This is a genomic window from Campylobacter sp. RM12637 (assembly GCF_020137645.1).
In the GTDB taxonomy this organism is placed as follows: domain Bacteria; phylum Campylobacterota; class Campylobacteria; order Campylobacterales; family Campylobacteraceae; genus Campylobacter_E.
The window spans coordinates 1-57,336 of sequence record NZ_JACGAV010000011.1; the positions used below are offsets into that span (position 1 = coordinate 1).

At 28.2% G+C, this 57,336-nt stretch carries 48 protein-coding genes; 15 read left to right on the forward strand and 33 right to left on the reverse strand.

Going from position 1 to position 57,336, the window contains the following annotated elements:
* The 3 genes from AVBRAN12637_RS06480 to AVBRAN12637_RS06490 form a co-directional block, all read right to left on the reverse strand.
* Positions 1 to 2,467, reverse strand: a 2,467-nt coding sequence (locus AVBRAN12637_RS06480; RefSeq protein ID WP_336615533.1) for an Ig-like domain-containing protein, incomplete at its 3' end; no start/stop codon positions are given.
* 123 nt (positions 2,468 to 2,590) lie between these two features.
* Positions 2,591 to 3,550 (reverse strand): tetratricopeptide repeat protein, encoded by a 960-nt coding sequence (locus tag AVBRAN12637_RS06485; protein ID WP_214117959.1) that lies wholly within the window; start codon positions 3,548 to 3,550, stop codon positions 2,591 to 2,593.
* Positions 3,551 to 3,776: 226 nt separating this feature from the next.
* Positions 3,777 to 5,294, reverse strand: a complete 1,518-nt coding sequence (locus AVBRAN12637_RS06490) for a phosphoethanolamine transferase (protein WP_336615534.1) — start codon at positions 5,292 to 5,294, stop codon at positions 3,777 to 3,779.
* A gap of 57 nt (positions 5,295 to 5,351) precedes the next feature.
* Between AVBRAN12637_RS06490 and AVBRAN12637_RS06495 the strand changes: the two genes are divergently transcribed.
* The 4 genes from AVBRAN12637_RS06495 to nhaA all read left to right on the forward strand — a co-directional run bounded on the left by AVBRAN12637_RS06495 (position 5,352) and on the right by nhaA (position 8,821).
* A complete protein-coding gene (locus tag AVBRAN12637_RS06495) occupies positions 5,352 to 6,110 on the forward strand; it encodes an exodeoxyribonuclease III (RefSeq protein ID WP_336615535.1) in 759 nt (252 codons plus the stop codon).
* Complete coding sequence (locus AVBRAN12637_RS06500) at positions 6,100 to 6,480, forward strand: hypothetical protein (protein WP_214150058.1); 381 nt, start codon at positions 6,100 to 6,102, stop codon at positions 6,478 to 6,480. Before AVBRAN12637_RS06495 ends, AVBRAN12637_RS06500 begins: the two co-directional genes overlap by 11 nt.
* A 75-nt stretch (positions 6,481 to 6,555) precedes the next feature.
* A complete protein-coding gene (locus AVBRAN12637_RS06505; RefSeq protein WP_336615536.1) occupies positions 6,556 to 7,668 on the forward strand; it encodes a glycerate kinase in 1,113 nt (370 codons plus the stop codon).
* Between the two features lie 19 nt (positions 7,669 to 7,687).
* Entirely contained in the window at positions 7,688 to 8,821 is a 1,134-nt protein-coding gene (nhaA, locus tag AVBRAN12637_RS06510; protein WP_214117954.1) for a Na+/H+ antiporter NhaA, read from the forward strand.
* 30 nt (positions 8,822 to 8,851) lie between these two features.
* On the opposite strand, the gene hypD is transcribed toward nhaA, so the two are convergent.
* From hypD to hypB, 3 genes are read right to left on the reverse strand one after another with little or no spacing between them, the layout of a single operon-like run.
* Positions 8,852 to 9,937: a hydrogenase formation protein HypD gene (hypD, locus tag AVBRAN12637_RS06515; protein ID WP_336615537.1), complete on the reverse strand. Its 1,086-nt coding sequence runs from the start codon at positions 9,935 to 9,937 to the stop codon at positions 8,852 to 8,854.
* Positions 9,934 to 10,188: a HypC/HybG/HupF family hydrogenase formation chaperone gene (locus tag AVBRAN12637_RS06520; protein ID WP_214117952.1), complete on the reverse strand. Its 255-nt coding sequence runs from the start codon at positions 10,186 to 10,188 to the stop codon at positions 9,934 to 9,936. Before AVBRAN12637_RS06520 ends, hypD begins: the two co-directional genes overlap by 4 nt.
* Position 10,189: 1 nt before the next feature.
* On the reverse strand, positions 10,190 to 10,834 hold the full coding sequence (gene hypB / locus AVBRAN12637_RS06525) for a hydrogenase nickel incorporation protein HypB (RefSeq protein WP_214117951.1): 645 nt from the start codon (positions 10,832 to 10,834) through the stop codon (positions 10,190 to 10,192).
* A gap of 206 nt (positions 10,835 to 11,040) precedes the next feature.
* On the opposite strand from hypB, the gene AVBRAN12637_RS06530 reads away from it, so the two are divergent.
* Positions 11,041 to 12,684, forward strand: a complete 1,644-nt coding sequence (locus tag AVBRAN12637_RS06530; RefSeq protein ID WP_336615538.1) for an anaerobic C4-dicarboxylate transporter — start codon at positions 11,041 to 11,043, stop codon at positions 12,682 to 12,684.
* Positions 12,685 to 12,774: 90 nt separating this feature from the next.
* Here AVBRAN12637_RS06530 and AVBRAN12637_RS06535 read toward each other — a convergent pair whose 3' ends face one another.
* The 21 genes from AVBRAN12637_RS06535 to edd all read right to left on the reverse strand — a co-directional run bounded on the left by AVBRAN12637_RS06535 (position 12,775) and on the right by edd (position 39,598).
* Positions 12,775 to 13,512, reverse strand: a complete 738-nt coding sequence (locus tag AVBRAN12637_RS06535; protein WP_336615539.1) for a hypothetical protein — start codon at positions 13,510 to 13,512, stop codon at positions 12,775 to 12,777.
* 160 nt (positions 13,513 to 13,672) lie between these two features.
* On the reverse strand, positions 13,673 to 14,968 hold the full coding sequence (gene creD / locus AVBRAN12637_RS06540) for a cell envelope integrity protein CreD (RefSeq protein ID WP_336615540.1): 1,296 nt from the start codon (positions 14,966 to 14,968) through the stop codon (positions 13,673 to 13,675).
* 164 nt (positions 14,969 to 15,132) lie between these two features.
* Positions 15,133 to 16,590: a class I SAM-dependent DNA methyltransferase gene (locus tag AVBRAN12637_RS06545; protein ID WP_336615541.1), complete on the reverse strand. Its 1,458-nt coding sequence runs from the start codon at positions 16,588 to 16,590 to the stop codon at positions 15,133 to 15,135.
* Positions 16,575 to 17,597: a virulence RhuM family protein gene (locus AVBRAN12637_RS06550; protein WP_336615542.1), complete on the reverse strand. Its 1,023-nt coding sequence runs from the start codon at positions 17,595 to 17,597 to the stop codon at positions 16,575 to 16,577. The genes AVBRAN12637_RS06545 and AVBRAN12637_RS06550 overlap by 16 nt, the downstream gene beginning before the upstream one ends.
* Before the next feature lie 231 nt (positions 17,598 to 17,828).
* Positions 17,829 to 19,064: a restriction endonuclease subunit S gene (locus AVBRAN12637_RS06555; RefSeq protein ID WP_336615543.1), complete on the reverse strand. Its 1,236-nt coding sequence runs from the start codon at positions 19,062 to 19,064 to the stop codon at positions 17,829 to 17,831.
* A gap of 3 nt (positions 19,065 to 19,067) precedes the next feature.
* Positions 19,068 to 20,777, reverse strand: a complete 1,710-nt coding sequence (locus tag AVBRAN12637_RS06560) for an AAA family ATPase (protein WP_336615544.1) — start codon at positions 20,775 to 20,777, stop codon at positions 19,068 to 19,070.
* Positions 20,778 to 20,810: 33 nt separating this feature from the next.
* Positions 20,811 to 23,063 carry an EcoAI/FtnUII family type I restriction enzme subunit R gene (hsdR, locus tag AVBRAN12637_RS06565; protein ID WP_336615545.1) on the reverse strand — a complete coding sequence of 751 codons (2,253 nt, stop codon included), beginning with the start codon at positions 23,061 to 23,063 and terminating at the stop codon, positions 20,811 to 20,813.
* Between the two features lie 83 nt (positions 23,064 to 23,146).
* Positions 23,147 to 24,439 (reverse strand): McrC family protein, encoded by a 1,293-nt coding sequence (locus AVBRAN12637_RS06570; RefSeq protein WP_336615546.1) that lies wholly within the window; start codon positions 24,437 to 24,439, stop codon positions 23,147 to 23,149.
* Positions 24,436 to 26,508, reverse strand: coding sequence for an McrB family protein (locus tag AVBRAN12637_RS06575; protein WP_336615547.1), 2,073 nt, complete (start codon positions 26,506 to 26,508; stop codon positions 24,436 to 24,438). Before AVBRAN12637_RS06575 ends, AVBRAN12637_RS06570 begins: the two co-directional genes overlap by 4 nt.
* Positions 26,509 to 26,594: 86 nt before the next feature.
* A complete protein-coding gene (locus AVBRAN12637_RS06580; protein WP_336615548.1) occupies positions 26,595 to 27,473 on the reverse strand; it encodes a hypothetical protein in 879 nt (292 codons plus the stop codon).
* Positions 27,470 to 28,510 (reverse strand): hypothetical protein, encoded by a 1,041-nt coding sequence (locus tag AVBRAN12637_RS06585; RefSeq protein ID WP_336615549.1) that lies wholly within the window; start codon positions 28,508 to 28,510, stop codon positions 27,470 to 27,472. Before AVBRAN12637_RS06585 ends, AVBRAN12637_RS06580 begins: the two co-directional genes overlap by 4 nt.
* On the reverse strand, positions 28,507 to 29,133 hold the full coding sequence (locus tag AVBRAN12637_RS06590) for a hypothetical protein (protein WP_336615550.1): 627 nt from the start codon (positions 29,131 to 29,133) through the stop codon (positions 28,507 to 28,509). The genes AVBRAN12637_RS06585 and AVBRAN12637_RS06590 overlap by 4 nt, the downstream gene beginning before the upstream one ends.
* A 45-nt stretch (positions 29,134 to 29,178) precedes the next feature.
* Complete coding sequence (gene mscL / locus AVBRAN12637_RS06595) at positions 29,179 to 29,589, reverse strand: large-conductance mechanosensitive channel protein MscL (RefSeq protein WP_214150124.1); 411 nt, start codon at positions 29,587 to 29,589, stop codon at positions 29,179 to 29,181.
* Between the two features lie 46 nt (positions 29,590 to 29,635).
* The gene (hypF, locus tag AVBRAN12637_RS06600; protein WP_336608673.1) at positions 29,636 to 31,756 is read right to left on the reverse strand and encodes a carbamoyltransferase HypF; all 2,121 of its coding nucleotides are present in this window, start codon (positions 31,754 to 31,756) and stop codon (positions 29,636 to 29,638) included.
* Positions 31,740 to 32,882: a hypothetical protein gene (locus AVBRAN12637_RS06605; protein ID WP_214117935.1), complete on the reverse strand. Its 1,143-nt coding sequence runs from the start codon at positions 32,880 to 32,882 to the stop codon at positions 31,740 to 31,742. The genes hypF and AVBRAN12637_RS06605 overlap by 17 nt, the downstream gene beginning before the upstream one ends.
* Positions 32,872 to 33,444, reverse strand: a complete 573-nt coding sequence (locus AVBRAN12637_RS06610) for a HyaD/HybD family hydrogenase maturation endopeptidase (RefSeq protein ID WP_336615551.1) — start codon at positions 33,442 to 33,444, stop codon at positions 32,872 to 32,874. The genes AVBRAN12637_RS06605 and AVBRAN12637_RS06610 overlap by 11 nt, the downstream gene beginning before the upstream one ends.
* Positions 33,441 to 34,088 carry a Ni/Fe-hydrogenase, b-type cytochrome subunit gene (gene cybH / locus AVBRAN12637_RS06615; RefSeq protein ID WP_214120222.1) on the reverse strand — a complete coding sequence of 216 codons (648 nt, stop codon included), beginning with the start codon at positions 34,086 to 34,088 and terminating at the stop codon, positions 33,441 to 33,443. Before cybH ends, AVBRAN12637_RS06610 begins: the two co-directional genes overlap by 4 nt.
* Before the next feature lies 1 nt (position 34,089).
* Positions 34,090 to 35,796 carry a nickel-dependent hydrogenase large subunit gene (locus AVBRAN12637_RS06620; RefSeq protein WP_214120223.1) on the reverse strand — a complete coding sequence of 569 codons (1,707 nt, stop codon included), beginning with the start codon at positions 35,794 to 35,796 and terminating at the stop codon, positions 34,090 to 34,092.
* A gap of 3 nt (positions 35,797 to 35,799) precedes the next feature.
* Positions 35,800 to 36,894 (reverse strand): hydrogenase small subunit, encoded by a 1,095-nt coding sequence (locus tag AVBRAN12637_RS06625; RefSeq protein WP_336609267.1) that lies wholly within the window; start codon positions 36,892 to 36,894, stop codon positions 35,800 to 35,802.
* Positions 36,895 to 37,164: 270 nt separating this feature from the next.
* Positions 37,165 to 37,791 (reverse strand): bifunctional 4-hydroxy-2-oxoglutarate aldolase/2-dehydro-3-deoxy-phosphogluconate aldolase, encoded by a 627-nt coding sequence (locus AVBRAN12637_RS06630; RefSeq protein ID WP_336615552.1) that lies wholly within the window; start codon positions 37,789 to 37,791, stop codon positions 37,165 to 37,167.
* Between the two features lie 10 nt (positions 37,792 to 37,801).
* Complete coding sequence (gene edd, locus AVBRAN12637_RS06635; protein ID WP_336608670.1) at positions 37,802 to 39,598, reverse strand: phosphogluconate dehydratase; 1,797 nt, start codon at positions 39,596 to 39,598, stop codon at positions 37,802 to 37,804.
* A 112-nt stretch (positions 39,599 to 39,710) separates the two neighbouring features.
* Between edd and AVBRAN12637_RS06640 the strand changes: the two genes are divergently transcribed.
* The 7 genes from AVBRAN12637_RS06640 (at position 39,711) to AVBRAN12637_RS06670 (ending at position 49,146) form a co-directional block, all read left to right on the forward strand.
* Positions 39,711 to 40,991 (forward strand): glucose-6-phosphate dehydrogenase, encoded by a 1,281-nt coding sequence (locus tag AVBRAN12637_RS06640; RefSeq protein ID WP_214120225.1) that lies wholly within the window; start codon positions 39,711 to 39,713, stop codon positions 40,989 to 40,991.
* 1 nt (position 40,992) lies between these two features.
* A complete protein-coding gene (pgl, locus tag AVBRAN12637_RS06645) occupies positions 40,993 to 41,664 on the forward strand; it encodes a 6-phosphogluconolactonase (protein WP_336615553.1) in 672 nt (223 codons plus the stop codon).
* Positions 41,645 to 42,616 carry a glucokinase gene (locus AVBRAN12637_RS06650; protein WP_214117926.1) on the forward strand — a complete coding sequence of 324 codons (972 nt, stop codon included), beginning with the start codon at positions 41,645 to 41,647 and terminating at the stop codon, positions 42,614 to 42,616. The genes pgl and AVBRAN12637_RS06650 overlap by 20 nt, the downstream gene beginning before the upstream one ends.
* On the forward strand, positions 42,616 to 44,253 hold the full coding sequence (pgi, locus tag AVBRAN12637_RS06655) for a glucose-6-phosphate isomerase (protein ID WP_214120226.1): 1,638 nt from the start codon (positions 42,616 to 42,618) through the stop codon (positions 44,251 to 44,253). The genes AVBRAN12637_RS06650 and pgi overlap by 1 nt, the downstream gene beginning before the upstream one ends.
* A gap of 58 nt (positions 44,254 to 44,311) precedes the next feature.
* Positions 44,312 to 48,217, forward strand: coding sequence for a restriction endonuclease subunit S (locus tag AVBRAN12637_RS06660; protein ID WP_336615554.1), 3,906 nt, complete (start codon positions 44,312 to 44,314; stop codon positions 48,215 to 48,217).
* A 71-nt stretch (positions 48,218 to 48,288) separates the two neighbouring features.
* The gene (locus AVBRAN12637_RS06665; RefSeq protein ID WP_214117923.1) at positions 48,289 to 48,456 is read left to right on the forward strand and encodes a hypothetical protein; all 168 of its coding nucleotides are present in this window, start codon (positions 48,289 to 48,291) and stop codon (positions 48,454 to 48,456) included.
* A gap of 120 nt (positions 48,457 to 48,576) precedes the next feature.
* Complete coding sequence (locus AVBRAN12637_RS06670) at positions 48,577 to 49,146, forward strand: hypothetical protein (protein WP_336615555.1); 570 nt, start codon at positions 48,577 to 48,579, stop codon at positions 49,144 to 49,146.
* Positions 49,147 to 49,220: 74 nt separating this feature from the next.
* On the opposite strand, the gene AVBRAN12637_RS06675 is transcribed toward AVBRAN12637_RS06670, so the two are convergent.
* Positions 49,221 to 50,390 carry an acetate kinase gene (locus AVBRAN12637_RS06675; protein ID WP_214117921.1) on the reverse strand — a complete coding sequence of 390 codons (1,170 nt, stop codon included), beginning with the start codon at positions 50,388 to 50,390 and terminating at the stop codon, positions 49,221 to 49,223.
* A 20-nt stretch (positions 50,391 to 50,410) separates the two neighbouring features.
* A complete protein-coding gene (pta, locus tag AVBRAN12637_RS06680) occupies positions 50,411 to 51,865 on the reverse strand; it encodes a phosphate acetyltransferase (protein ID WP_336615556.1) in 1,455 nt (484 codons plus the stop codon).
* A 69-nt stretch (positions 51,866 to 51,934) separates the two neighbouring features.
* Between pta and flgH the strand changes: the two genes are divergently transcribed.
* Positions 51,935 to 52,612 (forward strand): flagellar basal body L-ring protein FlgH, encoded by a 678-nt coding sequence (gene flgH, locus AVBRAN12637_RS06685; protein WP_239802701.1) that lies wholly within the window; start codon positions 51,935 to 51,937, stop codon positions 52,610 to 52,612.
* A gap of 24 nt (positions 52,613 to 52,636) precedes the next feature.
* On the opposite strand, the gene AVBRAN12637_RS06690 is transcribed toward flgH, so the two are convergent.
* From AVBRAN12637_RS06690 to AVBRAN12637_RS06700, 3 genes are read right to left on the reverse strand one after another with little or no spacing between them, the layout of a single operon-like run.
* Positions 52,637 to 52,882: an AtpZ/AtpI family protein gene (locus AVBRAN12637_RS06690; protein WP_336608663.1), complete on the reverse strand. Its 246-nt coding sequence runs from the start codon at positions 52,880 to 52,882 to the stop codon at positions 52,637 to 52,639.
* The gene (gene hemL / locus AVBRAN12637_RS06695; protein ID WP_239802703.1) at positions 52,875 to 54,152 is read right to left on the reverse strand and encodes a glutamate-1-semialdehyde 2,1-aminomutase; all 1,278 of its coding nucleotides are present in this window, start codon (positions 54,150 to 54,152) and stop codon (positions 52,875 to 52,877) included. Before hemL ends, AVBRAN12637_RS06690 begins: the two co-directional genes overlap by 8 nt.
* On the reverse strand, positions 54,142 to 54,495 hold the full coding sequence (locus AVBRAN12637_RS06700; protein WP_214120453.1) for a hypothetical protein: 354 nt from the start codon (positions 54,493 to 54,495) through the stop codon (positions 54,142 to 54,144). The genes hemL and AVBRAN12637_RS06700 overlap by 11 nt, the downstream gene beginning before the upstream one ends.
* Before the next feature lie 60 nt (positions 54,496 to 54,555).
* On the opposite strand from AVBRAN12637_RS06700, the gene AVBRAN12637_RS06705 reads away from it, so the two are divergent.
* The gene (locus AVBRAN12637_RS06705) at positions 54,556 to 55,401 is read left to right on the forward strand and encodes a bifunctional 5,10-methylenetetrahydrofolate dehydrogenase/5,10-methenyltetrahydrofolate cyclohydrolase (RefSeq protein WP_214120454.1); all 846 of its coding nucleotides are present in this window, start codon (positions 54,556 to 54,558) and stop codon (positions 55,399 to 55,401) included.
* Positions 55,388 to 56,239 (forward strand): signal peptidase I, encoded by an 852-nt coding sequence (gene lepB / locus AVBRAN12637_RS06710; RefSeq protein ID WP_214117914.1) that lies wholly within the window; start codon positions 55,388 to 55,390, stop codon positions 56,237 to 56,239. The genes AVBRAN12637_RS06705 and lepB overlap by 14 nt, the downstream gene beginning before the upstream one ends.
* 91 nt (positions 56,240 to 56,330) lie before the next feature.
* On the opposite strand, the gene AVBRAN12637_RS06715 is transcribed toward lepB, so the two are convergent.
* Positions 56,331 to 57,194, reverse strand: coding sequence for a hypothetical protein (locus AVBRAN12637_RS06715; RefSeq protein WP_336615557.1), 864 nt, complete (start codon positions 57,192 to 57,194; stop codon positions 56,331 to 56,333).
* Positions 57,195 to 57,336: the final 142 nt, after the last annotated feature.

The following is a 57,336-nucleotide window of genomic DNA, read 5'->3' on the forward strand; positions in this document are numbered from 1 at the left end:
TTCTACCACCATTTGGAATTTCAGTTAAGTTATTAAAGAATCCATCTTCATCACCTTGTAATACTTTAAATTCTAAAGTGTTTTCTTTAGTATCTAACTTAGCATTTATTGTGCCAACATTACTAATATTTCCAGCTTCATCTTTAGCTACTAATTCTAATTTTTCGCCATCTTTTACATCATTTAATGTTGCTTTAAAGTTACCATCAGCATCAGCTTTAACTTCAGTTTTACCATTTATTGTTACTACTGCATTTGGCTCTGTTTTACCTTCTACAACATAATTACCATTGTTATCTGGAGTTCCTGTTAATTCTCCTAATAATGGAGCTGTAGTGTCTATTGTAGTAGCAGCTTCACCTTTTACTGCTTTACCATTATCTAAATCATAACTAACTTCTACCTTAACTTCTCCATCTTTGCTTGGAGTATAAGTAGTTGTAAATGAGCCATCTGGATTGATTGTAGCATTTACTTTTTCACCATTAATTGTAATAGTTGCGTTATCAGGATTAAACTCAACTTTATTTCCGTTAGCATCTACAGGAGATACACTACCACTTATTGTTAATTCTTTATTATTATTTAATGTATCTTCAATATTTGTGCCTTTATTATCAAGTATGTCTACCTTAATATCTGCATCTACTGCTTCAACTACAGGTGCATCATACTCAACTCTTACAGTATCATATTTACCATCCAAACTAACGCTAATTAAACCTGTTTCTTGATTAACTATATTAGAGTCTAATGTAATTGTGAAATTACCATTCTCATCTACATAAACCTTAGATACAACACTATTTGTAGCACCTATTATATTACTTCCTATTGTAAATATATAATCACCAGCATTACCTGTAAAGCCTTCTAATTTAGCTTTTATTACTAATTCATTATTATCTACTTTAGCTAATTTATCACTTAAAGATTCATCTCCATTTACTTCTGTAATTACAAGTTTATCAAATAGTGGAGCTTCAGGTTTAACTTCAGGTTGTTTATTGTCTTCAGTATTTTCAGGTTTATCTTCAGGTTTAACTTCTGGAGTTACAACATCAACTGGTTTATCATCTGTATTATCAGGAGTAGCTGGAACATAAAATATATTTGCTGTATCGCTTACGCTACCTATACTTAATTTAATCATTCCTTGTTCGTTATTTACAACATTAGAATCCATTGTAAATGTAAATTCACCATTAGCATTTACATAAGCTGTAACTTTTTGCTCTAAACCTGCATTGTTTAAATTGCTATTTACTGTAAATGTGTATTCGCCTTCTTTGCCTTTGAAGTCATCTAATTTAGCAGTAATTACTAATTTTCCTTCACTAACTTCTGCTCTATCATCAACTGCTGTATTATCACCATTGATTGAAGTAATAAGAATATCTGTAAATAGTTTAGTAGCAGGGTTTAATGGAGTAGATGGGATAACATTATCAACTGGTTTATCTTCAGGAACAACTGGAGTTGGTTCAGGTTTAACTTCAGGAGTTACAACATCTTCAGTATTTTCAGGTTTTTCTTCAGGTTTAACTTCAGGTTGTTTATTGTCTTCAGTTTTATCTTCTTCAGGTTTTACTTCAGGAGTTACAACATCTTCAGTATTTTCAGGTTTATCTTCAGGTTTTACTTCAGGTTGTTTATTGTCTTCAGTTTTATCTTCTTCAGGTTTAACTTCAGGAGTTACAACATCTTCAGTATTTTCAGGTTTTTCTTCAGGTTTTACTTCAGGTTGTTTATTATCTTCAGGTTTTTCTTCAGGTTTTACTTCTGGAGTTACAACATCTTCAGTATTTTCAGGTTTTTCTTCAGGTTTTACTTCTGGTTGAGTATTGTTTCCTGTATTATTTTCTGGATTTTCAGGAACTACATTGTCATTAGCACCATTATTTCCTGGAATTGTAGGAATTTCGCCATTGTTAGCTTCTCCATTAATTTCAGGTGTTACTTGATTACCTTGTGCTAATAAATCATTAAGATTTGCAACACCTAAGCCGTTGTTGTTAAAGTTAGTAATAACATTATTATCAACTTCTCTTGATAATACATCTGCATAAACTGTGCTTTCGCTACCTGATTGGTCAAACACAACATCATTTAATGTTCCAGTAGCACCAGCAGCACCAGCTTCACCAGCAGCAGTTGCGTCTAATTCTATTTCTCCATTGTTATTTACTAAGTTATTGATTAAGTTATTGATTTTATCATCAATTGCAGCTTCATTTTCAAAGCTTTCACTTGTTAAAATACTATTATCAATCTTTGCAACATTATCTCCTACAATATGTAAAACTTTGCCACTGCTAAGTTCTATATCAACACTTGTATCTTTTCCGATTGTTCTAATAGTATCATTTAGTGATACTGCATCGCCTACATTTAGTGACTTCTCACCATTAACATTAATAGCTTTAACATCGCCTATTAATTTAATAATTTTTCCAGCTTCCGCCATAATATTTCTCCTTGTTGAATTTCAAAACAAGGTTAATTTAACGAAAATATATAAATTCTATTATTGCCCTTCAGTGCAAAAAATATAATTTTTACAAAAAAAGGCAAAAAAATGTATAAAATATTAATTACAAGCTTTAGTAAAACCTAATTCGCAAGCTTTTTGAAAGAATTTTTTTGATTTAGAAGAATCTGTTTTGATATATGTCTTATCATTATCTTTTAATCCATCTTCATACATATATCCAAGTCTAGAGCAAGAATAACCATCGCCAATCTTACAAGATTTTTCATAGTTTTTTATAGCTTTTTCAAAATCATTATTATGTTCTTGTAATACCGCTAAGCTAGCACAAGAATCTTTATCATCTAATTCGCAACCTTGCTCATAATACATTTGAGTTTTTTCTATATTGTTTAAATATCTATAAACATCTCCTATTGACTTGCAAGCTTTATAATTTTTATTATTACACTCTTTATCGCTTAAATCAGAAAAATTAGATATTTTATTATTAACAACTTGGGTAGTTAAATACCAATTTGACACCATCTGACAACCATAATCATCGCCTAAACCACAAGCTCTTAAATAAAAATCAATTCCTTGATTAGGATTTAAATTATTAGCAAGTTCTATACAAGAATTAGCAATTCCACCATTGCAAGCTTTAAATAATTCGTCTTGTTTAAATTCTTTATATTCTTTTTTTTGTAAATAAGCATAATTATCACAAGCTTCATAAATATCATTCTTGCAAGCATTATCTAATAAATCATTCGCTTTTTTTATATCCTTATTAACGCCAAGTCCTAGATAATACATTTTTCCAAGACTTCCACAAGCTTTTTTATTATTCAAATCACAAGATTTTTTATAATATTTATAAGCATAAGAATAAGAAATTCCAGTTCCTAATCCAAATTCATTCATCTCTCCTAATCTATAGCAAGCATTAGAATTATCTTTATTGCATTCTTGTTTAAAATTAGGATAAGCTTTTTTATATTCACCCTTTTCAAACAAACTTTCATTAGCACTTAAAGATACCAAAATACCTAAAGCTAATAATATTTTTCTCATACAATCTCCTTAAAAATATCAAATAAATTAAAGTAAAAATAATATGTAAAAATCGTAAATATTGAAGAGATTAAAAGGGTTGCATTTAGGAGTATAGTTGAAAAATGATTAACGATTTATTAGCTGCAACCCTTTAAAACAAGGAATGGCGTATTATAACCACACAATTATTAAAATAATATTAAACTAAATAAAAATTTTATAAATATTTTATTTTTTATATTATTTATAAATTATTTTCTAAATCTATACTAAATAAATCATAGTTTTTCCTATAATCTTTTGTAGAAATATTAAAAAACCCTAATAAAGAACTAAATAAATTATCTTGAGATAGTTTAAAATCAAGTTTATCTTTATTGTTATACTCATAATTAGTCCATAAAATAGCCGGAATTTGAATTTGCTCTTTTGGTGCTAAATAATATGGCATTCCGTGCAAATAAAACCCATTTTCTCCTAAACTTTCTCCGTGATCACTTAGATAAAATAAAGCTTTTTTATCGGCATTATCGGTCTTTAAAACATCAATCAAACTAGCTACTATAAAATCAGTATAAAGCAAGGTGTTATCATAAGTGTTATATAAATTATCTTCGCTACATTCTTGCAATTTATTTGTATTACAAGTTGGAGTAAATTTTTCAAATTCTTTTGGATATCTAAGATAATAACTTGGCCCATGAGAACCTTGTAAATGCACTATTATTAATGTATTTTTATCTTTTTTACTTTTTAATATATTCTTAGCTTCATCAACTAACCATCCATCATAATCTTTACTTTTAATAATAGAATTAATGTCATTACAAACATTTTGACAACCACCAGAATTATTATCTATCCAACGTACATCAATAAAACGATTTAAAAGATTTAAAACATTCTCATAATTTTCACCTTTTTTAAAATCCACCCTATCATGCAATGAAAACATACAAGGTAAAGATTGAGCAGTGGCAGTCCCGCAAGATGTAAAATTACTAAAATAATTAATATTTAAATTCTTAGTATAAAAATTAGTATCGTTTTTAGTATATCCGCCTAAAGAATAATTCTTTGCCCTTGCAGTTTCTCCTACTACTAAAATAAAAGTTTTGCTCTCATTATCATCTTGAATAGAAGCATCAAGCCCTATTTTTACCATCTCTTCTTTAGGAGTGAATTTTGATTTTGTTATTTTAATAGCAGAATATATTTGATGAAATGGCACATTGTAATATCTTATGTCATCATTAGTTCTAATAAAAGGTATAAAAGTTCTAGAATTAGTAAATACTATGACAAAAATCAACATAGCACTTAAAATAATTGAAACTATTTTAGCTAGATAATAACCTTTTTTTATATTAATAAATCTTAGCAAAATTATTGGTAATACAACGCTTAATAATATAAAAAATACAAAAGATAAAGAAAATAAATCGCTCATTTCTCTTTTGTCTGTTAAAAATACATTAGCTACCATATTTCCATCAATAACTACATTGTAAGTTTTAATAAAATATATACTAAATCCAGTGCATATTATTAAAATAACAGAACAAATATAAGCCAAAATTCTAAAAAAACATAATATATTAACAACTAAAAATATCAATGCAAAATATATAATATTTACTATTGTAAAAAAATAAATATCACTTATTTTATTACTCAAAAATGTAAGCATAGAAAAATAATTCAAAGCGATTATATATGCACTTAAAACAAAATTAAATAAAATTGGATTTATCTTTAACATTTACTACCTTTTTGTATAGTTTTTATCATTATAAATAACTTAATTTAAGGAATAGTTTTGAGATTAATTTCGTGGAATGTAAATGGTTTAAGAGCAATTTGTGATAAAGATGGGTTTTCATTTTTAGAAAAATACCCTACTGATTTTTTAGGTATTCAAGAAATAAAAGCAACACCTGATAAATTTCCAAAAGATATAAACAATTTAGGCTTTAAAGATATTAAATCAAATTCAGCAAAAAGAGCTGGATATTCTGGTGTTATGAGCTTTTTAAATTTTGAATGCGATAGTAGATTTGCCCAATTTTTTCCTGATGATGAAGGAAGAGTTTTAGAGCATAGTTTTAAAGATATTGTTTTGTTTAATATATATTTTCCAAACGGACAAAGCGGTGATGAAAGATTAGATTATAAAATGAAATTCTATGATGATTTTTTAGAATATTTAAAAAAATTATTATTAGAAGGTAAAAAAATCATAATTTGTGGAGATGTAAATACAGCACACCGCCCAATAGATTTAACTCACCCAAAAGCTAATGAAAAAACAAGTGGATTTTTACCAATTGAGCGTGAGTGGATTGATAGATTGCTTGATGCTGGATTTGTTGATACATTTAGATATATAAACGGAGATATTCCTGAAAAATATTCGTGGTGGAGCTATCGTGCAGCTGCTAGAAATAGAAATGTTGGTTGGAGAATTGATTATTTTTTCATATCAAATAATCTTACCCCTTATTTAAAAGACGCCTTTATATTAAGCGATGTAATGGGCTCTGATCATTGTCCTGTTGGTATTGATATTGAAATCTAAAATAAATGAGTTTTTAAATTCTAACAATATTTGCGTAGTTTCTACAAACGAGCCTTATTCGGCTACTTTGTTTTATAAATTTGATGAGATTAATGAAGCATTGCTTTTTATCTCATCGCCTACTTCAAGGCATATTAAATTAGATGAATTATTAAGTGCAGCAATTTATACAAATAATCCAATTAAAGGCGTTCAAATAATAGGAAAATTATTATTAGCAAATGAAACCCAAAAAAGGCTTTATTTAAATACATATAAAGCTGCTAATTTTGCACTAAATCACAAAATTTATGCACTAAAGCTAAAATATTTAAAATACACAGATAATACCCTAATGCTACCTAAAAAAACGGAGATTTTTTATGAATGAATTTATACTTGATATAAGTGCTACTTTATTTTTTAGTTTTTTACTAATTTATTTTGTAATTAAAAGGATAAAAAAATGAAAGCATTAATTATTTGCGATAGTTTTAAAGGCTCTCTTAGTTCAAAACAAGCAAACGACGCTATCAAAAAATCTTGCGATAAATTAAATATAAACTCAATTCAACTAGCTATTTCTGATGGTGGAGAAGGTTTTTTAGAAAGTATAAATGATAAAATCAATGCTACAAAAATCTATTTAAACTTAAAAAATGCTTATGGTATTAGAGATTATAAGGGTTATTATCTTTTAAAAGAAAATAAAGCATATTTTGAAATGGCAGAATTTGCAGGTTTAATCGCTCTTAATGAAAATGAAAAAAATCCTTGCAAAACTAGCACAATTTCACTAGGTATTGCTATAAAAGACGCTATTAATAATGGTGCAAATGAGTTTATAATAGGCATTGGTGGCTCGGCTACAAATGATGCTGGAATAGGAATGCTAAGTGCTTTAGGATACGAGTTTTTAAATGAATTTGAAAATATTTTAAAACCTATCGGAGAAAATCTAATAAAAATTGCAAAAATAAACGATAAAAATGTATTAAAAGAGCTTAAAAACTGCAGCTTTAAAATAGCTTGTGATGTGAAAAATCCACTATATGGAGAAAATGGTGCAGCATATGTCTATGCAAGGCAAAAAGGTGCAAATGATGATGAAATTAAAATGCTTGATTTGGGTTTAAAAAATTTTGCAAAAGTTTGTGAAAAATATTTAGCTAAAGATTATTCACAATTTCAAGGTTGTGGTGCTGCTGGTGGGCTTGGATTTGGCTTTAAAGCATTTTTAAATGCAGAATTTGAAAGTGGATTTTCATACATTAAAAACCTTTTAAATCTTGAAGAATTGATTAAAAACTCTGATTTAATAATAACAGGAGAAGGTGCTTTTGATAATCAAAGTTTGATGGGAAAAGTAATCGGAGAAATTAATCAAATTTGTAAAATTTATGATAAAAAATTAATAATATTTTGTGGTTTAAATAATAGTGATTTTAAAAATTGCTTTTCTTTAACAAAAGCATTTTCTAATAAAACAAAAAATGAATTAATGCAAAATAGCATTGCCTATCAATGCTTAAATGAGCTTTCGTTTAATGTATTGCAAACTTTTCTTGCTAAAAAATAATTTTTAACAAGGAGATATTATGCTTAAAAAAATTATAACTCACGAGCTTTTTGCTCCAATTTTATTGATTTTTATGACTATACTTGCTTTAGCTCTTAAAAATTCAAATCTAAACACTTATTATGAACTCATTACTAATTATAAAGCAGGTGTGATTTTTGGAGATTTAAACCTTATAAAACCACTTACTTTATGGGTAAATGATGGGCTTATGGCTATATTTTTCTTTTGGGTTGGACTAGAAGTTAAAAAAGAAATCCTAATAGGAGAATTAAGCAATATAAAAGCTGCTAGTTTGCCACTAATTGCAGCACTTGGCGGAGTAATTGTCCCTGCTATAATTTATAGTTTAATTAATATAAACGATAGCTTTGCTTTACAAGGTTTTGCAATACCGACTGCAACTGATATTGCTTTTGCTTTAGGGGTTTTGTTATTGCTTGGAAATAAAATTCCAAAATCTTTAACAATATTTTTACTAAGCCTTGCAATATTTGATGATGTTGCTGCAATTATTATAATCGCTTTGTTTTATACAAATGAGCTAAGTATTTTAAGTCTTAGCCTTGCTACTTGTGGTTTAGCTATTTTGCTATTATTAAATTATTTGCATATTTGTATAAAAAGCCTTTATGTGATTATCGGTGCATTTATTTGGGTTTGCGTTCTTAAAAGTGGAGTTCATGCGACTTTAGCTGGTATGGCGTGTGCGTTTTTTATACCATTAAATACTAAAGATAATAAAGAATTTTTAGAACATATAATGCACGATTTAACACCTTATATAAATTATTTTATATTGCCTTTATTTGCTTTATTTAATGCTGGAGTTTTAATTAATGGTCTTAATTTAAATGATTTTAATGCAGTATTTTTTGGAGTATTTTTAGGTCTATTTTTAGGCAAACAATTAGGTGTATTTAGCTTTTGCTTAATTGCTAGTAAATTTGGCTTTAAATTACCATCAAATAAAGTTCAATTATACGGGGTTTGCATACTAACAGGTATTGGTTTTACTATGAGCTTTTTTATAAACACTCTTGTATTTGAAAATAATCCTGAATTATTTAATAGCGCAAAATTAGCAATACTTAGTGCTTCTTTTGTATCAGCTGTATTAGGCTATATTTGGCTAAGATTTATAAGCAAATAATCATATTAACTCCTATAAAAAGGAGTTAATTTAAATTCTATTGTATTTATAATAAGCAGCACAAGCACCTTCACTACTTACCATACAACTTCCTATTGGATTATTAGGCGTGCATAAATTACCAAAAACTTTACAATCAGTTGGCTTTGCAAGTCCTTTTAAAATCTTAGGGCATAGACAGGCTTTGTTTTCTGCTTTTGTATTTGTTTTTATATCAAATACTTTTTTTGCGTTTATATAATCATATTCATCTTTTAGCTCCAAACCGCCATTACTAATAACACCTAAGCCACGGAATTCAAAATCATCACGCCTAAAGTATTTTTCAATTAATTCTTTAGCTTTTTCATTACCATTTTTACTAACTAATCTTGAATACTCATTATAAACATTATGAGTTTTATTCTTAAATTGTAAGCTTAAATTTAATAGCGAGTGCATTAAATCAACAGGCTCAAAACCACTTATAGCAAATGGTTTTTTATAAGCATTAGCCATATTTAAATACGCGTTTTCTCCTATTATCACACTTACATGCGATGGGGCTAAAAAGCCATCAATATTACAATCTTTATCATTTAATAAGGCTTCAATAGGCTCAGGAACTCTTACATGATTTATATGAAAAAATACATTTTTAAGCCCCATTTCAAGCACTTTTTCAATCAAAACCGCACTCATAGGAGTAGTAGTTTCAAAACCTATTGCAAAAAATATAATCTTTTTATCTTTATTTTCATTTGCGATTTTTAATACTTCTAGTGGGCTATAAAGCGCTCTAATATCCTTGCCTTGCGCTCTTAATTTTTCTAAACTCGTATTACTAGCAGGAACTTTAATCAAATCAGCAAGCGTGCAAAAAATAGCACCTTCCATACTTGCTAAAAAAATAGCTTCATCAAGCCTACTTTTTGGCATTACACAAACAGGACAACCTGGCCCATGAATGAAGTTAATATTAGGCAAAAGAGAAGGGATTGAATATTTTATAAGTGAATGTGTATGCCCGCCACAAATCTCCATTACATTATAAACCCTATCAAGCTTAACATTATTAATTAGTTTTTTTAAATTATTAATAATATTTGCGTCTTTATATTCTTTTATGTAATTCATAAAAACCTACTTTCAATCTCTTCGCTACCTATCTCATCTGCAATTTGCTTATATAATTCTAAGCTTTCTTTAGCAGCTGCTTCATCAATTTTTTGCATAGCAAAACCAACATGAATTAATACAAAATCTCCCACATTAACCTGCTCAGGTATCAAATCAAGGCTAACCCCACGCTTAATGCCTAAAGTATCAACCTGTGCAAAATTATTTTCATCAACACTTAAAACTTTTGATGGTATAGATAAACACATATTAACTCCTTAAAGATTTAAAATATTCACAAAGCTCGGCAATTCCTTCGCCTGTAGTGCTACTTACACAAAAGATTTTTACATTTGGATTTAATTTTTTTGCTTCTTGCGTGATAGTTTCTAGGCTAAAATCAAAATATTTTGCTATATCCATTTTAGTTAATACTATCACATCAGCTCTTTTAAACATAACAGGATATTTTGCTACTTTATCACTTCCTTCAGGACTTGATAAAAGCACAACATTTAAATTCTCGCCCAATTTATATGATGCAGGGCATACTAAATTGCCTATATTTTCTATTACACAAAACTCTGAATTACTAATATCAAGATTTTTTAGAGCTAAATCTATCATTTTTGCGTCTAAATGGCAGCTTTGACCTGTGCTTATTTGATATGCTTTAGCACCTGCTTTTATAATCCTATCAGCGTCCTTATTAGTCTCTAAATCCCCTTCAATTACGCATAATTTTAATAAATTATTTTTTATAATATACTCAAGTAGAGTGGTTTTACCACTACCAGGAGAGCTCATAAAATTAAGGCAATATAAATTAGATTTTTTAAAAAACTCTTGATTAATTTTTGCTTGATTTTCGTTTTCAGCCATAATTTTTGCTTTTGCTTCAATGATTACTTTCATTACCTACTCCTTAAATTTTTCACATTTTACTAAGTAAAAGTATTTACAATGGCAACAAAAATCATTTTATAAATAATAGACCAAATTCCAAGTAAAAAATTTAATACTAATATTTAAATTAATTAAAACTTAATTTTTAAAATTAATTTAAATATTTAACTTTTAAATATAAAATTTATCAATTTTTTTTAATTAAAGGATAAAAAATGGATATTCTTATAAATTTACCTAATTCTTTACAATTTGCTATACAACTAGCTATTGTATGTATTTGCCTATTTTATGGCTCAAAAAAAGGTGGAATTACTCTTGGAATGTTAGGTGGCGTTGGGCTTATTGTGATGATTTTTGGCTTTGGTGTAAAACCAGGAAAACCAGCAATTGATGTTATGCTAACTATTTTAGCAGTTGTTGTGGCTAGCGCAACACTTCAAACCAGTGGTGGTCTTGATGTAATGCTTCAAATAGCTGAAAAAATTCTTAGAAAAAATCCAAAATATATTAGTATTTTAGCTCCAATTACAACTTGCACCCTAACAATTCTTTGTGGCACAGGGCATGTTGTTTATACAATTTTACCTATTGTATATGACATAGCTATTAAAAACAATATTAGACCTGAAAGACCGATGGCGGCAAGTAGTGTTTCAGCACAACTTGGAATAATTGCTAGCCCAGTATCAGTGGCTGTAGTAACTCTAACAGCATTTATTATTAATAGTAATCATCACTTAGCAGGATTTGATGGATATTTGGACTTACTTAAAATTACAATACCATCAACTTATTTAGGAGTGCTTTGCGTTGGAATATTTAGCTGGTTTAGGGGTAAAGATTTAGATAAAGATAGCGAATTTCAAGAAAAAATTAAAGATGAAGAATTTAAAAAATATGTTTATGGTGGTGGGTGCAAATCATTAATAGGTGAAAAATTACCTAATAGTGCTTGGTTATCAATGTGGATATTTTTAGGCGCTATTGCCTTAGTTGCTATTTTAGGATATTTTTCAAATCTACGACCTGCATTTAATACAAAAGTTGATTCAGCAAGTATTTTAATCGTAGATAACAATGCTAAAACAATAAAAGAAATACCTATTAAGAATTCAAATCTCATAATTACTTATAATGAATTAAATAAAACTATTAAAGATGGTAAAGTAAAAAGCACGAAAGAAAATATAAAAGCAATTAGCATTGATAATAATCTACAAATAACACAAGAAAATAACTATGTAATTATTAATAATGAAAAATTTGAAAATGCAAAAATTATTTTTAGCGATAAAAAAGAACAAGCAAAACCTTTAGGAATGGTTGAAGTAATTCAAATTTTTATGCTTTTGGCAGGTTCATTAATAATAATCTTTACAAAAACTAATGCAAATAATATTTCAAAAAGTGAGATATTTAAATCTGGAATGGTTGCTCTTGTGGCTGTATTTGGAATCTCTTGGATGGCTGATAGTATGGTTGCAACACATACTCAAATGATAAAAGATAGCTCAGGAAATATATTAAGCGAATATCCTTGGACTTACGCAATAGTTTTAATAATAATTTCTAAATTAGTAAATTCTCAAGCAGCTGCACTTGTAGCGTTTGTGCCACTAGCTTTAAATATAGGAGTTAATCCAGCTGTTATTTTAGCATTCGCACCAGCTTGTTATGGCTATTTTATTTTGCCAACATATCCAAGTGATTTAGCAGCTATTCAATTTGATAGAAGCGGAACAACTCGTATAGGAAGATTTGTAATAAATCATAGTTTTATTATTCCTGGTTTTATAGGTGTTATTACTTCAAGTATTTTTGGATATTTTCTTGCGAGTTTTTATGGTTACTTATAAATTTTGCCCTATTTTAGGGCAAAATTAAGATTTTAATTTTGCTAATATTTAATTAGGATTTAAAATATTATTTTCCAATAAAGCTATAATTTAAAACCTAGAAACTATAATCTCAATTATCTTATCATCTTCTAATTCAAGCCTAATGCTAACACTTTTGCCCAAAAGTATTTTAGTAAAATAAAAATATTCATTTTTCATTTTAAATTCTAACTGGCTTAAAGTCTTTTGTATCTCATTATAGCTTTTGCCTTTTATATCATTATTTATATCATCTAATATGCTTTTATCAAGCACAAGGCAAACTCTTTCAAGGTTACTACACTTTAAATTTGACTTTAAAATCCTTGTTATAAGCTCATTGGGTTGTTTTAAAAAATCATCATAATACCACCAAGCACAAAGCATAGCCAAAGTTAAAGCTAAGTATTTTTTAAAATAAACATTATAGTTTTTTCTAGCAGTATATAAATATACAAAGCCAAATATCGCAAATAACACGAGATTTTCAAGAGTATCAATGCTCTTATAAACGCTTTTATCATAAAGACAAAAATTATAAATAATCTTAGCAAGACAAACACACGATATAAAAAGCGAAATATGTCTTAAAAGCAAATAAAATTTATCTTGCAAGATTATCTTACTATCTAAATCATCTTGAGATAGCAAAAAATAAATCCTAGAAAAAAGAAAAGCAAATAGAAAGCAAGGAATATAGCTAAAATCTCCTATATAAAATGGTATAAAAAACAAAAACCAAGCTAGATAAAAAAGCGTATTTTTAAAAACCATATTAGCTTTTGCTAAAAAACCTTTTAAAGCCATTTTGTTATCCTTAAAAGTAAAAATATTTAAATTTAAAAATCACTAAAAATAAAATTGAAATTCCTAATTTAAATTCCTTTTAAAATATCTTGAAAATACATTAAATTTTAACGGAATTTAAAATCGGAATTTCAATATTTTTTATCCTTTAATATCCTAATTATTCAGCCTTTTTATCCAAAAAATTATCAATATTTTTTGTAATATACATAAGAACATATAAAACTATCATTATAAGAATTGTTCCAGTAATTAGTGCGAATTGCTCCATTTGAAGCACAGAAAATAATACTGCATAAACACCGCCTAAAAATAGCAGCATTCCAAAACCAAATTTTTTGCTATTTGTAAGAGCTTTTATATAAAGTGCGTTTGGTATTACGACCATTAATGTAGCGATAATATAGGCAAGTTCAAAACTAAAATATTCTGACATTGAAAGCAAAACTAAATAAAACAAAGTTAGCGAAAATCCAACAACTCCGTATTGGATATAATGGGTTGGTTTTTTGCCTAAAATTTCAAAAACATAAACCACAAATAAACTAAGCATTATAAATAATATGCTGTATTTAGCAGCTCTTATTACTTGTCTGTAATGAGTAATGCCTTCGTATAGATTAATGCCTATTAGATTATCATTTAGATAATGATTTGAATTATTTATAGCTTTTTGATAATTCATAGTAAATGGCATAATTTCATATTTTGCATTAAAGCCGTTATTATCAAGATTTTTGCTAACAGGCAATGTCCCATAAAAACTAGGCTTGCTTTCTTTTGAATTAATATCTAAGGTATTCTTTTGTGCTAAAGGAAGTATTTCTATACCTTTTGAACCCCTTAATGTGAAAGAAATTTCAAAAGGTGTATTGTTTGTCAAAATATTTTTATTTATCAGTGATGAAACCCCATATCTTAAATGAGAATTTTTACTATTTGTCCCTGCGTTGGGTTTTAAATCAATGCCATTTAGTTTAAAAGTTGAGATATTTACTAATGATTTTGCATCTAATAAACCTAAAGATAAATAAATTTCATCAAAATCTTGCGGTAATTTTTCATCTAATTCAGCAAAATTACCACCAATGCTAACATTTGCGTTATAAACACTAGCTTTATATATTCCTTTTTGTCTAATCTCATCTAAAATATCAATTTTTACATCAATTTGGCTTGGGATTATGATTTTTTCGTAAGGGACTTTTTGTGTAATTATATTGCCTTCTTCATCTTTTATATTTTGCTCTTTAGTGCCATTTATTACTAGAAAAATCCCGTGTATTGTTTGCTTTTTGCCCCATTCATTACCTAGAGTATCAACCATATTTTCATAAGTATCATTTCTCTCATTTATTATGCCGTTTATGAAAAACAATGGTATTTGAAGTAGTATTGCAAGTAAAAATATAAAACCTACTTTTTTAGTTATTGAATTAGATGGTATTTTAATCATTTTATTTCCTTTTAATTTTTAAAATATTTATCATATACAAAATAAGCTTAAATTACAAATATCAAACGAAATTCCTATTTTAAATTCCACTGCAAATAATTAAAATTTATATTTATTAAAATCACTCAACGATTTTTTTCGTTTATTATATTTTTCCACAAAGCTTAAATACCTAGCTTTTTTAAAAGTTCGCTTGATTTTGCTATGTTTTTGCTAAGTGAGTTTAGAATTTCATCTACACTTCTTAGCTCTTTTTCTTCTTTTATGTTTGGATTTTTTGCACTTAAATCATAGTTTTTAAGAGCAAGTTCGCTCTTACTTACAAGCCAAGAATTATTAGTAACCTTACGCTTCTTAATACAAGTTAGAAAATCTTTAAAATGCTCATACTCTAAAGGCTTATTTTTAGTTAGTTTATAAGGTGGTATTAGCTCATAATAATACACCTCATCACTATCATTTAAAAATCTTTTACCAAGCGAGAAAAACAGCACATTAGTCTTCACCGCACTATAAGGCAAAAATACCCCACTAGGAAGGCTTAAAACGCACTCCAAATTATACTCATTTACTAAATCTTGCTTTACACTTGTAAAGGCGTTTGAGTTTTGAAACAGCACTCCTTCAGGCACTACCACAGCACATCTGCCGTTTATTTTAAGGCTTTTTAGGATATGTTGTAAAAATAGTAGCTCAGTGGCGTTTGATTTTACTAAAAAGTTGTTTTGGATTTGCTCTTTTTCTTTGCCTCCAAATGGTGGATTTGCTAGAATTATTTCATATCTATCATCTTCGCTTATGTCGGTGATTTTTTTATTTAGTGTGTTTGTTTTAATGATATTTGGGGATTTTATGCCGTGCAAAATCATATTCATTACACCCATTGCATAGCTTAGTGGGGTCTTTTCTTTGCCGTGCAAGGCGTCATTTTGTATAAAATCTATCTCATCATTGCTAAGGCTTGTTTTATCTCTCATCACATGCAAAAAGCTCTCACACAAAAACCCACAACTACCACAGGCAGGGTCATACACACGCTCATTTGCCTTTGGGTTTATCACTTCAACGATAGCTTTTATAAGTGGTCTTGGGGTATAAAACTCCCCACTATTTCCCCCATCGCTCCCCATATCTTTTAGCAGTTTTTCATACACTAGGCTTAGTGCAAACACATCATCATCTTTACTAAAGTTACATTCATCAATGATATTTATGATATCTCTTAAAGTTTGTTCATTAACTATTCTATTATTTATGCCTTCAAAAATACCGCCAATTTTATACTCAATACTCTTAAAATTATCATTACTTTTAAAGCTTTTTAGGTAAGTAAAAAGTTCATTGTTTACATAGTCTATCAAATCGCTACTACTTAAAGCATTTTTTTGATGCAATTTACTGTCTTTATTAAAGACTGTCCAACTGCTCCAGGCGTATTTGTCATCTAGTATACTTACATACTCTTTATCATCATAAAACGCCTTATCTTCAAGCTCTTTTTCATAATCATCTAAGAATTTTAAAAATAGTATCCAGCTAATTTGCTCCGTATAATGCATAGCCCCACTGATACCATCATCACACCTTAAAATATCTGTTATTTGGTCTATTTTATTTTGCATTTTTGTCCTTTTAGCTTTTTTGCCACTTCTTTATCAAAATCAGAGATATATTCTCTATCTTGTCTAACTCTAAATTTATTAAACTCATCTTTAGCAAAATCATCGGCTATTTTTTTACTTATTTTGCCAAAATCTTTTAAAATTTCTCTTTCATTAAATTCTAAAAAGCTATCAAGTTTATTTTTCCAATCTTGCATAGTCATTACTTGATTGTTTTTTGCTCTATCTTCAGCATAATCAAGATACATTGTAACTAGCCTATTTAATTTGCCTAACTCCTCTTGTGTTAGATAGTTTTTAGCAATTACTACATCACTTAATAAAATCTTACCACTTGGAGCATTTTTCCAACTTGTAAGTCCCATATGTGACATATTAGCATTTGCTCTAGCTTTGATTAGTTCAGCTGCTGTATGCTGATGTATAGCATAATGTAATTTGTTTTGAACTTGTGCAAAAAAATCTTTTGTTATCTTGTCATCTTTATTGTAATCAATTGAAGTAGCATAGATATCTGTGATTTTTTGATAAAACATACGCTCGCTAGCCCTAATTTCTCTAATCTCTTCTAACAATTCATCAAAATAATTCTGCGTTAAAACCCCGCCATTTTTTAAACGTTCTTTATCTAAAACATAGCCTTTTATACTAAATTCTTTAAGAACTTGTGTCGCCCACTTTCTAAATTGCGTAGCCTTGCTAGAATTTATTCTATATCCAACGCTTATAATCGCATCAAGATTATAAAAAGGCATAGTTCTTTTAACCCCTCTTGAGCCTTCTTTTTGAACCACCGAGAAATCCTCGGTGGTTGAAAATCTATCTAGCTCACCATCATTATAGATGTTTTTTAAATGTAGATTTATATTATCATTAGAACATTCAAAAAGCTTCGCCATTAATGATACGCTAAGCCAAATATTCTCATCTTTATATACAACATCTAAAAAATCAGCTTGATTTTCTAAGCTAAAACTCAAAAACTCAATAGTCATATTTTTTTGCATTTTTGTCCTTTTATATCTTTTTGATATGTTAAAATTTTTTGAATTTTTTAACATATTAAGCTTTTATGTTAAAAATTACGAGATTTTTTAACATATCAAGCTTAGAATTTATTTCGTGTATTTTTGGCTCAAATGTCACTTGTTTGAAATTATAAACAAACGAAATTCCTAATTCAAATTCCATTCTCTAAACAAACGAAATTTAAACTAAATTACGGATCTAAATTCCACTCACAACCCACCCTTAAAGGCTAAGTCTAATAAACTTTCTTTTAACTCTTCATAATCTTTTAGCCTTTTTACATAAAGCTCTTTTAGTTCTTTTATGGTCTTTGCTTTGCTCTCTAGCTCTTTTGCGATACACTCTTGCTCTTTTAATGGTGGCAACGGGATTTGCATGTTTTTAACATATGTTTGACTAATATTCGGCTGAGCTCCACCAAAAGAGTCTAAAATTATTTTATCTCTTTTAAACAAAAGATAATAAAAAAGATAATTTTCCTTAAAACACACATTTTTAATATTTTTATTAAAAATAGCACACACTGCTTGATTTGTTGAAGTTTCAATGTTTAAAATCCCTAATTTTCCAGCAGTTGCCCCATACATAGCTATTAATAATGTTCCTTTTGGATATATTTTAGCCGATGAACTATTTAAACCTATTTGGGTAATTTTTTCTTCTACATTGTTTATGAGATAATCATTCAATTCACCACTTTTAAGCCAATTGATTGTGCCATTTTCCCAATATTCTTTATTTGTTCTTTTAGGTGTCCCACCACTTGAAGTGGTTGCAATATCTCCGAGTTTTTCCAATTTCCAAGTGGGTGGGAGTGTGTAGGTGTCGTTGTCTAGCTTTGATTTTAGGGGGTTAAAGCTATCATTTAGGATACTTTGCCACAGCTCATCAAGGCTTAGCAAATCAACTTTAGCTAGCCTTATACTCTCATCAATACTTGCAAATTTTTCATTAAGTATCTTTACAATTTTCCTTTGATCTTTAAGTGATGGCAACGGGATTTGGATATTATGAATTTGAGCTGTACTTAAGTTTGGTTGAGCTGCACCCAAAGCTATATTTAAATTTTTACCGCTATTAAAGTATAAAAACCAAAAAATATATTTTCTAGTAACTTCATCAGATATTCTTAAAAGCCCCACCCTTTGATTTAAGTATGCTTTTTCTTCTAAATCATACAAACCGATTTTACCTGTTGTCGCACCACTCATAGCGATTAAAATATCGTTTTTGCAAATTGTGTAGCTTGTTAAATCATTCTCATAATCATTTGGATTACAATAAACTAAATCTTCTAAAACAACTTTTTCATTTTGGATATTTTTTATCCTAACAATAGGCACACCATTTTTAGAAAATAATGAACTTTTAAAGGCAAAACCATTTTGAAGTTTGCAAATGTTTTCAAGCTTTTTAACTTCCCAACCATTCGGTAATTTTGTCATTTTTTACCTTTTTTTGTTAATTTGTTTTTTTAAAAAATTAAACATCTTCACAATATCATCAGAGATTTCTTCCTTAGGAATGCAAGATATTACCTCTTGAATTTTATTTAAATCATCACCTTTATCATTAGAATATATACTTTGAATAATATCTTTACATCTCAACTCTTTTATATCGGTTAGGCTATCGCAATTATCATTTTCTTTAATATGTTGTAAAACAGCTAAACTATCATTATTTATTTCATGTAACTTGTTATATTTTTTTAACATTGTGTATGATATTAAATAATTTTCAATTTCTCTTCTTTTCCAAGCTAAAAAATGAGATATAACATTATATTTCTGTTTGTATATATTCTTATTCCATTTCAATGTTAAATCATCTTTTATGTCATTAGTATTATAACAATCTTTATCACATAACATGAAAATATTTTGTAAGCATTTATCATTTGTATTAATAAATTTACAATAGCTTTCAAGCCATTGTAGTTTTGCAAAACCAAATATTTCATATTCAGATTTAAATCCAGAATTGCATTTAATTGGATAAATTTTATCTAAGATTGTTAAGTCATCATCTATTTTAACTTGACATAAAAATTTAAAAATTTCCCAATCATTAGTATCATCTATTAATACAATATTTTCACATTTTAAAGCTATATAGTATTGGCATGTTGTGTTAATTGTTAAATCTTCAAGTCTATCTATAATTTCATTTAAAATATATTTGCTTTGTATATTTCCATTTTTAACTATTTTAATAGTCTCTATATTATTTCCAACTATTGTTTCAACAATATGAGAAGTAGAAATGGAATATCCTTCTATGCTGTTTAGATTATTCCATAATTTTTGATTATTTTTATAGTGTAAGTGCGAGTCTATTTCATCAAACAAAAAAATAGTATTTTGGCTATCAAACAAATCTAATATTGAATATAATGCTAAAAGTTGATATTCTCCATCACTTAAATCTTTAAAATTTAATTCTTCATCAAATTGTAAATCAATATCTTTTAAATTAATATTTAATGAATTATTTGTAGCAACAGCAAAGAATGTAAAAATTTCTTCAGAATTTCTACCAAATATATCATAAAAATTATTTTTTGACAATTTAATCTTTTTTTGTTTTATATTGTATAGCTCGGAGCTAAAATCTTTACCATCTAAATAATCTATCATTTTTACTAATTTATCATAGTATATTGTACGAATTAAAGCGTTTTCTAACATAATGCCTTTTTCTTCAGTTTCAATTTCTTGTTTAATTTTTATTACCAATCTAGATAATACTCTAAAATAAAATACAAGTTGAATATTTTCTATATTTATTTGTTTAGTTTTTAAAAAATCTAATGTTCTTGAATTTGTTTTTGTAGCAATCGCAAAAAATATTAAAAGTTTAATCCAATTTTTTGTAAAATAAAAAGATTTCAAACTACTGTTTAAAGAAGCTTCATTTATATCATATTTTTTTGCTTTGTTTGTGTATTGTTTAAAAATATTAGAAAATTTTTCATTCTGACCAGATGAAAAACATATAATTTTTAAATTATCACTATCAAGATAATTTTGAAAAATACTTTCTAGGATTCTTGATTTACCACATCCATTTTCTCCGATTAATACAATGTGTTTATTTAAGCTAAAATCAATATTTTGTTGCTTTAAACCTTTATAATCATTTATAACTATATTCATTTAACTTCCTTGGTATTTAAATATTTAATACAATCATACCCTAAAAAGCTCTTCTTGGAGCTTTTCAAAACTTGCCTTGAGTAGCTCTTTTGAGCCAAAGCCTTGTGCGATTTTATCCTTATCTAGCGTGCTATTTGTTAGCAAGGTGCCAAGCCCTGCATCAAATTCTTTTATGCCAAATCTTTCATATTTATCAAGCAAGAAATTCATAAAAGCCATAACATTATCATCTTTGATATCCTTTATAAACTCCGTATTTTTAAGGCTTTGCACTCTATCCTTTCTGCTCTTTTTAAACGCCCCAAAACTAAGATAAGCAAACACATCATACAAATCACAATCATTTGCGTGTAAAACATGCTTTAGCTCTTCTAAGTCTTCATCGCTTATACCATTTGCTTCTAAAGTCTTTAAAAACTCAAGCCTAGTTTTTTTCTCACTCCAAATCTGCCTTAGCATTTGCTCGTTTGCTACGACTGCTCTAACTTTACCTAGCACTGCTTCTAAAAACTCTTTTGTATCTAGTGGGATATCATCGTTTAGGGTGTATTTTATCTCTACCTTTTCTAATCTTGGGTATTTGCCAAGATATACCACAGGCTTATTTTTGCTAGGCTTTTTTATGATTTCTTTCGGTTCTTTTTCTTCTTTGCTCTTTGGCTTTAGCTTGATGGGCTCATCACTCATCATCTCGCCATCCCACTCACTATCATAAAAAAGCTCGGTTGAGTTAGTAAAATCAATTATCGTGAAAAAATCCTTGCCTTTATAAACTCTAGTTCCTCTACCTATAATTTGTTTAAACTCTACCATAGATGCGATGTTTGAAAGTAAAACTATATTTCTAACATTTCTAGCATCTACTCCTGTGGTTAGCATTTTTGAGCTTGTGAGTATTACTGGGTAGGCTTTGTCGTTGTCTTGAAAAAGGCTTAGATAATCAAGCCCGATTTTACCTTCATCGCTAGTAACTCTTACGCAATAATCATTGTGATTTACGCTTTTGTGTTTATCAATGTAGTGTCTTATTTCACTTGCGTGTTTTTGATTAGCACAAAAGATGATGGTCTTATCCATAGAATCTTCCATATTTTCTAGGATTAGCCTTGCTACTAGGTCGTTGTAGGCTGGTATGCTTATGTTTTTTTCAAACTCGCTAAATTTATAGCGTGGTTTTTCTAGCTCTCCTTTTACTATATCGCCAGTGCTATAAATATAGCCATCGCTTAGGCTTGTGCTTAGCTTTTTTACCTTATACGGGGTCAAAAATCCATCGTTTATGCCGTCTTTTAGGCTGTATTTATAGATACTTTCGCCAAAGTATTTATAAGTATCTATATTATCATCTCTTTTTGGTGTGGCTGTTAAACCTAGCTGGGTGGCACTTTCAAAGTATTTTAAAATCTCTTGCCACGAGCCATTTTCGTTCGCTCCGCCCCTATGGCACTCATCAATGATTATAAGGTCAAAAAAATCTTTTGGGAATTTAGTATAAAGCTCATTGTAATTTTTGTCTTCACTAGCTAGGCTTTGATATATTCCAAAATACACATTTGCACTTTTTATCATGCCATCTTTTTGGCTTGATTCTAGGCTAACGCAGTCATTTTCTATAGGGTTAAACTCTCCTAAGGCTTGATTTCTTAGGCTTATTCTATCGCATAGAAAAAGGATTTTTGGCTTTCTTGGGGCGCTATTTTTGTTCCATCCAGCGTTAAGTAGTCTTGTAACTATCGCAAAGGCTATGGTGGTCTTGCCTGTGCCTGTGGCTAGGGTTAGAAGCATTCTTGATTTGTTTTGCAAAATGCCTTTTATCACGCTATCAACGGCTATTTTTTGATAGTATCTTAACTGTTTGTTTTCTACTACTAGCTCTTTTTGGCTTAGAAGTTTTTGCTTTGCTAAGTCGCCAAAAGTTTTTTGATATAGCTCATCTGGAGTTGGAAACTCATCTATAAATTCGCCCTTTGAAGCTCTCATATCATACTCATAAAGCTCACGCCCATTTGTTGAATATACATAGCGAATATTTAGGATTTTTGCATATTCTTTGCCTTGCTGTAAGCCGTCTTGGCAGTCTTTACCTATCCTTTTTGCTTCTATTATTGCTAGGTTGTTGTTTTTGTGATGAAGTAAATAATCAGCGAATTTTCTAGCCCCACGCTTACCGCCGATTAGTATCCTACCATCAGTAAAATAATACTCTTTCCTAATGTTTTCCTTAAGCCACCCAGCGTTTTCTAGCTTTATATCAATGTATTTTGCTCTAGTTTCGTTTTCTAACATTTAAATCCGCCAATAATTTATGAAATTTATTAGAAATATATATAAAATTATTAAAAATTACAAATATTAAAATAATTTTTATATTAATAATCTTTTAATAAATGTAATAAATTACTTATAAAACTTTGTTCTTTGCTTTTTAATTCTAATATTGAACTTTCATCTTCTTTGATACTATCTAAATTAATCCCTAAAATAGCCATTTTGCTATCTTTACCAGTTACTTGCTCCATAGCCACATCATCAGTATTAGGAGATAAAAATATCCCCAAAGGTGCATTAAACCTATACATATAAGCACTCATTTGATACAAGTCTTCTCTACTTATAGCACCATCCACACAAGATATTTGACCAAAACAAGAATAATTTTTATATTTTGCATCTAGCACAGCTACGAGCTTACTATCTTTATAGATAAAAAAATCAGGTCTAAGCTCTCTTTTATTATCATTAAAAAGATAATTTTTACTAGCAAAATTACCATTAACAACCTTAAAACCTTGCAAATTTTTACTCATTAGCTTATATAAATACCCTTCCCAAACTTCGCTTAAATCCAAAAAATATCCAAAACCATTAGAATTATCAAAACTTGATTTTGAGCCTTGATTTTTGATGATTAGCTCGCTTAGGGATACTACCTTTTGATAAGCTTTATTTAGTGGGGTATAGTGTATGCTTTTTAGTTCATCTAATCTCACATCATCACCAACTTTAAAATCTCTTAACATTTGAATGTGTGATGAAACACTATTTAACATATTACTAAAACCCAACCTTAAAAGATGATTGTATGCCTTTAAAATAGCTCTATTTATAGGTGTATTATAAGTTTGTTTTGAGTAAGAACAATAAAATCTATTAGCATTTACAAGGTTATGGTTTATATGATTTGATATATCTAGGCTACCTTTAAAATACTTTTGATTTTTCTTTATTCTTTCGTAGTTTTTAGGGATGTTTGATTTGTTTAAGGCGTATTCAAGCGAGCCAACCCAAAGCATACATAAAAGCCAGTGATTATGCTCAGAACTTGCTGAACCTGTTACGCTTTTAGGTAGATAAAGCCCTAAAGCGTATGAGTAAAGATAATCCCTAATATTATCTCCAAAGCGTGGAGAAATAGTGATATTTATAGTTCCTTTTGAATAAAAGCCTACATAATAAGAAGTATAAAAAGTAGCACTTTTACCACTTATAAAACCATAATCAATGATATTTACATCATCTTTTTGATATGATTTTTTATCAATGCTTACAAAATCTAACTTACTAGCTTTTAGCTCATCTACTACTTTTAAAAAATCATACAAGCCATCATAAGTTCCAAAAGTCTTTTCGCAACCATTTATACAAGAATCTTTAAATTTCATTCTTCATCTAACTTTTTTGTAAAATATTCTTTTATTTTGCCAATTCTTTCTTTAATGTTATTATCATCATAGCTTAATCCTAGATATTCCATCAAAAGTGGCTCAATATGATAAATCCAAAGCTTTTCTAAGTGTTGTGGGTTTATGACAAACTCATCTTTATCCATAAAGCTTTTTATTTTCATAAAATACGCATGACCAATTTTGTAATAATCTTGAGTGTTTTCTAGCTTTATAGCTTCTAACTCTTTCTTTTTCTTATCTTCATAATCGCTTAAATCTTCACTACCTGATAAAAAATAATTTAGTTCTATACATCTTTGGATATAGCTATCTATATTGTTTGGCTGTTTACTTTCTTCAAAAGCATTGTATATAGCACCATAATCCACACCCACTTCATAAAAGCCAAATCTTCTTCTAAGTGCTAGATCAAATGTAGCCAAGCTTTTATCCACATTATTCATAGTGCCTATGATATAGACATTGCTAGGTATGCAAAACTCATCAAAATTAGCTACACTTACACTCTCATTACGATACTCAAGAGCATAAAGTAGCTCCCCAAATACTTCACTAAGATTAGCCCTATTTATCTCATCTATTATAAAAATAAATTTTTTATTTTCATTATTTTCTAATGATTCAGCTGCACAATAACAAAACTTCTTAAATATCCCATGATTTAGCGTATAAGATAGACTACCATCATTTTTTACATTTGGAGCTATACCACCTATGAAATCTTGATAAGAATAATTTGGATGAAACTGCACTATATCCCAAACAATATTTTTACTTGGTTCTTCATCTTCTTTTTTAAATCTATAAGGTTTGATAAATTCTTTAATATCATCTTTGTCTATTTTATTTTCATCATCTATCCAATCATATACCACTTTTTTAGCTGAATAAGTCTTGCCTGTCCCTGGCACTCCATAAAGTATGATTTGTTTATGAGCTTTAAGTAAATCTGAGATATTTTTCATATCGGTTTCTCCTATACATAAAAATGATATAACTTTTGAGAGTGTTTGTAAATTATTTACTTTGTCACTATCACTTTGAAAAAAATTGCTATATATTTTATCACTTACTTGTTGCCAAATTGCTGGAAAACTATCAAAATGACAATCAGTGATAATTTCAGCATATTTTTCTAACTCAAAATTACTAAATTCTTCTTTATTAATATCTTTTTTATTATCTTTATATTTTAATCCGCACTCTAATTTTTTAAAGTTTTCATCTTTTGATAACTCTTTAAAAATCTCTTGCATAAAATCAGATTTTAAAAAATTTCTAAAAGCATCTAAGCTTATAGGGTGTATTACATTATCAGCATTCGCCCACATCCACATGAACTTATATGGGAAACGAAAATTCAAAATCTCTTGCTGTTTTTTATAATCTTCTTGCACTGCATTAAAATTATTAATCTTTGCATCAGTTACCCTACCTGGATAGCATAGTGCTATATTTGTTCTATCTATGTTAGCACCATCATATTTCTCTTTACAATTTTTTATAAAATCAACAAATTCTATAAATAAAGTATTATCAGAGAAATGAGAATTAATCCAAGCACAAGTCCTTTGAGAGTATGTAGAACCTTCAAAATCATATTCTTTTTGTTTATTACTTAAAATTCTATATTCATTAACTACTTTTTTAGTATCAAAATCATAACCACTCATAACAAAAAGTAATTTTAAGACAAAATCTTCTTCTATTTCACTAAGTCTTTTCTTGAAAGCATCATTTTGATTTGTCATACCTATTAACTTTTTATCAACAACAAACACTCTACCTAACCCAAAATTTCGTTCACAACTTTTATATTTATCTAGGTTACTACTGTCTTTTGGGAATTCCTTTTGAACTTTAGCAATATAGTTGTTTATATCTTCTTGTATATTTTTCCAATCAACTTTTATTGTTTTAGCTTTACTTAAAATATTACTAACTCCTTCAAATCTCCCACCAATAGCCTGCTTGCTTTGTTTTAACTTCTCATAATTACTATTGTCATCTAAATAAAACTTCAAAACATTTTCATCTATATACATTTTTTCTCCTTAATTATTTTATAATTACAAAAATACTAGCATTTCATAAGTCTTGTAATTTCTATTTTAAATTCTTAATCAAAATATCAAAATTTAATCCTAATTGTTTTTACCTTACCATCAAATTTATAATCATCTGGGTTTAGTGCTTCAACCCTTTTAAACTCTTCACAGGCTATATCAAGTCCTTTTTCACAAGCTATTTCATAATATCTTTTAAGTGTTTTAATATTGCCTTCAAAATCAAATTGTAAAAATTGCTCTAAAGATTTAGCTTTTTGCATACAAACATTAACATTAATTTCACAAGCTTTTAAACTATATTCATCATATTTTCCATTGTTTTTACTAGCGTTTAATTCAGCGTATCTTAAACAAGCTTTTTCATTTTTGTTTTCACATAGTTTTAATAAAATTTCTTGATTTTTTGTGCCTTCATTAAAAGCTTTTTCACAATTATTATTTTGTAAGCATTCGGTTTCTGCTAACGCTAAATTATTGTTTTTTAATTTTATATATTCAAGCTCAACACAAGCATTATAATTTCCCGCATTGCACGATTTTTCAACATATTTAACATTATCCACCATTTTTTGCTCAACCAATAAATCACAAGCTTTTATATAATCTATTTCGCAAGCCATAGATAAACTTTCTTCTATTATAGTATTAGAAAGATGTCTTTGAGCATATATAAAATCAATGCAAACTTTTGGAAAATCCATATATAACTTATCTCTTAATTCCTTAGCTTGATATTGATGAGCAACTCTTGTAATATCATAAAAATATTCAGCACAAGTTTTTTTATAATTAAACTCTTCAACATTTTGACAAAAATCAATAGGTGAAGGACTACTTTTTATCACTTTATAACAAGCATTTAAATCATTATTTTTACATTCATAATCATCATCTGCATAACAACAAAACAAGTATAAAAATAAAATTAAAATCTTTTTCATAATTCCTCCTTATAAATATCTTTTAGATAATTAATTGATAATTCTTTACATAAATCATTATTTTTTAAACATATATAATCTATAAAATATTTTGCTCTTTTATAATTTTTCATTTTATATTCAATCATAACAGCATCTTTACAAAACATAATATTGCTATTTAAACACAAATTCTCATATATTTTAGAATAATTATTGTAAAAATCCTTATTTAAATTAGTAGTATTTTCTATATATTTTTTACAAGAATTTAGTTTTGTTATATCGCATTCATCTTTATAAATATTAAGCATATTATCTTGATTAAAATCATAACTATAACAACTTCCACCATACTTACAAGCTAATTTCATATAATGCTTTAAAGCTTTATAATCCTTTTTATCATTAAATTCTTTAGCTAAAATTTCACAAGCTTTAGCATATTTATTATCACACGCTTTTTTATAATCTTTTATTAGCATACAAGCTTCATTTATATTATTATCACAAGCTCTTCTTAAATATTTAGCCTTTTTAATTTCATCTTTATTAACTGCTAATTCATAACAAGTGCTAGGGTTTTTCTCACACATCAAATCATCATTAGTTTTATATTTATAATTTATAAAAACATAGCAAAACCTACTATCTTCATTACATTTATTTTCAAGCAATTTATAAAAATATTCTTGATTTTTAGAATTCTCATTTATTAAAGCATAAACTATATCAAAACAAGAATTATTATCATAACAACCCAGCTCTAATGCTCTAAAATAAATATTTTTATCAGTAATTAAAGAATTTAAATAAAGTTGTTTTAAATAATCACAATATTTATAATTTTTATCATTACAATTTTTTAAATATATTTTATTTATTTTGTCTTTTTCTTTATTATCTAAACTTAAATAAATCTCATTTATTGCTTTACATTTATCCTTAAATTTATCTATAAAATCATAATCTTTTACATATTTTTTAACCAAAATATCACAAAACTCATTAGCATTTATATTAATAAAAAATATCATAATAATTATAAAAATTCTCATTTATTATCCTTTAAAAATATACAAGCCTTACTCTCACCTAATTCACAAGATTTTTTATATAAAATATCACTAAAAATATTTATATTATTTAGTTCTAATGCAAGAGTAAAACAAGCTTTAGAATTATCTTCTTTACATAATTTATAAAGCCTTTCATAATTTTTATCAGAAACTACAAAATAATCAATTTTATTATGTTTTATGCTTTCTTTTCTAAGAAAATCACAAGTATATTTTTTATTTTTTCTGCAATATTTAGCTAGTCTATCAAAATCAATAGAATCTGTATCAAACGAAGCTAAACAATCAAAATCATTACCATACTCGCAAGATAATTTATTATAAAACCTATTTTTATTTATATCTAAAATATAAATATCAGCTAATTTATTGCAAGCATTTGCATATCCTAAATCACACGATTTTATAAATAATTTTTCATTATTAAAATATTCTAAACCTAGCTTATAACAAGCTAAGGCATAGTTTAAGTCGCAATAATATTTATAAATTTTAATAGCTTGATTTTTATCGTTAATATTAGAAGATTGTGTTAATTTATCAATATTTTCTATAGAACTTATAAAAAATAAAAATATAATTAATTTTTTAATAATTAGCATAAAATCCCCCTTTAAATTAGGAGATTATAGCTAATACTAATAAAATTAGTTTTTATTTTTTAATAAATCTCTGATTTCTGTTAGCAGCACTATATCTTCGCTTGGAGCTGGAGCAGGAGCTGGTTTTTCTTCTTCTTTTTCTGCTTTTTTAAGCTTATTGATTAGCTTTACAACAACGAAAATTGAAAACGCAATGATTAAAAAATCAACTATATTTTGAATAAATAAACCATAATTAACGGTTACATTTTCAGCTTCTTTAGCACCTTCTTTAATAACTAATTTTAAATCACTAAAATCAACTCCGCCTGTTAAAACTCCAACAATAGGCATAATAATATCAGCCACAAGTGAGCTTACAATCTTACCAAAAGCAGTTCCTATAACCACACCCACAGCTAAATCTACAACATTTCCACGCATTGCAAATGTTTTAAATTCTTGTAATATTTTCATATTCTCTCCTTGAAAAAAAGGCGAGATTTTAACAATAAATAATAAATTAATCCTTAAAATCCATATTGTTTAAGAAATAGTTTAACTGCCCTAAAGCTATGCAGCCATCGTTTATCGCTTCATTTTTTGGAGTATAGAATTTGTATTCTTTATCATTTAGCAAAAGATTTAAAATGCTTTTATTACAAAACACCCCGCCACTTAAAATCGCCCTTTTGTTAGGGCTTAAAAACTTAATAATATAAACAATGGTATTAATAAATTTTGAACAAGCTAAAACCTTGCTTTCATTTAAGCAAGTTGCAAAAATATCCTTATAAATAATCTTATTATTTTTAAACTCAATTTTGTAAATATCTTTGATATTTTCATCATAAAAGCTCTCAATAAGCATTCCTGAATGTGCTTCAAATTCATTTTTCTTAATCCCTAAAACTAAAAAGGCAAAAGCATCAATAATTCTACCTAATGAGCTAGTATTTATAGTGCAATTTTGCAATGCTATATCATAATTTAGATTAGTTTCACACGGAATTTCGTATTTTTTTAAAATACTATAAGCTAATAATTCATTATTTTTTACATTAACTAGCTTAAACTCATCAAAACAAAAGGCTGTATTTATAGTGTTTTTAGTAATATCTAGCACTTCGCCACCACTTATATGATGTTTGTTTTTATATCCTGTTCCATCAAAACAAAATGCTCTAATATTTCTTAGTCCAATACTCATCGCATGGGCTGCGTGATGGTAGATTTTTATAATCTTTGTATTTTTGCTAATTCCTATTTCAAATTCTTTTGTTATTTTTTCGCTATGAATGAAATGTGGGTGTAAATCACACAAAACATAATCAAATTTAATCTTATAATTTTTCACAAAAAATCTTAGAGTTTTTACAAAATGATTATAAACACTAATATCCTTTAAATCCCCAATATAAGGCGAATTAATACAAAACCCATTTATGTATATTAAAAACTCGTTTTTTTCTTCCATTCCAAGAGCTAGGATATTTATATTTTTTTTAATTTTATGCTCGTAATAAAAAGGTCTAAAGCCCCTAGCACTTCTTAAATGATGGTATTTATTGGCTACAACTTGCCCTACACTATCATCAATTTTGTTAATTATTTTTCTATTATGATTTATTATTAAATCAGGTTTTAAAATCTTAAAATCACTTTTTTTAGAATAAATCATCTCGCCACTTTTGTTTGCACTTGTAGCTACTATTGCAAAATCAAGCTCTTTAAATAATATATGAAATATTGGAGCACTTGGCAAAAATACTCCGATATTTTTAAAATCAAAATGTATATTAAAAGCACTCTGATTAAGGCTTTTTAGTAACAATATAGGTCGCTCTTTGCTCTTTAAAATACGCTCTTCAAACTTAGTAAAACTAGCATATTTTTTCGCCATTTTTATATCTTTAACCATTATTGCAAGTGGTTTTAAAGCTCTATTTTTTAGCATTCTTAATTTATTTACCGCATTAAAATCATTAGCATTGCATAATAAATTAAACCCACCAACACCTTTTAAAGCTACTATTTTTCCAGCTTTTAGATATTTAACAGCCTTTGCTAAATCAAAATTAAGCTTAGCCCCACAATCATTACAAGCAATAGGCTCTGCGTAAAATCTCCTATCATTAAGATTATTATATTCACTATCGCAATTTTTACACATTTTAAAAACACTCATAGAAGTATTTGTTCTATCGTAAGGGATTTTAGAAATTACACTAAATCTAGTGCCACAATTAGTGCAATTTATAAAGGCATGATTAAATCTTCTTTTTAATTTAGGATTATTAAGCTCTTTTATACAATCCTTACAAGGAGCGAAATCAGGCAAAATCACTGCAAGATTATGCTTATCTTTGCTTGGTTTTTTAATAACAAAATCATTATAAGTTTCATTTGTTTTAATTATTTTTACTTTTTCTATACTTGCTAATGGACGATTTTTTTTAAGAATTTGTTTTAAGTCTTTTATAAAAACTTTTGCTATTTTTTCATCACAATCAAGTGCTAAGCTAACTCCTAAAGTATCATTTAAGATATAGCCATTTAGCTTTTTTGCTTTGGCTAATTTGCAAACTTCAGGGCGAAATCCAACTCCTTGCACCCTGCCACTAAGCTTAATTAAAACACTCACAATTAGCCCATTTACTGAACTTAAATTGCTTGTTTAAAAACGCATTGTAATTTAAAAAACTCTGATAATTCATAAGCTTTGAGCAAATCTCACGCTCGTTTTCGTTAAGTTTTCCTATCATTAAAACAAGTGCTTCAAAAACACCAACTTCTATTAAAGCTGCGTTTGCTAATCTAAAGCTCATAATTGATGAGATAAACTTAGCTACATTTAAGCCATCTTCATTAATCTCACAATCAATTCTAACTCCCTTTGTATAAGTATTTGGCACTACTTTTAAAATATCAGAATCTAACAAAATATCTGCTAATTTTATTAATGAAAATATATTTTTATTTTCTAAACTAAACTCATTTAAAATGAACTTTTCTTGATAATTTTTTAATAATTTTTCGCCTTGTTCTAAGCTAAGTAATAATTTTATTAATTCATCTTTATTTTTAGGGACATTAAAGCTTAATTTATCAATATTAAAAGCAGTTGATAATTGATTTGAATACGGATTATTAATTACACAAAATGTATCAGCAAAAGGAGCTATTAATAATAAATCTTTAGGCTTTTTTACAAAATAAAGCTCATCTGCATTTTTTAACTCATTAAAAAGCTTTTTGCTATTAGCAAATGATACATATAAAAAATCTCCTAAATTATGTGCTTTTTTATAAAGTGGTTTTAAAGCTAATTTTACAAATGGTTTTTCATAAGCATTAAGTAAAATTTGAGTATTTTTATCACAAATAAAAGCCTTTTGTAATAATTCATAATTAGCAATTATTACAAAATCACTTTTTGTTGTTTTAGTATAATCTAACTCATTTAAACCTAAATCATCAAAAACTTCATCACATAAGTTTAAAGGCAATCTTGGAATTTCAATTTCAAATTCTTTTGTTTTCTGTGTATTTTCTAGCTCTATTTTAAAATCTTCTAAAAATAAAAAATAAGGTATTTTTTTAAAATATTCATTAAAGGCTAAAACTTTATCTTCATTATCATCTATAACTAAAGAAAACTCATCATCTTCATAATAAAGCTTATAATTTACATTATTTATCTTGGCAATTTTTAGTAAAAATAATCCGAAATCTTTTAATTTTATTTTGAAATCATATCTAATTAACACTGCTTAAATTCCTATAATTTTCTATCGCTTGTTCTATACTAAAATCATTTTTAAATTCTAACAAAAATCCATCTTGTTTAAGCTCTTCTAAAAGACATTTTTGCATTAAAGCAAAAGATTTTTTAACCTCATCGCTTAAAGATATTTTCATAGGTTCAAGTCTTTTAGGCACAATGCCTAAGATTTTGCAAACTGGCAAATCGCCTACTAAACTCATAAAATTAAGCATCATTTGCATCTCAAGTTCGTGAGCACTTCCTTGATAGTTTATATTACTTGGCACTTTGTCATAGTCAAAAAACACAACATCGCCTACTTCTAAATCATCAGCATTTATACAATCAATCACATAAACCTTATCAAAATCAGCAATTATATGAGCTAAATTCATAGCCATCGTCCCGCCGTCTAAAAATACTAATTGATGCGAATCTTGATTTTTAAATTCTTCTTTAATATAAATATTAGGAGCTAGATTTTTCCTAAAATACTCAAGAAAAACAACTCCAGCTCCTTCATCTCCTATTAAAATATTTCCAATTCCTAGGACTAAAACTCTCATTTGTATTTATATCCACTAAAAATAGCGTCCATTGCACCATCTTTACCTTTAATTGCATTAAACACTGCCATATAAATATGAACACCAACAAAAATCATAGTAACCCAAGTTAAAATATGATGAATTATCCTAACATTTGCAAGTCCGCCAAACATTACTTCAAATGGTTTAACAAAAGGAGTTATTGCACCAGCAAAACCTTCGTGATAAACATTAATATATAGCACAAAACCTGTGATTATTAATAATGCTAAAACAATATAAAAGAAAAAATAACTCACAAATTGAAGTGGATTATATACACCTTTTAAATGCGGGTGTTTTCCTAAAAATAAATAAAACTTAATTTGCTCTATCCATACTCTTAAACTAAAGCAATCTTTAATACTAACTCTTTCTTTTTTACTAAGCTTATCAAATATAAAAAGATAAAGTTTAAAAATAAAACAAGCTAATAAAACAAACCCAGCTACATTATGTACGAAACGAAATTTAGCCTGCATAAATAGATTTGGCTCGGTTGATTTATCAGGTGCAATAAACACACTAGCAATATAAAAGCCACTTATACAAAGGGCTAAAATAGCAAATGCTCTTAGCCAATGAGTTGCTCTAAGCCCTATTGAAAACTCATAATGTTTCATATCAAACTCCTACTTTATATTCGCCTAACTTATTACCTTTTTTATCTAATACATGCACAGCACAAGCAATACAAGGATCATACGAATGGATTTTTCTAATAATTTCAAGTGGCTTGGTTAAATCTTCAATCTTTAGACCAATTAAACAAGCTTCATAAGTTCCCATTTTACCATTTGCATCTTTTGGACTTGCATTCCAAGTAGATGGAACTACTGCTTGATAATTTTGCACTATACCATCTTTAATTCTAATCCAATGACTTAGCATTCCCCTAGGAGCATTACCTATAAAGCGACCTTTGTATTCTTTAGAATTATCTATTTTATATGGAGCGCAAGTGCTTTGATCTACTTTTAGATTTTCAACTAAACTATCAAGAGCTTTAAGTGCGTGTTCGCTTATTATTTTTGCTTCAATCATTCTTGCTGCAGTTCTTCCTAAAGTGCTAAGTAAGTCTTTAAGCTCAATATTTAATTCAGCTAATAAAGCGTCAACTTCTTTTGTAACGATTGGATTTTTAGCTAAATAATTTACAACTATAGTAGCAAGTGGTCCTACTTGAACAGGTAAATTATCATATCTTGGAGCTTTAATCCAGCTATATTTTCCATTCATATCAAATACTTTAGAATCTTCTAATTCGCCTTTAGCGTTTAGAGTTTTTTCATCTTTTAGACCTGTATAATTTGGCTCTTGTTCGCCATCATAAGGGTGTAATGCTTTATCGTTTTTATACCAAGACCTTGTTGCTTCTTCTGTGATTTTGCTCTCATCAATAGCACCTAATACAGGATTGCTTAGCATATTAGTTACAATTCCACCTTTAAATAAATAATCATCTCCTAAATAAAACTCATCAGCACACATAAAATTATCAACGCCAACATCATTCATTACACTTGGCTCATTTTTATAAACAGCCGCAGCCATCTTAATATCAGCTAAATAAGCACGATGAATAAAATCGCTAATTTCTAAGAATTTAGTTTTATACTCGCCAATTCTAGCAGGGTCAAGTATATCCATAACGCAAGTTACACCACCTACGGTTAAGCTTTGTGGGTGTGGTTGTTTTGCACCAAAAATAGCCATTAATTGTGCTGCTGTTCTTTGCACTTTTAAGCATTCTAAATAATGGCTTAACGCTACTAAGTTTTGCTCTGGGCTAAAGCGATAAGTTTTATGTCCCCAATAAGCATTCGCAAATATCCCTAATTCTCCTTTATCTACGAATGTTTTTAATTTTTCTTGAACTGCTTTAAGTTCTCCTACACCACAAACTAAAGGCTTATCACACCATTTTAAAGCTTCAGCTTCAGCTTTTGCTGGGTCAGCACTTAAAGCACTCACTACATCAACAAAATCAAGCCCGTGTAATTGATAAAAATGCACACAATGATCGTGCATATATAAAGCTGCATTCATTAATGTTCTTGTAAGTTTTGCATTTTTTGGTGGAACTATACCTAAAGCATTTTCAGCCGCTTCAATACCTGCTCTATAATGCGAATAAGTGCAAACTCCACAAATTCTTTGAGTCATAAAGCCAACATCTCTAGGGTCTCTTCCTTTTACAATAGTTTCAATTCCACGCCATAATGTTGAACCCGCATAAGCATCAGTTACTACATTTGCATCATCAACTATTACTTCTACTCTTAAATGTCCTTCAATTCTTGTAATTGGATCTACTACTATTTTTTGCATTTTTTATTCCTTGTCTTTTTTAATTGCTGAAATTGTTGCGTGAGCAGCTATTGCTACTCCTGTTAGAGTTAAAACACCAATGCCTATTTTATCACTCATAGCATCAGCACCCATTCCGCTAAATACGCTTTGAAATAAATGTGATTTTAAAGGTTCTTCGTAAGTTCTCATACTATCCCAAAAATCAGGCTCAGAGCAACCTATACACCCATGTCCTGCACCAATAGGCCAATTTATGTGCTGATTAAATCTTTGCTTAGCACAATTATTAAATGTATATGGACCTTTACATCCTACTTTATAAAGACAATAGCCTTTCTTTGCACCTTCATCGCCAAAACTTTCTACAAACTCACCCGCATCAAAATGTCCCCTACGCTCACAATAATCGTGAATTCTATGCTCGTATGCCCATTTTGGACGATTAAAATTATCAAGTGGCATTGTTCCAAATAATAATATTTGTAAGATTGAACCTACGATATTTTTTTCACTAGGCGGACAACCTGGGACATTAATTACGCTTTTATTTGTGATTTTACTAATCGGAACTGCGTTTGTTGGATTTGGTGCTGCTGCTTGAATACCACCAAAACTTGAGCAAGTGCCAATTGCTAAAATAGCAGCTGCATTAGCACAGGCATTTTTTGCTATTTCTTCGCCTGTATGCCCTTTAGCACCTAAAGTTAGATAAAAACTAGAGCTTCCTGCAGGAACTGCACCTTCTACCAATAATACATATTTTCCTGCGTGTTTTTTAATAGCGTTTTCTAAATTCTCATCAGCTTGATGACCACTTGCTGCCATAACAGTTTCGTGATATTCAATATTTAAATAATCAAATATCAAACTATCAATAGTAGGTGCATCACTTCTTAATAAACTTTCACTACAGCCTGTGCATTCTGCCATATGTAGCCAAATTACTGGAGTATTAGTATTGTTTTCAACAGCATTTGCAATACTTGGTGCAAAAGTAGCTCCAAGTCCTAGCATAGTAGCCATTCCACTAGACCATTTCAAAAAATCTCTTCTACTAAAGCCGTGTTCGCCTAGTATTTGCATTAAATCTTTTTTATTATTAGGATTTATTTGCATAATCTCTCCTTAAAAAAATTTATTAATAATAGTATTTTTTTAAAATCTAAAAGTTACAAAAAAGACAAAATAAATCTTAAAATTATTTAATTTTGATAATTGAATTTCTTATAAAATTCTTACAATTAAACTTAAAAATATTATTTTATTAAAGTTTTTGTTTGATTGATTTATGCTGATTTAAATTCTAATCTTGCTAATGTTTTTAAGTAAAGAATTTAATTTTTATAGGCTTAGTTTTCGCACTAAGCCTACTTATAAATAAAAGCCTTATAAAGTATTTTTTAACTCTAAAGTTTTTCTTGCAATATTTGTGATTTCATCCCAATTTTTAGCCTTTATTAGCTCTTTTGGTGCAAGCCAAGAACCACCAACGCAAAGCACATTTGGTTGGCTTAAATATTCTTTAGCATTATTTTCGCTAATACCACCCGTAGGACAAAATCTAACATCACTAAATGGCCCATAAATAGCCTTTAACATAGGCACTCCACCAACAACACTAGCAGGAAATAATTTAAAGGTATCAAGCCCATATTCAAGCCCAAGCATTAGCTCTGCTGGACTTGCAATACCTGCTATTAAAGGGATTTTATAATCAATCTCTTTTAATAATTTTTCAGTAATACCTGGACTTATTGCAAACTTTGCACCAGCATTAACAACATCTTTATATTGCTTAGCATTAATTACTGTTCCTGCTCCAACGATTGCTTCAGGAACTTCTTTACTAATTAACTCAATTGCTTTTAGCCCTGCAGGGGTTCTAAGAGTAATTTCAAGCACTCTTACTCCACCTAAAACTAAAGCCTTAGCTAAAGGTAAGGCATCATTTATATCATCAATTGCTATCACAGGAATTACTGGATTTATTTTTAAAATTTCTCTTGCGTTCATTATTTTTTCCTTAAAAACTTACTCCGCCTTCTTCGGCGCTTAAACAACTATTTCTTAAAGCTTTAAAAAGCTCTCTACCACTACCTAACTCATTTGCACTTAAATCAATATGCTTAATTTCTCTAGTTAAGAAATCATCTTCTAATACATTTAAAGTGCCATTGATTGCATCAAATTCTATCAAATCCCCATCTTTAATCTTAGCAATATTTCCATTTAATAAGGCTTCAGGACTTGTATGAATTGCTGCAGGAACTTTTCCACTAGCCCCGCTCATTCTACCATCAGTAATTAATGCAACTTTATATCCTTTAGACATTAATACCCCTAAAGGCGGAATTAATTTATGAAGTTCAGGCATTCCATTTGCTCTTGGGCCTTGATATTTTACAACTGCTATGAAGTCTTTATTTAATTCGCCTTTTTCGTAAGCTTTCATTAACTCAAGTTGATCGTTAAATACGATAGCTCTTTGTTTAATATATAAATTATCATCGCTTACAGCACTTACTTTAATTACCGAACGACCAATATTTCCACTTAAAACTTTTAGCCCACCTGTAGTGCTAAATGGCTTATCATAAGTCGTGATTATTTCAGCATTTCTACTATTTTCAAGGCATTTTTCATAAGTAATTTCATCATCTTTTAAGATAGGATCTTTTGTATAATTACTAAGCCCAAATCCTGCTATAGTATTTACATCATCATGTAATGCACCATTATTTAATAATTCATTAATTACAAACGATAATCCACCAGCTTCATAAAAATCATTTATATCAGCCTTACCATTAGGATAAACCTTAGCTAAAAGTGGAGTAATATTTGAAATATCATTAAAATCGTCCCAATTAATAATAATTCCCGCAGCCTTTGCAATTGCAATTAAGTGTAAAGTATGATTGGTTGAGCCACCTGTTGCCATAAGCCCTACTATTGCATTTACTATACTTTTTTCATCTATCATTTTGCCTATTGGTAAAATACTTTTATCTTTTACACCTTTTGCAAAATGTCTAGCACTAAAATCAATTATTTTTTCTCTTAGCTTTGTATTTGGATTAATAAAAGCAGAATTTGGCATATGAAGACCTAATAATTCAATCATAACTTGATTTGAATTAGCAGTTCCATAAAAGGTGCAAGTACCTGAACTATGATACATTTTCATTTCAGTATTTAATAAATCTTGCTTAGAAATAAGTCCTTGAGCGTATTTTTCTCTAGCAATACTTTTATCAGAATTACTAAGTCCTGTTGGCATAGGACCACTTGGAATAAACATAGCAGGTAATTGCCCAAATCTTAACGCTCCCATTAAAAGCCCAGGAACTATCTTATCACACACTCCAAGATAAAACGCCCCATCAAAAATATTATGAGATAATCCAATCGCTGTGCTCATAGCTATTACATCACGAGAATAAAGGCTAAGTTGCATACCATCATAGCCTTGAGTAATACCATCACACATTGAAGGAGTGCAGCTTGCAACTTGAACGCTTACACCTTCTTTTATACAAGATTGCTTTAATTTTAAAGGATAATCCTTGTAAGGTTCATGAGCTGATAAAACATCGTTATAGCTTGAAATAATAGCTAAATGAGTGCTATTTGAATTATTTAATTTTTCTCTTACGCTTTCAGGAATTGCTGCGTAAGCGTGAGCTAAATTAGCACAACCTAACTTTGAGCGATTGATTTTTTCATTAGCATTATCTATTAAATTAAGATAATCTTTTCTAGTTTTTTCACTTCTTTTTATAATCTTTTCAGTGATTTCTAATAATTTTTTATTTGTCATAAATAAGCTTCTTTCATTTAAAATATTTGATTTATTATAAATAAATAAATGTTATTAATGTTAAATCCTTTTTAGTAAGATTTAAAAAATTATTTTTATTTAGGGATTATTTATGAAAACTAATTTTGATTTTTTATTATTCGGAGCTACTGGAGATTTAGCTCTTAGAAAACTTTTTCCTTCACTTTATGAAGCCTTTTTAAATGACTTGCTTCACGAAGATTTTAAAATACTTGCTACAGGTAGAAGCAAGCTTAGCTTAGAAGAATTTAAGCAAAAATTAAACGACAAATCAAAAATCCATTTAAAAGATACTACAAAATGGAACGATTTTTTAGAAAAAATATCTTATGAGAGCGTAGATATTAATAATCTTGAAGATTTTAAAAAACTTAAAAACAATTTAAGAGATGGCAAAGATACTATTATATATTTTTCAATTTCGCCTGAATTTTTCATCACTTGCTGTAAGAATTTAAGCGAATTAAATATGAACAAAGACAATGTTAGAATAGTTCTTGAAAAACCTTTAGGAATGAGCTTAAATGAATGCAGAGCAATCAATGAAAGCGTAGCAAAATATTATAAAGAAGAACAAATTTATAGAATTGATCATTATCTTGGTAAAAGTATGGTTAAAGAATTATTTGAGTTTAGAAAACAAAATCCACATTTTAATGCACTACTTAATAAAGACTATGTAAAAAGCATTAATTTATATGTTTTAGAGCGTTTAGGTGTTGAAAGTCGTGGAGAGTTTTATGATAGCTGCGGTGCTTTAAGAGATATGTTACAAAATCATATGTTACAAATGTTAGCTTTATTTATGATTGATATTAATTCAACTAATATTAGAAAAGCTAAGCTTGAATTTTTTAACTCACTTGAAAAAATTGATTTTAAAAATGTAATTAAAGCTCAATATGAAGCTAATGAAGATAGCTTAAGTTATTTAGACGAATTAAATGTGGCTAAAGATAGTAGGACAGAAACTTTCGTATCAATTAAAACTAGTTCAAATCAAGAAAATTATAAAGGCGTTTTAATAAAACTTGCAACAGGCAAAAGAATGGCTGAAAATAAAGTATATTTTGATATTGACTTTAAAAATGGTGGGAAAATGTATATAGAAATCCAACCAAAACCTAAAATCAAATTCCTTTTAAAAATAGCCGAAGAGTTTAAAGAATTTGAAATAGGAATTTGTGATATTGAAAAAATGCCACCTTATGAAAGATTACTTTTAAATGTAATTAATAAAGATTTAAGTTCATTTAATGAAAAAGATGAACTAGAGAGTGCTTGGAAATGGGTGCAAGATGTAATTGATAATGATGATTTTACAATGCATAAATACAAAGCCTACACAAATGAAATTATTTTTAAGGACTAAGATGAGATTATTTACATTCAATGACAAAAACATAAGCGAAATCGCTTTATATAAAGAATTAGTATTTTCATTAAATGAATGTATTAATAGTAAAGGTAGCGTAAATTTTTATGTATCAGGTGGTAAAAGTCCTAAAGATTTATTTATTAAATTAAGTAAAGAAAAGCTTGACTGGACTAAAGTAAATGTATTTTTAGTAGATGAAAGGATTTTACCTACAAATCACGAAGATAGCAATACAAATCTAGTAAAGCAAAATCTATTACAAAATGATGCTAGTAAGGCTAATTTAATTACTTGTATTAAAGATGAATTAATTAATGATTATGAAGCTTTAAAAAATCACGCTAATAATATTTATCAAACTCCTGATATTTTGATTTTAGGTATGGGAGCTGATGCTCATACTGCATCAATCTTTCCAACGGCTTTTAATTTAGATGAATTATTAAGTGATGAAAACCAAGCTTATCACATAGTAAAAACTCCTAATTACGATAGAATTAGCCTTAGTTTAGAAAGCATATTAAAAGCTAAAAGAATATTTTTAAATATCAGTGGAGACGAGAAATATCAAGTATTTTTATTAGCTTGTAAAGAAAAAAATAAAAAATATCCAATAAGTTATGTAATTAATTCAAAAGGAAATTTAGATGTCTATTACGCAAAATGAATATCCAAGATTATTAGCAGATATTGGTGGAACTAATGCTAGATTTGCATTAGAATTTAAATCAGGAAATATAGATAAAATAGAAGTCTTACAATGCAAAGACTACGATACTATAATAGATGCTGTAAGAGCGTATTTAAAAGATAAAAATGTAAATGTAAAACACGCTGCTTTTGCAATGGCAAATCCTGTTACAAGTGATTTTATACAAATGACTAATAATCATTGGGCTTTTTCAATCAATACCACAAGACTTGCATTAGGATTTGATACTTTATTAATTCTAAATGATTTTACTGCTCAAGCACTTGCTATTACAAAATTAAATAGTGATGAATTAGTTCAAATTGGTGGAAGAGAAGCTGAAGAAAATTGCGTAAAAGCTGTTTTAGGGCCTGGCACAGGACTTGGAGTTAGTGGATTAATCCCTAGTAAAAATGGCTATATTGCACTATCAGGTGAAGGCGGACATGTTAGCTTTGCACCTTTTGATGAGATTGAATCAATGATTTGGCATTATGCAAAAAACAAATTCGGGCATGTATCGGCTGAAAGATTGCTTAGCGGAATGGGACTTGAGCTAATATATGAAGCTTTAGCACATAAAGAAGGTATAAATGATACTTTAGACGCTAGTAAAATTAGCGAACTAGCATTAAGCGAAAAATCAGCTTTATGTAGATTAAGTCTTGATATATTTTGTGCAATGCTAGGAACGATTGCATCAAATCTAGCATTAACTCTAGGTGCTAGGGGTGGTGTTTATATTTGTGGTGGAATAATTCCTAAAATATTAGAGTATTTTAAACACTCATCATTTAGAGCAAGATTTGAGAATAAAGGTAGATTTGATAGTTATTTAGCAGCAATTCCTGTATTTGTGGTTTTATCAAAATTTCCAGGTATAAACGGCGCTAGTGTGGCACTGCAAAATCATTTAAAGGATAAATAATGTTAAGCAAATTAAAAAGCTATGAAAAATTATGGTCTTTATATAACAAATCAAAAGATACTCATATGAAAGAATTATTTGCTAATGATAATAATAGAGCGAATAAATACTTTTTAGAAGTTGGTGGGATTAAGGTTGATTATTCTAAAAATAGAATAGATGAAGAGATTTTAAGCAATCTTATTAATCTTGCAAAAGAAGCTAATTTAGAACAAAACATTAAAGATATGTTTAGTGGTAAAAAGATTAATACCACAGAAAATAGAGCAGCTTTACATATTGCTCTTAGAAATCGTATAAATACACCTATTTATGTAGATAATGAAAACATAATGGATGATGTAAATGCAGTGCTTAACAAAATGGAAAAATTCTCTCACGCAATAAGATCAGGCGAGTGGCTAGGCTATACAAATCAAGTAATAACTGATATTGTAAATATAGGAATTGGTGGCTCTGATTTAGGACCATTGATGGCTTGTGATGCTTTGAAAAAATACGCACACCCAAGACTAAAAATGCACTTTGTATCAAACGTAGATGGCTCAAAATTACAAAATGTATTAGATAGCGTTCATCCAGAAACTACACTTTTTATAATAGCGTCAAAAACATTCGTAACTCAAGAAACCCTAACAAATGCTTTAACTGCTAGAGAGTGGTTTTTAAATCACGCAGTTAATAAACGCTTTGTAGCTAAGCATTTCGTAGCAGTTTCAACTAATAAAAAAGCTGTTGAAGAATTTGGAATAGATAGTAATAATATGTTTGAGTTCTGGAACTGGGTCGGTGGGCGTTATAGTTTGTGGTCTGCAATTGGTCTTCCTATTATGATTTATTTAGGAAAAGAACATTTTTGGCAAATGCTAGAAGGTGCATATTTAATGGATTCACATTTTAGCTCGGCTGAATATTCTAAAAACTTGCCTGTGATTTTAGCTTTAATAGGTATTTGGTATATTAATTTTTATGGTGGTGGCTCACATATAATCGCACCTTATGATGAATATTTAAAGCATTTTCCAAGATTTATTCAACAACTTGATATGGAAAGTAATGGAAAACAAGTTAGTAAAAATGGAGAATTAATTAATTACGAAACTTCTCCAATCATTTGGGGTGAAACAGGAATTAACGCTCAACACGCATTTTTTCAACTACTTCATCAAGGAACTCATATAAGTCCGATTGATTTAATAGTAAGTCTTGAAAAACCACACGATATGCCAGAACACCACGAAATTTTAATTAGCAATGTATTCGCTCAAGCTGAAGCCTTTATGAAAGGCAAAAACAAGGATGAAGTAAGAGCTGAACTTAGTAAAAGTAATTTAAGTGAAAGTGAGATAGAAAAGCTAATCCCACATAAAGAATTTTCGGGAAATCGCCCTAGCAATACAATTTTATTAGAAAGAATAAGCCCTAGAAATCTAGGTAGCCTAATTGCATTATATGAGCATAAAATATTCGTTCAAGGTGTGATTTGGGGGATAAATAGTTTTGACCAATTTGGCGTTGAATTAGGTAAAACTTTGGCTAAAACAATACTTGAAGAGCTAAGAAGCGATGTGAGTTACGAGCACGATAGCTCAACTACAAATCTAATAAAATTATATAAAGAGTTTAATAAAAAATAATTTTAGGAATTTCTTTATGAAATTCCTATTTTAAATTCCACGAAAAAAGGAGAGAAAAGTGATTACAAATGATAACCTATTACAAGTTTTAAATAAATTAAATTTTAAAAAAGATAATGATTTTATTTATAAAAAGCAATATTTAAATAACATTTTTATTATGGTTGATTTTAAAAATAGAAAAATTATATTTCCAGAACAAATTAAACTCCATGACAAAACTACATCAAATTTTGAAAAAAATGAAAATTTTGTAGTATTAGAGTGTATAGATAGGTTATTAACAAAAGGCTACGATCCAAACCATATAGAATTAGAACCAAAATATAAATTAGGTAGAGAATCGAAGTCTAGCGGAAAAGCAGATATTTTAGTAAAAGATAAATTAGGTGAATCATATATATTAATTGAATGCAAAACATACAAAACAAAAGTTGATGCTAAAGGTAGTGAATTTGAAAATGAGTGGAATAATATGCTTAAAGATGGAGGGCAATTATTATCTTATTTTAGACAAAATAAAAAAGTAAAATTTTTATGTTTATATACTAGTGATTTTATAAACGATGAAATATATTATTTTAACTATATACTCAATATGCAAGACAATGAACTATACCTTAAAGAAAATGATTATAAATTGAGTTATATATCAGCAAGTGATGAAAATGAAATTTTTAAAGTATGGAAAGAAATTTATCAACAAAATTATTTGACAAGTGGAATTTTTGAGTCTGATATAAACCCATATGAAGCTGGTAAATTATCATTAAAATTTACAGACTTAAAAGAATTTGACCATCAAAACAATTCTTTATACAATGATTTTGCGACTATTCTAAGACAACATAATATATCAGGTAAAGAAAATGCTTTTGATAAGCTTGTAAATTTGTTTTTATGCAAAATTTATGATGAGACATTTAATAAAAATAATCTGGAATTTAAATATCGTGGAATTATGGCAGACACTTACGAAAGTTTGCAAGATAGACTTATGAAATTATATAAAAATGCAATGAAAGAATTTTTAAATGAAGATATTACTTATGTTGAAAATGCAAATATAGAAGATGTTTTTAACACAACTTCAAGAAGCAAAAAGTCTATGCAAAGTATGCAAGAACAAATTCAAGATTATATAAGGCAATTAAAATTTTATTCTAATAATGATTTTGCGTTTTTGGAAGTTCATAATAAAGATTTATTTTATAAAAATGCTATAGTTTTAAAAAATATAGTTAGGCTTTTTGAAGATATACGATTAACAGAAAATAAAGTTCAGCAATTTTTAGGTAATTTATTTGAATTGTTTTTGCAAAAAGGCATGAAACAAGATGAGGGGCAATTTTTTACACCAATTCAAATATGTGAGTTTATTATGCATTCTTTACCTATTGATAATATAAATAAGCCTTTAAGAGTGATTGATTATGCTTGCGGAGCAGGACATTTTTTAAATACATATGCAAGTTTTATTGAAAAACAAATTAATGATAAAGAAAAATTAAAAGAGTATTATAAAAATATTTATGGAATTGAAAAAGAATATAGATTGAGCAAAGTTGCAAAAGTTAGTGCAAGTATGTATGGGCAAAATGAGATAAATATTTTTTATGCAGATGCTTTAGCTAGTAATGAAAATATTGAAAATTATTCTTTTGATTTATTAATTGCTAACCCGCCTTATTCGGTCAAGGGTTTTTTAGAAACTTTAAGCGAAAAAGACTTAGAAAAATATATACTATTTAATAAAGACATAAATAAAGATACTTTTAATTCTATAGAATGCTTTTTTATAGAAAGGGCTATTCAGTTATTAAATGATAACGCAAATGCAGCGATAATTTTGCCATCACCATTTTTAAGTAATAGTAATATTGGAAAATATCAAGAAGTAAGAGAACTGATATTTCAAAATTTTGATATAAAAGCTATTGTTGAGTTGCCGTCTGGTACATTTGGAGCTACTGGAACCAACACTATTATTTTATTTTTGCACAAATTAAAAACATATGATAAAGATAAGGATTTAGGTTTAACATCTAGTTCTATAAAATTTAAAACCTTGCAAGATAGATTAAAAGCTTCTAATTTGATAGATGATGATAATTTTGTAGATAATGGCTATATAGACGAATATGTAGCTTTTAGAGGTATAAAAAAAGATATTTTTATAGATTTAATAAACGAAAATTATACAGATGAGTTATTAGAATGCTTTCAAGATTATTTGGATGATTTTTATAAAAGCAATATTTATAAAAAATTAACAAAAAGCAAAGTTTATAAAGATTCTACTATAAAAGAAGATTTAGAAAATGGTATTTTTATAGAGTTTGTAAAAAATATTGAAAATAAAAAGTTGATATATTTTTCTATGATAAAAGATAATAAATTGATTATTGTAAAAGCTCCTGATAAAAACGATGAAAAAAAGAAATTTTTAGGCTATCAATGGAGCACAGATAAAGATGATCCAGGATTAAGAGAATTAAACGATCCATACAATACACCCTTATATGATAAAAACAATATTAATAATGACGAAAAAATATCTTATAAAATTAAAGAATTATTTTTAAATAATGAAATTATAATTAACGATGAATTAAGTAAATATGTAAGTTATGAAAAAAATTATAATTTAATTGATTTTAAAAATGCAAATTTTAATTTAAAAATTAATATCAATTTAACCAATTCGCATAATCATGTAGAATATTTTTGGAAAAATAGCAAATATCCAATCATAAGTATCAAAGAATGTGTAAATGATATTATTAATGGTTCAACACCTTTAAAATCTCAAAATAAGTATTGGGACAAAAAAGATATACAATGGTTAACCATACCTGATTTTACAAATAGCATATATATAAATGAGACAAAAGATTATATTTCACAATTAGCAGTAGATGAAAAAAAAGTAAAAATTGTGCCTAAAAATTCAGTGTTGTTGTCTTGTACAGCAACAATAGGTAAGTGTGCAATAAACAAAGATATATTAACCACAAATCAACAAATTAATGCTTTAGTTTGTAAGCTTGATAAAGTAATACCTGAATATTTGGTATATATTTTTAGAATGTACTCAAATGAACTTGAAAATCTAGCTAGTAAATCGAGTGTTAAATACATAAATGTCTCAACTCTTAGTAGTTTTCAAATTCCATTACCTCCTTTGGATGTTCAAGAACAAATAGTAAAAGAATGCGAAGAAGTAAATAAGCAATTTGAAACAATAAGAATGAGTATAGAAGAATATAAGAGATTAATATCTGAGATATTAAGTAAAGTTGGAATTATTAGCAGTAACGGGGGGGGGGATTTAAGAGTTGAGCTATTAAAATTCTTAGGTATTTCTTTAGATTTTATTGATGACTTATCAAATATATTAATAAATAATAAAAAATTAGGACAAATTTGTAAGGTTTTAATCGGTGGTACACCTAGTAGGAAAAACCATTTATACTATGGTGGAAATAATTTATGGGTTAGTATTGCTGAAATGAATGGCAATATAATATCTGATACAAAAGAAAAAATCACAGAACTAGGTGTAAAAGAATCAAATGTTAAGTTAATACCAAGTGGGACTACTTTATTAAGTTTTAAATTAAGCATAGGCAAGGTTGCATTAGCCGGAGCTGATTTATACACAAACGAAGCCATTGCTGGGCTTATACCTAAGGATAAAAATATAGTTTTAGATAAGTATTTGTTTTATCTATTTAAAAATAAAGTTATAGATTTAGATCTAAAAAATAAAAATACATTTGGCACTAGCTTAAATTCTCAAATTTTAAAAGATGAAGTTGAAATACCATTAATACCTATTGATAAACAAAAACTTTTAATCAACATTATAGATAAAATAGAGAATAAGATTTATGAACTTGAAAAAGATATCAATGATAAAAACAACATAATAAATAAAATACTAGCAAAATATATATATTGATAACTATATATTATTGATATAGTATTTTATAAATAAGATAAATATACAAAGTATATTGCTTATATATTATTGTGCTTGAAAGTAAAGGCGTAGATAGCAAAATCAATCTAAGAAGTGATGAAAATGCGAAAATTACTAACGCAGAAAGTCTTTTTAAAGGTATAAATATTACCTTTGAAAAACAATTTAATAATGATAAATTAGAAACAATCATAAAAAATATAATCAATAAAAAATAATTAATCTAATTTAAATTCCTTAAAGGATTTAAATTAGAATACAAGATTATATTAAAAATATGAGATGTTAAATGCTTTCTTTTATGAAAGAATTAATAAAAAAAATCTTTATTTGTTGGTTTGAGTTTAGCGTTTTTTATCATTGCTATTTTCGTTTTTTTAATGCTTGTTCAGTATTCATACGATATCTATAGTAAATACTTTAGTTCAACTTATGATAAATTTCTTAAAACTAAAGAAGAGCTTTGCTCTCTTGAAAGGCAATTAGAAGTAGAGGGCTATTTATTATTTTGGGATTTTAAAAATGAGTATACAAATTATAAATATGATTATTCTAAAAGCGGATATAAATGTAATTTAGAAAAAGAAGAAAAATATAAAAGAGCAATTGTAAATTATTTTAAATTAAGTAATGCAAAAATATATGAAGTGAAAAATTATAATAGCATTGATGAAGTTAAATATCTTAAAACTTTAGATAGTTTAGAATTAAAAGAAGTTAATGAATTTAACAATAATCTAGTATTTTTTGAAAAAAGATTTTTTGATAAAAATTCATTTCAATTTATAGATGGAGATGAAATGCAAGTAATGTTATACAACTCATATACTAAGGAAAAAGAAGAGAGAGAATATTATATAGATGGGTGTGGTTATGTAATCCCAACATATAAAATAAAATACAATTAAGAAGATATAATGGCAGTAAAACTACAAATAATGTTTAATTATTTATAGTTTTACAAGAATTTAAATCAATAGGATTAAATAAGTTCCATTGTTTGTTTTACTATTGATAATTCTTCGTTAGTTGGAATAACTAAAATTGGGTATTTTGAATCAGCTTTTGCTATATTTCTAGCTACTTTTTCACGCTTAGCATTTTTTTCTTCATCAATGCTAAAGCCAAGATGTGCAAGTTGCTTACAAACCGCAGCTCTCATTAAATCATCATTTTCACCAATACCTGCTGTAAAAATTAGAGCCTTAGCAGGAGTTACTGCAAGGTATGAGCCTATGTATTTTGCAATTCTATAGCAAAACATATCAAATGCTAATTTTGCTTTCTTATCACCATTTTGCATTTTTTCTTCAATTTCACGCATATCATTTGCACCACAAATTCCTAATAAACCACTTTGTTTATTGCAAATTTTATCAAGTTCAGCAATGCTTAAACCTTTATTATATGCTAAATAAAATAAAGCTCCAGCATCAATATCCCCACATCTAGTTCCCATCATTAATCCTTCAAGTGGAGTAAGACCCATTGAAGTATCAACGCATTTACCATCTTTAATAGCACTAATACTTGCACCATTTCCTAAGTGAGCTGTAATTGCATCTATGTTTTTAATACCTAAGAATTTTTCTGCTTCACGAGTTACAAATTCATGAGATGTTCCGTGAAAGCCATATCTTCTAACGCCATCTTCTTCATAATATTTATTAGCTATTGCATAGCGATATGCGATTTCTGGCATTGTTTGATGAAATGCTGTATCAAATACTGCTATATTTTTAACACTTGGAGCAAGATTTATAATTGTTTTAATTCCTGAAATATTTGCAGGATTATGTAAAGGTGCTAATTTTACTAATTCATCTAAAGCTTTTAAACATTTATCATCAACTAATGTTGCTTTAATAAATTTATCTCCACCATGCACCACACGATGACCTACTGCTGCTAATTCATTAAAATCAGTTAAAAGTCCGCTTTTAGCAAATAAATCACGAACTACTTTTAAGCCATCTTCGTGATTATTTATGCCACCTAAATGTTCTAATTCCTTGCCATCAAATTTAATTTTTGCTCTTGAATTGCTTTCTCCAATTTGCTCAACCAAACCACTCGCAACACTATCTTCATTAAAAAATAATTGGAATTTCAGTGAGCTTGAACCTGCATTTAAAACTAATATTTTTTTCATAATTTTTCCTTTTTTATAATTTATTGTGCTTGAATTGCACTAATTAAGCATGTATTTACAATATCTTCAACCAAACAACCCCTACTTAAATCATTAATAGGTTTGTTTAAACCTTGCAAAACAGGACCAACCGCAATAGCCCCTGCACTTCTTTGCACTGCTTTATAAGCTATATTTCCTGCATTTAAATCAGGGAATACAAATACATTTGCCTTTCCTGCTACTTTGCTATCAGGCATTTTTTTACTTGCTGTTGCAATATCTACTGCTGCGTCAAATTGTATAGGACCATCATAATTTAATCCCTCATAAGCTTTTGCTAATTCGCACGCTTGTTTTACTAAATCAACGCTTACTCCACTACCGCTATTTGCAGTTGAATAAGATAGCATTGCAACTCTTGGCTCAAAACCAAAAGCCTTATAAGTAGCTGCACTAACACTTGCAATTTCAGCTAGATTTTCAGGAGTTGGATTAGGATTTACTGCACAATCAGCAAAATACCAAACCTTATCACTTAAGCACATAAAAAATCCACCACTTACACTCTTAACACCTGGTTTAGTTTTAACTATTTGAAGAGCTGGGCGAATTGTATCAGCAGTTGAACATGCAGCCCCACTAACCATAGCATCAGCGTAGCCTAAATGAACTAATAAAGTTCCAAAATAATTTCTATCTTTTATAAGTTCTTTTGCTTGCTCAAGGCTCATTCCCTTTGATTTTCTAGCTTCATAAAGTGCATTTGCACATTCATCATCTAATGATGAATTACCTGGATTATAAGTCTTAACATCATCTAAATCTATACCCAAATCACTAGCTTTTTGTGCTATTTCTTTATTGTTTCCTAAGATAATTAATTTAACAGCTTTACCTTCTAATAAAATACTAGCAGCCTTTAAAATACGCTCATCATTTCCTTCTGGTAAAACTATGGTTTTAATATTTTCTTTAGCCTTGCTCTCTAGCATAACTTCAAATGCCATTGGACTTACATAATCAGGTTTTTTAAGATTTAATAACTCATCTAAGCTTGTATTTTCATTATATAAACTTGCGTATTTATGATGAATTTTAGCAAACTCAAATTTGGTTAAATCATTATCAATTACATAATTTAAATTAAGTTCTTTACTTAGTTTTAGATTTATCCAAAAAGTATCAAGACCACCAAAAACTCCAAAACTAGCAACTAATACAAAATCATATTTAGCTTTTAATTCATTAACTTTAATGATTATATTTTTATAAAAAGTATTTTCATTTTTCAAATACTCTTTAACGCCTGTTGCACTATCGTATAAGTATTCAGTTTTTATATTATGCTCTTTTGATAATTTATTTAAACCACACACCCCGTCTTCACAAGCAAGTGCTTGGAAAACAACAATATTTGAATATTTTTTTGATAATTTTATAGCAAGATTATCTAAACTTTCCCTGCTTTGTTTTTGAAAGTAAATCGCATTCATTGCTACTCCTTCATTGATTAAATTTCGCTAGAGTATATGCCTAAAATATTAATAAATAAGGAAGAAAATATGAAAAAAAGTTATATAAAATATTTTGTTTTCTCTTTGTTAATTTCAGGTTGTGGTTTGGCTGATCCACAAATGGATATGAAAGCTCCAACATATGTAGAGCAAATTGAACCTAAGGCTGATAATAATTTAGGAAGTCCAGGCTCACTTTTTGGAAAAGGCTCTAATCCACTTTTTAGCGATAATAAAGCTATGAATGTAAATGATATAGTTACAATAATTATTAAAGAAGATACAAGCCAAAGTAGTAAAGCTAGTAAAAGCACGAATAAATCTTCTAATGCTAATTTAAATTCCGGAGTTTTTGCAGGATTATTATCAAGTCTTAATAAGTCAGCAGATATTGGCTTTCAAACAAAAAATAATTCAGATTTTAGTGGTAGCGGTCAAGCTAGTAGAAATGAAAAATTTCAAACAACAATTAGTGCTAGAGTAATAAAGGTATTAGCTAATGGAAATTATTTTATTGAAGGAAAAAGACAATTATTAATAAACGGAGAAAAACAAATCGTTCAAATCTCTGGAGTAATTAGACCTTATGATATAACAGGTCAAAACACAATTGAGAGCAAATACATAGCAGACGCTAAAATACTTTATTCAACTCAAGGCGAAATTGATAAAGCTACTAAAAAACCTTGGGGAACAAAAGCAGTTGAAACTATTTGGCCTTTTTAACCTTGATTTAAGGTTAAAAAGACTTTATTTCTTATCATCTTCGTTGATTTTTAATAATAATTTATAAGCCTTATATACATTTGAAATTGCAGCTGCTATTCCAAACGCAAGTCCTACAAAAAATAAAGGCTTATAAATCTTAGCGAGTAAAATTCCTAAACCAACGCCAATTAACACTGCAACTACAATGCTAATGCCTAAGCTTAGATGATTTGCAGCGTCTATTACACTTTTTACTTTTTTAGCTCTTTTATTTTCTTCGTTATGCACGAATAGCCTTTTTGAACGCATTTATAAATATTTCAAGCTCTTTATCTTCAAACTTAGAGCAAATAAATGCAGTTTCATAGGTTGATGGTGCAAGATTTACTCCATTTTCTAGCATAATTTTATGAAATCTTGAAAACTTAGCTGTATCACTTGTCTTAGCGTCATCGTAATTTAATGGGTATTTTTCATTAAAGAAAAATCCTAACATTGAACCTATATTTTTAGCTACAAAAGGCACTCCTGCACTTTTACTCTCATCTAGCATAGCATTAATTGCATTTTTTGCCCATTTATCACATTTTTTATAAATATCATCGTTTAATTGCTCAAGATTTGCAATACCTGCTGCCATTGCAAGTGGATTTCCACTTAGCGTTCCTGCTTGATATACTCCGCCTAGCGGGCTTAGAAGTTGCATAATTTCTTTTTTTGCAGCGTAAGCTCCAACAGGAAGTCCCCCACCAATAACCTTACCAAAACAAACCATATCAGGCACAACTTTATAAATCTCTAAAGCCCCACCTAAAGCAGCTCTAAAACCACTCATAACTTCATCAAAAATCAAAACGATTTTTAATTCATCGCAAAGCTTTCTAAGGTCTTCTAAAAACTCTTTTTTAGCAGGGACAAAACCCATATTTCCTGCAATTGGTTCAATAATAATCACACCTATTTCACTACCATTACTCTTTGCTATAGCAATTTGCTCTTTTACGCTTTCTATATCATTGTATTTAGCTGTATAAGTATCTTTTACAGCGTTTTTACTAACTCCACTTGAACTTGGAGTATTAAAAGTAGCCAAGCCACTTCCTGCATTTACTAAAAGCATATCAGCGTGTCCGTGATAACAACCATCAAATTTAATAAGCCCATCACGATTAGAATAAGCTCTTGCTAAGCGAATTGCACTCATAGTAGCTTCTGTCCCACTATTTACAAATCTAATTTGCTCTATTGCAGGATATAACGATATAACTTTTTGTGCTAATTTGCTTTCAGCTAATGTAGGAGCACCATAACTTGTGCCATCTTTTGCTGCATTAATAATAGCATTTGTTACATTTATATCAGCGTGTCCTAAAATGCAAGGTCCATAGCTTTGAACTAAATCAAGGTATTTTTTATCTTCAATATCAATTATATAAGCGCCATCGCCCTTTTTTATAAATACAGGCTCACTACCTACACTTTTAAACGCTCTTACAGGAGAATTAACCCCACCTGCTATTAATGTTTGTGCTTGTGCGAAAGCTTCTTTATTTGTCATTTTTTTCTCCTTTTTTCTTGATATATAAGTATAAATTTTTTATTTCTTCATTTGTTAAATAATAATTTGGCATTATATTTTTTGAACTTGTTTTACTAACTAAGGCTTTATAAAAATTCTCATAACTAATATTTTTAATACTAGGGATTATTACTTGAATGGTTTTTCCATTTTCTTTATAAGTAGCAAATATTTGCTCACTTCCATCAAGCCCGTGACATTTATCACAACCAATTCCCCTTGGGTTTTGATACAAGCTTAATTGATATTCATCTTTACTTAAAAAATCACTATTAGCATAAACAAATACGCTAAAAACTAATAATATTAATTTTGATTTCATTTTATAATCCGTTGTTTTTAAGGGTTATAATACAATCTTTATTTTTATAAAGGTTACAAATTGATACTAGATGGAAAAAAATTAAGCAAAGAATTATACGCACAATTAAAACTCAAAATTAATGAGCTAAAAACCAAACCTTGCTTAGCTGTAATTTTAGTAGGAGATGATTATGCTAGTGGGGTTTATGTAAGAAGTAAATTAAAAGCTTGTAATGAATTAGGAATAATTAGTAAAGATTATAAGCTAGATAGTAGTATTAGCGAAGAAGAATTATTAAAAATCATAAGAGATTTAAATGATGATGATAGTGTAGATGCTATCTTAGTGCAACTACCTTTACCAAATCATATCAATAAAGACAATATCATAAACGCTATAAATCCTATTAAAGATGTAGATGGTTTTACTCCACTTAATTTAGGTTTAGTTTTAGCGAATTTAAAACCACATTTTTATGCTTGCACCCCGCTTGGAATTGATATTTTGATGAAGCATTATGGTATCAGTGTAAAAGGCAAAAATATTTGCATAATAAATGATAGTATCATAGTAGGTCGCCCACTTGCTGCTATGATGATTAATGAAGGTGCAAGTGTTAGCGTATGCCACAAATATACAAAAGATTTAAAAGAGCATACTTTAAACGCTGATATTTTAATAAGTGCTACAGGTGTAATTCATCTAATAAATGATGATTTTATAAAAGATGGAGCTATTTTAATTGATGTTGGGATTTGCAAAGAAATTGATGGCAAAAAACTATCAGGAGATTATCTTAAGACAAGTAATAAAGCTAGTATGATTACTCCAGTTCCTGGTGGAGTAGGACCTATGACTATTTATGCACTAATGCAAAACACATATGAAGCAAGATTAAAAAAGGAAGAAAATGCAAGAAAATAAAACAAAATGGCAAAAATTAGTTGATTTTTGGAATTCATGGACGGGGACTATTGTATTTGTTCTTGTTTTTATATTTTTCGTAGCTCAAGCTTTTACAATACCAAGTGGCTCTATGAAAAACACACTTTTGGTAGGAGACCATTTATTTGTAAAAAAATTCGCCTACGGGATACCAACTCCTAGAATTCCATTCCTAGAAGTTCCTGTGTTGCCTGATTTTAAAGGCGATGGGCATTTATTAAGCTATGCTAAGCCTAAAAGAGATGATATAGTGGTGTTTTTGTATCCGCACAATACAAAGCTACATTATGTTAAACGCTGCGTTGCTTTAGGAGATGATGAGATAATATTTGCAAATAAGACCCTTTATGTGAGAATGCACGAAGGAGATGAATATATGAGAGCAAATTATCCTGCTAATAAACAAGTGATTTTACAAGGCAAATTATACATAAAAGAGCCTTATACTAAAAAGGGTATTCATTATGATGAAAGAGTGGATTTTGATAAGGTCATAGAATACTTTATGGCTAAGGGTGAGTTTGTAATGAAGCCAATTTATGTTAGTGAATTAAGAAGTGATATTAAAGCGTATTATTATAAGGTGCCTAGCAATGAATACTTTATGATGGGTGATAATCGCGACCACTCAAATGATAGCCGCTTTTGGGGAAGTGTAGATTATAAATATATTGAAGGTAAGCCTTGGTTTGTTTATCTAAGCTGGGATGATGATTATAATATCCGCTGGGAAAGAATGTTTAAAAGCGTTGATACCTTAGAAAACGATGAAAGATATATCCATCACGAAATAAGCGATATTAATTCTCTTGATTGACAAAAATATCTAATTCAAATTCTTGTGATTTGAATTAGAATTTATTTTATAATACATTATATTTTAAAGGTAATTTATATAAAAATTAAAATTATTTAATTGTATTTGAAGACTTTTCACTTAAAATCTTTTCAATTTTCTTTTGTTGTTTTGCTATGTATTTTTCGCCTAGTGGTTGTGCTTCTTCTTCTCTAAATTCCATTTCAAATCCACCTTTGCTAATTGCAGAATACTTTTGTCTAAACTCTGTGTATAAAAAATAAACTGATAAATCATCAACAAAAGGCAATGAAACTAGCTTGGTTTTAGTTTGATATATTGTGTAAGTTTTTAAGCTTTTACCATTTAGTAAAAATAATATTAAATAGCTTGATAAAATATCCAATATTACAAAAAACATAATTATAGGAAAGAAAATTATTCTAGCTATAGGGTAGTCTAATCTATAATTTAAACTTTGATTTTCTGTTTCTTTAGTGTTATAAGCGTCTTTATTGAATATATACGAATAAGCTAAAGCAGGTCGCTTGGTTTGTAATCTAAAAACTATATCGCTTTTATTTATCGTTGCAGTTACTTTCTTATAGCTCTTTGCTATACCAAAAACACCTGCTTCATCTATCTCATAAGTATCAAAATATATCTTTTCATTATCTACGCTAATATAAAAATCATTATTCTTAACAAATCTAAGCCTTTTTATTTGTCTAAGTTTTAAAAAGAATGCAACGAAAAAAATACCATCAATAATGCCACTCCAACCTTTTTGAATTCTTCGTATGTCAGTCATTGTTTTTTCGGGTTTACTATTTAATTCATTGATAATATCTATTACAAAATAACATGAAATAAGTGTAAGAAAAATTGAAAAAATCTCATTAAACAATCTAATAAGCTCTAAGTTATATAAATAATCGTTTTTTATTTTATAATCTTTTAAATTATCTATATTCAAATTTATCCTTTGTTTTTAATAAGACTAATTATAAAAATTACTAATATTTTTATAACTTGTTTTCATTTTAATTCTCCTTTTAATTTATTTAAATAATTTTGATAAACATCATTAGAGCAACTACCTCTTCTATAATAATTAC

Coding starts and splice junctions, on each gene's coding strand:
- nhaA (WP_214117954.1), top strand. CDS start 7,688: ATGCTTAAAAAAATTATAACTCACGAGCTTTTTGCTCCAATTTTATTG.
- mscL (WP_214150124.1), bottom strand. CDS start 29,589: ATGAAAATATTACAAGAATTTAAAACATTTGCAATGCGTGGAAATGTT.
- AVBRAN12637_RS06550 (WP_336615542.1), bottom strand. CDS start 17,597: ATGCAAAAAAATATGACTATTGAGTTTTTGAGTTTTAGCTTAGAAAAT.
- hypB (WP_214117951.1), bottom strand. CDS start 10,834: ATGAAAGTAATCATTGAAGCAAAAGCAAAAATTATGGCTGAAAACGAA.
- lepB (WP_214117914.1), top strand. CDS start 55,388: ATGCAAGAAAATAAAACAAAATGGCAAAAATTAGTTGATTTTTGGAAT.
- AVBRAN12637_RS06650 (WP_214117926.1), top strand. CDS start 41,645: ATGTCTATTACGCAAAATGAATATCCAAGATTATTAGCAGATATTGGT.
- creD (WP_336615540.1), bottom strand. CDS start 14,968: ATGATTAAAATACCATCTAATTCAATAACTAAAAAAGTAGGTTTTATA.
- edd (WP_336608670.1), bottom strand. CDS start 39,598: ATGACAAATAAAAAATTATTAGAAATCACTGAAAAGATTATAAAAAGA.
- AVBRAN12637_RS06580 (WP_336615548.1), bottom strand. CDS start 27,473: ATGAAAAAGATTTTAATTTTATTTTTATACTTGTTTTGTTGTTATGCA.
- AVBRAN12637_RS06535 (WP_336615539.1), bottom strand. CDS start 13,512: ATGGCTTTAAAAGGTTTTTTAGCAAAAGCTAATATGGTTTTTAAAAAT.
- pgl (WP_336615553.1), top strand. CDS start 40,993: ATGAGATTATTTACATTCAATGACAAAAACATAAGCGAAATCGCTTTA.
- cybH (WP_214120222.1), bottom strand. CDS start 34,088: ATGAAACATTATGAGTTTTCAATAGGGCTTAGAGCAACTCATTGGCTA.
- pgi (WP_214120226.1), top strand. CDS start 42,616: ATGTTAAGCAAATTAAAAAGCTATGAAAAATTATGGTCTTTATATAAC.
- AVBRAN12637_RS06570 (WP_336615546.1), bottom strand. CDS start 24,439: ATGAAATTTAAAGATTCTTGTATAAATGGTTGCGAAAAGACTTTTGGA.
- AVBRAN12637_RS06490 (WP_336615534.1), bottom strand. CDS start 5,294: ATGTTAAAGATAAATCCAATTTTATTTAATTTTGTTTTAAGTGCATAT.
- AVBRAN12637_RS06545 (WP_336615541.1), bottom strand. CDS start 16,590: ATGCAAAATAAAATAGACCAAATAACAGATATTTTAAGGTGTGATGAT.
- hypD (WP_336615537.1), bottom strand. CDS start 9,937: ATGAATTACATAAAAGAATATAAAGACGCAAATATTATTAATAATTTA.
- AVBRAN12637_RS06485 (WP_214117959.1), bottom strand. CDS start 3,550: ATGAGAAAAATATTATTAGCTTTAGGTATTTTGGTATCTTTAAGTGCT.
- AVBRAN12637_RS06575 (WP_336615547.1), bottom strand. CDS start 26,508: ATGTATATAGATGAAAATGTTTTGAAGTTTTATTTAGATGACAATAGT.
- AVBRAN12637_RS06590 (WP_336615550.1), bottom strand. CDS start 29,133: ATGCTAATTATTAAAAAATTAATTATATTTTTATTTTTTATAAGTTCT.
- AVBRAN12637_RS06520 (WP_214117952.1), bottom strand. CDS start 10,188: ATGTGTTTATCTATACCATCAAAAGTTTTAAGTGTTGATGAAAATAAT.
- AVBRAN12637_RS06640 (WP_214120225.1), top strand. CDS start 39,711: ATGAAAACTAATTTTGATTTTTTATTATTCGGAGCTACTGGAGATTTA.
- AVBRAN12637_RS06555 (WP_336615543.1), bottom strand. CDS start 19,064: ATGACAAAATTACCGAATGGTTGGGAAGTTAAAAAGCTTGAAAACATT.
- AVBRAN12637_RS06700 (WP_214120453.1), bottom strand. CDS start 54,495: ATGAAATCAAAATTAATATTATTAGTTTTTAGCGTATTTGTTTATGCT.
- AVBRAN12637_RS06585 (WP_336615549.1), bottom strand. CDS start 28,510: ATGAGAATTTTTATAATTATTATGATATTTTTTATTAATATAAATGCT.
- AVBRAN12637_RS06530 (WP_336615538.1), top strand. CDS start 11,041: ATGGATATTCTTATAAATTTACCTAATTCTTTACAATTTGCTATACAA.
- flgH (WP_239802701.1), top strand. CDS start 51,935: ATGAAAAAAAGTTATATAAAATATTTTGTTTTCTCTTTGTTAATTTCA.
- AVBRAN12637_RS06560 (WP_336615544.1), bottom strand. CDS start 20,777: ATGAATATAGTTATAAATGATTATAAAGGTTTAAAGCAACAAAATATT.
- AVBRAN12637_RS06610 (WP_336615551.1), bottom strand. CDS start 33,444: ATGAGAGTTTTAGTCCTAGGAATTGGAAATATTTTAATAGGAGATGAA.
- hsdR (WP_336615545.1), bottom strand. CDS start 23,063: ATGTTAGAAAACGAAACTAGAGCAAAATACATTGATATAAAGCTAGAA.
- AVBRAN12637_RS06505 (WP_336615536.1), top strand. CDS start 6,556: ATGAAAGCATTAATTATTTGCGATAGTTTTAAAGGCTCTCTTAGTTCA.
- pta (WP_336615556.1), bottom strand. CDS start 51,865: ATGAATGCGATTTACTTTCAAAAACAAAGCAGGGAAAGTTTAGATAAT.
- AVBRAN12637_RS06620 (WP_214120223.1), bottom strand. CDS start 35,796: ATGCAAAAAATAGTAGTAGATCCAATTACAAGAATTGAAGGACATTTA.
- AVBRAN12637_RS06630 (WP_336615552.1), bottom strand. CDS start 37,791: ATGAACGCAAGAGAAATTTTAAAAATAAATCCAGTAATTCCTGTGATA.
- AVBRAN12637_RS06675 (WP_214117921.1), bottom strand. CDS start 50,390: ATGAAAAAAATATTAGTTTTAAATGCAGGTTCAAGCTCACTGAAATTC.
- AVBRAN12637_RS06625 (WP_336609267.1), bottom strand. CDS start 36,894: ATGCAAATAAATCCTAATAATAAAAAAGATTTAATGCAAATACTAGGC.
- hemL (WP_239802703.1), bottom strand. CDS start 54,152: ATGACAAATAAAGAAGCTTTCGCACAAGCACAAACATTAATAGCAGGT.